General features: G+C 41.1%; 56 protein-coding genes (2 of these 56 running past the window's edge). 11 read left to right on the forward strand and 45 right to left on the reverse strand.

Annotated features, from left to right (window positions below; genetic code table 11):
- The 4 genes from purU to rbsK form a co-directional block, all read right to left on the reverse strand.
- A protein-coding gene (gene purU / locus CZ490_RS15975) for a formyltetrahydrofolate deformylase (protein WP_077619828.1) crosses the window boundary here: on the reverse strand, window positions 1-378 show its 5' end (the start). Its footprint begins 516 nt before the window's first position; 378 of the gene's 894 nt are visible here — the first part of the coding sequence; the start codon lies at window positions 376-378; its stop codon lies beyond the left edge, outside the window.
- Window positions 379-482: 104 nt separating this feature from the next.
- The gene (locus CZ490_RS15980) at window positions 483-1625 is read right to left on the reverse strand and encodes a M20 family metallopeptidase (RefSeq protein WP_077619829.1); all 1143 of its coding nucleotides are present in this window, start codon (window positions 1623-1625) and stop codon (window positions 483-485) included.
- A gap of 135 nt (window positions 1626-1760) precedes the next feature.
- Window positions 1761-2684 (reverse strand): nucleoside hydrolase, encoded by a 924-nt coding sequence (locus tag CZ490_RS15985; protein ID WP_077619830.1) that lies wholly within the window; start codon window positions 2682-2684, stop codon window positions 1761-1763.
- Window positions 2681-3616: a ribokinase gene (gene rbsK / locus CZ490_RS15990; RefSeq protein ID WP_077619831.1), complete on the reverse strand. Its 936-nt coding sequence runs from the start codon at window positions 3614-3616 to the stop codon at window positions 2681-2683. Before rbsK ends, CZ490_RS15985 begins: the two co-directional genes overlap by 4 nt.
- Before the next feature lie 124 nt (window positions 3617-3740).
- Here rbsK and CZ490_RS15995 point away from each other — a divergent pair, with 124 nt between their 5' ends.
- From CZ490_RS15995 to CZ490_RS16005, 3 genes are all read left to right on the forward strand, one after another.
- The gene (locus CZ490_RS15995) at window positions 3741-4562 is read left to right on the forward strand and encodes a purine-nucleoside phosphorylase (protein ID WP_077619832.1); all 822 of its coding nucleotides are present in this window, start codon (window positions 3741-3743) and stop codon (window positions 4560-4562) included.
- A gap of 199 nt (window positions 4563-4761) precedes the next feature.
- The gene (locus CZ490_RS16000; RefSeq protein ID WP_077619833.1) at window positions 4762-5694 is read left to right on the forward strand and encodes an LCP family glycopolymer transferase; all 933 of its coding nucleotides are present in this window, start codon (window positions 4762-4764) and stop codon (window positions 5692-5694) included.
- Between the two features lie 133 nt (window positions 5695-5827).
- The gene (locus CZ490_RS16005) at window positions 5828-6277 is read left to right on the forward strand and encodes a hypothetical protein (RefSeq protein WP_077619834.1); all 450 of its coding nucleotides are present in this window, start codon (window positions 5828-5830) and stop codon (window positions 6275-6277) included.
- A 29-nt stretch (window positions 6278-6306) separates the two neighbouring features.
- On the opposite strand, the gene CZ490_RS22395 is transcribed toward CZ490_RS16005, so the two are convergent.
- The 9 genes from CZ490_RS22395 to CZ490_RS16040 form a co-directional block, all read right to left on the reverse strand.
- Window positions 6307-6459 (reverse strand): hypothetical protein, encoded by a 153-nt coding sequence (locus CZ490_RS22395; RefSeq protein ID WP_159439974.1) that lies wholly within the window; start codon window positions 6457-6459, stop codon window positions 6307-6309.
- A gap of 98 nt (window positions 6460-6557) precedes the next feature.
- Complete coding sequence (locus tag CZ490_RS16010) at window positions 6558-8237, reverse strand: methyl-accepting chemotaxis protein (RefSeq protein WP_077619835.1); 1680 nt, start codon at window positions 8235-8237, stop codon at window positions 6558-6560.
- Between the two features lie 415 nt (window positions 8238-8652).
- Window positions 8653-9624: a Gfo/Idh/MocA family protein gene (locus CZ490_RS16015; protein ID WP_077619836.1), complete on the reverse strand. Its 972-nt coding sequence runs from the start codon at window positions 9622-9624 to the stop codon at window positions 8653-8655.
- 89 nt (window positions 9625-9713) lie between these two features.
- Window positions 9714-9842: a YwzD family small protein gene (locus tag CZ490_RS22940; RefSeq protein WP_268762139.1), complete on the reverse strand. Its 129-nt coding sequence runs from the start codon at window positions 9840-9842 to the stop codon at window positions 9714-9716.
- Between the two features lie 132 nt (window positions 9843-9974).
- A complete protein-coding gene (locus CZ490_RS16020) occupies window positions 9975-10340 on the reverse strand; it encodes a hypothetical protein (RefSeq protein ID WP_077619837.1) in 366 nt (121 codons plus the stop codon).
- 148 nt (window positions 10341-10488) lie between these two features.
- Window positions 10489-11556, reverse strand: a complete 1068-nt coding sequence (locus tag CZ490_RS23155) for a YecA family protein (RefSeq protein WP_077619838.1) — start codon at window positions 11554-11556, stop codon at window positions 10489-10491.
- 382 nt (window positions 11557-11938) lie between these two features.
- Window positions 11939-16975 carry a LysM peptidoglycan-binding domain-containing protein gene (locus CZ490_RS16030; RefSeq protein ID WP_077619839.1) on the reverse strand — a complete coding sequence of 1679 codons (5037 nt, stop codon included), beginning with the start codon at window positions 16973-16975 and terminating at the stop codon, window positions 11939-11941.
- Window positions 16976-17340: 365 nt separating this feature from the next.
- Window positions 17341-17556: a DUF2922 domain-containing protein gene (locus CZ490_RS16035; RefSeq protein ID WP_077619840.1), complete on the reverse strand. Its 216-nt coding sequence runs from the start codon at window positions 17554-17556 to the stop codon at window positions 17341-17343.
- A gap of 39 nt (window positions 17557-17595) precedes the next feature.
- The gene (locus tag CZ490_RS16040) at window positions 17596-17823 is read right to left on the reverse strand and encodes a DUF1659 domain-containing protein (protein ID WP_077619841.1); all 228 of its coding nucleotides are present in this window, start codon (window positions 17821-17823) and stop codon (window positions 17596-17598) included.
- A 269-nt stretch (window positions 17824-18092) separates the two neighbouring features.
- Between CZ490_RS16040 and CZ490_RS16045 the strand changes: the two genes are divergently transcribed.
- Window positions 18093-20438, forward strand: a complete 2346-nt coding sequence (locus CZ490_RS16045; protein WP_159439975.1) for a putative bifunctional diguanylate cyclase/phosphodiesterase — start codon at window positions 18093-18095, stop codon at window positions 20436-20438.
- A 263-nt stretch (window positions 20439-20701) separates the two neighbouring features.
- Here CZ490_RS16045 and CZ490_RS16050 read toward each other — a convergent pair whose 3' ends face one another.
- A complete protein-coding gene (locus tag CZ490_RS16050) occupies window positions 20702-21238 on the reverse strand; it encodes a glycerol-3-phosphate responsive antiterminator (RefSeq protein ID WP_077619843.1) in 537 nt (178 codons plus the stop codon).
- A 456-nt stretch (window positions 21239-21694) separates the two neighbouring features.
- Between CZ490_RS16050 and CZ490_RS22400 the strand changes: the two genes are divergently transcribed.
- Both CZ490_RS22400 and CZ490_RS16055 read left to right on the forward strand, forming a co-directional pair.
- Window positions 21695-21835 (forward strand): hypothetical protein, encoded by a 141-nt coding sequence (locus tag CZ490_RS22400; RefSeq protein WP_159439976.1) that lies wholly within the window; start codon window positions 21695-21697, stop codon window positions 21833-21835.
- 169 nt (window positions 21836-22004) lie between these two features.
- Window positions 22005-22466, forward strand: a complete 462-nt coding sequence (locus CZ490_RS16055; RefSeq protein WP_077619844.1) for a hypothetical protein — start codon at window positions 22005-22007, stop codon at window positions 22464-22466.
- Between the two features lie 1103 nt (window positions 22467-23569).
- Here CZ490_RS16055 and CZ490_RS16060 read toward each other — a convergent pair.
- The 3 genes from CZ490_RS16060 to CZ490_RS22405 all read right to left on the reverse strand — a co-directional run bounded on the left by CZ490_RS16060 (window position 23570) and on the right by CZ490_RS22405 (window position 26526).
- A complete protein-coding gene (locus CZ490_RS16060) occupies window positions 23570-24202 on the reverse strand; it encodes a response regulator (protein WP_077619845.1) in 633 nt (210 codons plus the stop codon).
- Complete coding sequence (locus tag CZ490_RS16065; RefSeq protein WP_077619846.1) at window positions 24177-26033, reverse strand: GAF domain-containing sensor histidine kinase; 1857 nt, start codon at window positions 26031-26033, stop codon at window positions 24177-24179. Before CZ490_RS16065 ends, CZ490_RS16060 begins: the two co-directional genes overlap by 26 nt.
- A gap of 331 nt (window positions 26034-26364) precedes the next feature.
- Window positions 26365-26526 (reverse strand): YwzD family small protein, encoded by a 162-nt coding sequence (locus tag CZ490_RS22405; protein ID WP_159439977.1) that lies wholly within the window; start codon window positions 26524-26526, stop codon window positions 26365-26367.
- Window positions 26527-26823: 297 nt separating this feature from the next.
- On the opposite strand from CZ490_RS22405, the gene CZ490_RS16070 reads away from it, so the two are divergent.
- On the forward strand, window positions 26824-28422 hold the full coding sequence (locus CZ490_RS16070; protein ID WP_077619847.1) for an SWIM zinc finger family protein: 1599 nt from the start codon (window positions 26824-26826) through the stop codon (window positions 28420-28422).
- A gap of 12 nt (window positions 28423-28434) precedes the next feature.
- Window positions 28435-31188, forward strand: a complete 2754-nt coding sequence (locus CZ490_RS16075; RefSeq protein WP_077619848.1) for a DEAD/DEAH box helicase — start codon at window positions 28435-28437, stop codon at window positions 31186-31188.
- A gap of 446 nt (window positions 31189-31634) precedes the next feature.
- Here the strand turns inward: CZ490_RS16075 and CZ490_RS16080 are convergent, their stop codons facing one another.
- From CZ490_RS16080 to ssb, 8 genes are all read right to left on the reverse strand, one after another.
- Window positions 31635-32258, reverse strand: a complete 624-nt coding sequence (locus CZ490_RS16080) for a hypothetical protein (protein WP_077619849.1) — start codon at window positions 32256-32258, stop codon at window positions 31635-31637.
- Between the two features lie 102 nt (window positions 32259-32360).
- On the reverse strand, window positions 32361-32873 hold the full coding sequence (locus CZ490_RS16085) for an RNA polymerase sigma factor (RefSeq protein ID WP_159439978.1): 513 nt from the start codon (window positions 32871-32873) through the stop codon (window positions 32361-32363).
- A gap of 48 nt (window positions 32874-32921) precedes the next feature.
- Window positions 32922-34100, reverse strand: coding sequence for a hypothetical protein (locus CZ490_RS16090; protein ID WP_077619851.1), 1179 nt, complete (start codon window positions 34098-34100; stop codon window positions 32922-32924).
- Window positions 34101-34115: 15 nt separating this feature from the next.
- Window positions 34116-34946 (reverse strand): hypothetical protein, encoded by an 831-nt coding sequence (locus CZ490_RS16095; RefSeq protein WP_077619852.1) that lies wholly within the window; start codon window positions 34944-34946, stop codon window positions 34116-34118.
- The gene (locus tag CZ490_RS16100; RefSeq protein ID WP_077619853.1) at window positions 34943-35632 is read right to left on the reverse strand and encodes an ABC transporter ATP-binding protein; all 690 of its coding nucleotides are present in this window, start codon (window positions 35630-35632) and stop codon (window positions 34943-34945) included. Before CZ490_RS16100 ends, CZ490_RS16095 begins: the two co-directional genes overlap by 4 nt.
- Before the next feature lie 11 nt (window positions 35633-35643).
- Entirely contained in the window at window positions 35644-36009 is a 366-nt protein-coding gene (locus CZ490_RS16105; RefSeq protein ID WP_077619854.1) for a GntR family transcriptional regulator, read from the reverse strand.
- 545 nt (window positions 36010-36554) lie between these two features.
- Window positions 36555-36731, reverse strand: a complete 177-nt coding sequence (locus CZ490_RS22410; protein ID WP_159439979.1) for a hypothetical protein — start codon at window positions 36729-36731, stop codon at window positions 36555-36557.
- A 33-nt stretch (window positions 36732-36764) separates the two neighbouring features.
- Window positions 36765-37106, reverse strand: coding sequence for a single-stranded DNA-binding protein (gene ssb / locus CZ490_RS16110; protein ID WP_077619855.1), 342 nt, complete (start codon window positions 37104-37106; stop codon window positions 36765-36767).
- 296 nt (window positions 37107-37402) lie between these two features.
- Here ssb and CZ490_RS16115 point away from each other — a divergent pair, with 296 nt between their 5' ends.
- Window positions 37403-37840: a YwpF-like family protein gene (locus tag CZ490_RS16115; protein ID WP_077619856.1), complete on the forward strand. Its 438-nt coding sequence runs from the start codon at window positions 37403-37405 to the stop codon at window positions 37838-37840.
- 42 nt (window positions 37841-37882) lie between these two features.
- Here CZ490_RS16115 and CZ490_RS16120 read toward each other — a convergent pair whose 3' ends face one another.
- The 18 genes from CZ490_RS16120 to CZ490_RS16205 form a co-directional block, all read right to left on the reverse strand.
- Window positions 37883-38227 carry a hypothetical protein gene (locus CZ490_RS16120; RefSeq protein ID WP_077619857.1) on the reverse strand — a complete coding sequence of 115 codons (345 nt, stop codon included), beginning with the start codon at window positions 38225-38227 and terminating at the stop codon, window positions 37883-37885.
- A 151-nt stretch (window positions 38228-38378) separates the two neighbouring features.
- The gene (fabZ, locus tag CZ490_RS16125) at window positions 38379-38813 is read right to left on the reverse strand and encodes a 3-hydroxyacyl-ACP dehydratase FabZ (RefSeq protein WP_077619858.1); all 435 of its coding nucleotides are present in this window, start codon (window positions 38811-38813) and stop codon (window positions 38379-38381) included.
- A gap of 129 nt (window positions 38814-38942) precedes the next feature.
- Complete coding sequence (locus CZ490_RS16130; protein ID WP_077619859.1) at window positions 38943-39239, reverse strand: DNA-directed RNA polymerase subunit beta; 297 nt, start codon at window positions 39237-39239, stop codon at window positions 38943-38945.
- 104 nt (window positions 39240-39343) lie between these two features.
- Window positions 39344-40186: a flagellar hook-basal body protein gene (locus CZ490_RS16135; protein ID WP_077619860.1), complete on the reverse strand. Its 843-nt coding sequence runs from the start codon at window positions 40184-40186 to the stop codon at window positions 39344-39346.
- Between the two features lie 67 nt (window positions 40187-40253).
- Window positions 40254-41090 (reverse strand): flagellar hook-basal body protein, encoded by an 837-nt coding sequence (locus CZ490_RS16140; protein WP_077619861.1) that lies wholly within the window; start codon window positions 41088-41090, stop codon window positions 40254-40256.
- 153 nt (window positions 41091-41243) lie between these two features.
- A complete protein-coding gene (mreB, locus tag CZ490_RS16145; RefSeq protein WP_077619862.1) occupies window positions 41244-42245 on the reverse strand; it encodes a rod shape-determining protein in 1002 nt (333 codons plus the stop codon).
- 148 nt (window positions 42246-42393) lie between these two features.
- A complete protein-coding gene (gene spoIIID, locus CZ490_RS16150) occupies window positions 42394-42669 on the reverse strand; it encodes a sporulation transcriptional regulator SpoIIID (protein WP_077619863.1) in 276 nt (91 codons plus the stop codon).
- A gap of 291 nt (window positions 42670-42960) precedes the next feature.
- The gene (locus CZ490_RS16155; RefSeq protein ID WP_077619864.1) at window positions 42961-43617 is read right to left on the reverse strand and encodes a 3'-5' exonuclease; all 657 of its coding nucleotides are present in this window, start codon (window positions 43615-43617) and stop codon (window positions 42961-42963) included.
- Window positions 43618-43631: 14 nt separating this feature from the next.
- The gene (locus tag CZ490_RS16160) at window positions 43632-45512 is read right to left on the reverse strand and encodes a DUF294 nucleotidyltransferase-like domain-containing protein (protein WP_077619865.1); all 1881 of its coding nucleotides are present in this window, start codon (window positions 45510-45512) and stop codon (window positions 43632-43634) included.
- Window positions 45513-45705: 193 nt separating this feature from the next.
- Window positions 45706-47364: a sodium:solute symporter family protein gene (locus CZ490_RS16165; protein WP_077619866.1), complete on the reverse strand. Its 1659-nt coding sequence runs from the start codon at window positions 47362-47364 to the stop codon at window positions 45706-45708.
- Window positions 47365-47557: 193 nt separating this feature from the next.
- Window positions 47558-47860 carry a DUF4212 domain-containing protein gene (locus CZ490_RS16170; RefSeq protein ID WP_077619867.1) on the reverse strand — a complete coding sequence of 101 codons (303 nt, stop codon included), beginning with the start codon at window positions 47858-47860 and terminating at the stop codon, window positions 47558-47560.
- 102 nt (window positions 47861-47962) lie between these two features.
- On the reverse strand, window positions 47963-48142 hold the full coding sequence (locus CZ490_RS16175) for a hypothetical protein (RefSeq protein WP_077619868.1): 180 nt from the start codon (window positions 48140-48142) through the stop codon (window positions 47963-47965).
- Between the two features lie 276 nt (window positions 48143-48418).
- On the reverse strand, window positions 48419-48946 hold the full coding sequence (locus tag CZ490_RS16180; RefSeq protein ID WP_077619869.1) for a chromate transporter: 528 nt from the start codon (window positions 48944-48946) through the stop codon (window positions 48419-48421).
- Window positions 48943-49494 carry a chromate transporter gene (locus CZ490_RS16185; protein ID WP_077619870.1) on the reverse strand — a complete coding sequence of 184 codons (552 nt, stop codon included), beginning with the start codon at window positions 49492-49494 and terminating at the stop codon, window positions 48943-48945. The genes CZ490_RS16180 and CZ490_RS16185 overlap by 4 nt, the downstream gene beginning before the upstream one ends.
- 159 nt (window positions 49495-49653) lie before the next feature.
- A complete protein-coding gene (gene pcp / locus CZ490_RS16190; RefSeq protein ID WP_077619871.1) occupies window positions 49654-50259 on the reverse strand; it encodes a pyroglutamyl-peptidase I in 606 nt (201 codons plus the stop codon).
- Window positions 50260-50272: 13 nt separating this feature from the next.
- Complete coding sequence (locus CZ490_RS16195; protein WP_077619872.1) at window positions 50273-50803, reverse strand: chromate transporter; 531 nt, start codon at window positions 50801-50803, stop codon at window positions 50273-50275.
- Window positions 50800-51375 carry a chromate transporter gene (locus CZ490_RS16200; RefSeq protein WP_077619873.1) on the reverse strand — a complete coding sequence of 192 codons (576 nt, stop codon included), beginning with the start codon at window positions 51373-51375 and terminating at the stop codon, window positions 50800-50802. Before CZ490_RS16200 ends, CZ490_RS16195 begins: the two co-directional genes overlap by 4 nt.
- A gap of 24 nt (window positions 51376-51399) precedes the next feature.
- Window positions 51400-53010, reverse strand: a complete 1611-nt coding sequence (locus tag CZ490_RS16205; RefSeq protein ID WP_077619874.1) for a gamma-glutamyltransferase family protein — start codon at window positions 53008-53010, stop codon at window positions 51400-51402.
- 232 nt (window positions 53011-53242) lie between these two features.
- Here CZ490_RS16205 and CZ490_RS16210 point away from each other — a divergent pair, with 232 nt between their 5' ends.
- Both CZ490_RS16210 and CZ490_RS16215 read left to right on the forward strand, forming a co-directional pair.
- Complete coding sequence (locus tag CZ490_RS16210) at window positions 53243-53692, forward strand: Lrp/AsnC family transcriptional regulator (protein WP_077619875.1); 450 nt, start codon at window positions 53243-53245, stop codon at window positions 53690-53692.
- A gap of 118 nt (window positions 53693-53810) precedes the next feature.
- Window positions 53811-54176, forward strand: coding sequence for a cupredoxin domain-containing protein (locus CZ490_RS16215; RefSeq protein WP_077619876.1), 366 nt, complete (start codon window positions 53811-53813; stop codon window positions 54174-54176).
- Window positions 54177-54243: 67 nt separating this feature from the next.
- Here the strand turns inward: CZ490_RS16215 and CZ490_RS16220 are convergent, their stop codons facing one another.
- Entirely contained in the window at window positions 54244-56664 is a 2421-nt protein-coding gene (locus CZ490_RS16220; protein WP_077619877.1) for a S8 family peptidase, read from the reverse strand.
- 326 nt (window positions 56665-56990) lie between these two features.
- Window positions 56991-57671 carry the 3' portion of an ABC-2 transporter permease gene (locus tag CZ490_RS16225; RefSeq protein WP_077619878.1) on the reverse strand. 99 nt of this gene lie beyond the right edge of the window, so the window shows 681 of its 780 coding nt (coding positions 100-780); its start codon lies beyond the right edge, outside the window; it ends in the stop codon at window positions 56991-56993.

Here is a 57671-nt window from a genome sequence, read left to right on the forward strand (position 1 = left end):
GTCCCCGCTTTGCCATTCCCATAAAAGTTCATGTAAACAGTGAAGCTGCTTTGAAACAAAGATAGCCGTTCTCTTTACATTTTGAACGTTGATTAATTTCCATTCCATTGAAAATTTCTCAGCGATTTCAACAAATGCTGACTTCATTTCTGATTGTTTTTCAGTCAAGGATGGACAGTCAAATTCGATTCGTAGATAAAATGTTCCCTCTTCATGGTGTGTAGAATACTGACTTGATTCAATGATGTTTGCGTCAAACGAATATAAAAATTGGGAGATTGCCATTACGATTCCTGGCTTGTCCGGACAACTCACCAAAAGCCTTCCCCGATTCTCATTCTTACTCTGAAACTCTTCTCTATTAAAATACATGTTCATAACCTCACATTAATTTTGAGGACAATTATATCAGAAGTTTGAGCGTAGGGACAGGTTATTTGTTCCAGCATTTTCCCTTAGGACAAAAAACCTGTCCCTTACCCCTATGCAAGTTTTGCGATGAGTAAGGCAACAAGGGCGCTTCTGATTGGCATTTGTGAGATGAGGAGGTGTTCGTTTGATGCGTGGGCACCATCTCCTACTGGTCCTAAGCCGTCAAGAGTTGGAGCAAATTGTGAGGCGAAGCTGCCGTCACTGCCACCACCACTCGCTTGTTCTTCCAAGTCGAAGCCAAGGTGCTCTTTTGCGAGGGCTTTTGCTGTTTCAAACATTTCGCTAATCTCTGATGTTCTTTCCATAACCGGTCGATTGATGCCACCTGTTACCTCGATTGTAAGACCTTCTTTTGATGGCTTAAGACCTTGAATTAACGGGATAATCCGTTCAAATTCGGCGTTATTTTTTACCCGTAAATCTAGTTCAGCTTCTGCTTCTGCTGCGACGACGTTTGATGCACTTCCTCCATTTATGAGCCCAATATTTAAGGTTGTTCCTTTTTCAAAATCCGTTAAGCTGTGTAAATAAAGGATTTGGCGTGCTAATTCTTCGATTGCGCTGATTCCTTTTTCAGGCTCAATGCCTGAATGTGCCGCGCGACCACTCACCTTTATCGAGAACATGCCGACGCCTTTACGAGAGGTCTTGAGCTTTCCTTTTATCGAACTTGCCGCTGATTCTAATACGAGGACATACTTACTTTTTTTCGCTTCTGACTCAATTAATTCACGGGAAGATTCGCTTCCGATTTCTTCATCAGATGTCACCAACATGACAACCTTTGTTTTTAAAGGAATTTGAAGAGTTTTGAGAGCATGTTGCGCAAACAAGCCTTGTACAATTCCACCCTTCATATCGAAAGATCCTGGGCCGTATAACTTGTCACCGTCAATACGGAATGGGAGCTCTTCAAGCGTCCCCTTCGGCCAAACCGTGTCCATATGGGTTAAAATTAAAATCTGCTCTTCCCCTTCACCAAATTCACAACGAAGGTGATTACCGAATTGGTCATCCTTAAAAACCTCAATTGAACCACCCACATATTTCGTATATAACTCCTGCATGTGATTGCCTACCTGGTCCACTGCTACTTTATCATGAGACGGAGATTCAAGCTCGACTAGCCCCTTCAAAACCTCCACCATTTCCGATTCCTTCTCTTTTAAAAAATGTACAATTTGCTCTTCCATTATAAATCCACCTTTTTGTGGGAAAATTGCTTCGACCCACTATTTTTACATATGCGTCTTGTGTCCTGTCTTATTATTACAATATTACAACAAAAGAACCCATGCCACTAATTTATAGCATGGGTTGGAAATTTCCTATTGAGCGACTGGTACTCTTTTTAAAAAATGCTCGAGGAATCGTGGCGCGTTTACTTCTGTGCATACTTGGATTTTCGGCCCAGAGTTAGAGTCTCGAACAGGAACGGTTCTCCCGTCCTCCTCTCCCTCAGTTGCTACCTTGATTCCAACGTACTCCGTTTTTACAAGGCTTGAGTCCATTGCGACTCCCACCGCCAATGGATCATGGAGTCCGCATCCGCCAATTCCTGGGCTGAATGATTCGTAAAAGTCGTGGTAAAAACCGACCATATCTGCAAAAAACGTTCCTGTCTCGGAGCTTCGCCATGCTTCCACCTTATCCCTTGGTAGTAAGGTCTGCATGGTGACGTCCAGGCCGACCATGGTTAATGGAAGTCCCGATGAAAGTACGATTTCTGCTGCTTCAGGATCTGTATAGATATTTGCTTCGGCATATGGCGTCGTGTTGCCAGGTACAAATACCGCGCCGCCCATAATCACAACATCGCCAATAAGCCCCACAATCTCCGGTGCCTTTTGAATAGCAAGTGCTAGGTTCGTAAGTGGCCCGACTGCGATAATGGTGATCTCATGCGGTTGGTTTTTTACCTCTTCAATTATAAAATCAACCGCAGATTCAGGTTGTACCGATTCTGCTGGTTCAAAATTCAACACATTCCCTAAACCGTCTTCACCGTGGACATGCTTCGCAAAGCCTTCGCGTGTAGGGCGAGTTAGTGGTTTATCTGCACCGGCATACACCGGAATCTTTTTACTAAGCTTCTCTATAACCGCCAATGTATTTCGTGTTGCTTCATTCACATCCACATTTCCATAGCTCGTCGTTAACCCAATGATATCGAGCTCTGGCGAATTCACCGCATACGCTATGGCCATTGCATCATCTATTCCAGTATCGACATCAAAAACTACTTTTTTCATATTGTTCCTCCTTGCGAATTGTCCCCGTGTCCTAGTACATCCTCTAAAGTTGGCATTGAGCTTTGCGCACCTTTTTTTGTAACGGTGAGAGCACCGACCTTGTTTGCAAATTCCGTTGCTTCTCGCAGACTTTTTCCACTCACGATTGCAGTCGCAAGTGCACCGGCAAATGCGTCACCTGCTGCTGTGGTATCGACCGCCTTCACGTTATGTGGAGGTACTGAAAATGTTTCTGTTTTCTTCAATACAACGACACCCTTACTACCGAGTTTAGCAAAAACAGTGTCGGCTCCTTTTTCCAAAAGTCCTTTACTTGCTACCTTTGCAGATTCCGCGTCTACAATCTCGGCATCTGCGATAATCCCTAACTCGCTTTCATTTGGCACGAGATAGCTAACCTTTTTGTAGAGTTCATCTGGTAGCTTTTGTGCTGGTGCAGGGTCTAGCATGACGGGAACGTTGTATGTATGTGCGATATTTGCAACCTCGATGACCGTCTCTAGCGGAATCTCGAGCTGTAGCATCACTAGTTTCGCGTCACGAATGACCTGTTCATGTTTCCTTACATAGTCAGGCGTTACGTACTCGTTTGCTCCTGGTGATACAATAATTCTATTTTCACCTTCTGTGTTCACGCTAATCACCGCGACACCAGACGAAACACCATGAACTTTTTCAATATGTGAAGTATCCACAGTTACTTCTTCTAAACCTTTTAAAAGTTGCTCCCCAAACATATCGTTTCCTACAAGGCCGAGCATCGTAACTGACGCCCCAAGCTTTGCGGCCGCATACGCTTGGTTGCCGCCTTTCCCGCCATTACCGGTGAAGAAGCCTTGCCCCATTATGGTTTCTCCCCATTCCGGACGTTTTTTTACATTGACCACCATATCCACATTCAAACTTCCGACAACCACAATATCCCCACTCATCTACATCCCCCTCATTAGGACAAGGAATCCATGTCCGGCTATTGAAAAAACGCGATTATAATATACAATATTATAGACAAACTAACATACAGTATCAAAAATTGGTTATTGGAGGAATATACATATGCATAAAACTGCGGACATTATGGAAGCAAAGGATTACATATTAAGTAAGACGGATCAACGTCCAACAATCGGAATGATTCTTGGTTCAGGACTTGGTACGCTTGCAGAAGATATTGAAAATGCGGTTGTCATCCCATACAGCGAGATTCCACATTTTGCACGTTCAGAGGCAATTGGGCATGCGAACGAGCTTGTGATTGGGCAATTAAAAGGGAAAACAGTTGCAGCTATGAAAGGGCGCTTCCATTACTATGAAGGATTTACGCTCGATGAAGTGACGTTTCCTGTTCGTGTGATGAAGGCACTTGGAATCGAGAATCTACTCATCACAAATGCATGTGGCGCTGTAAATACAGATTTCAGCCCTGGGGACTTAATGTTAATTACAGACCACATTAATCTTGTTGCGACAAATCCATTGATCGGTATGAACAATCCTGAATTAGGAACTCGTTTCCCTGATATGTCGGAGGTTTATAACAAAGGACTCCGTGGAATTGCGGCTGAGGTAGGGAAAGAGAAAAACATCGAGCTACGTGAAGGTGTATATGCGTGGTGGAGTGGTCCAACTTATGAAACACCTGCAGAAATCCGCATGATTCGTACGCTTGGTGCCGATGCTGTTGGAATGTCGACTGTTCCAGAAGCAATCGTTGCAAACCATGGTGGCATGAAAGTACTTGGTATCTCATGTCTAACCAACATGGCAAGTGGGATCTTAGACCAACCATTAAGCCATGACGAAGTAATTGATGTTGCTGGACGAGTAAAAACAAAATTCATTGAATTGGTAACAGGAATTTTGGAAAAGGTAGAGTAAGGTTAGAGATGCCCACGTGATTACTTTTACGTGGGTTTTACCTTATCGATTTAGGACCCCCCTTTTTCGACAAACTTCATACTTTCCTCATCTTTTTTGACATTTGTCCTAATTCTTGTAACTTTTTCTCTTCCCAAACGTCTAATACTTGTGTACTATTTTTATCAGCTAGTAATCTATGAAAAAGGAGATGACCTACATGAGTCGAAGAGAGCGTCATTCAAAAAAGAAAACGAAACGAAAATGGCCCAAGGTTGTCGGAATCATTGCTCTTCTATTAGTGTTAGCAGTCGGTGGATATGCCGTTTATTTATATCAGTCAGTTGCGAGTACAGTTGGAAAGATGCACGAGGAAAGAGGTCCTTCTGAAAAACGTGATCAGCAAATTGATATTGGCAAAAAAGACCCGATTTCAATCTTGTTGATGGGTGTTGACGAAAGACCTGGCGACAAGGGTCGTACCGATACGTTGATTGTAGTATCTGTGAACCCTCGTACAAACTCAATGGAAATGCTAAGTATTCCACGTGATACGCGTGTGGAGCTTGTTGGTCGCGGTGTGCAGGATAAAATCAACCATGCGTACGCATTTGGTGGCGTGGATATGACCATTGATACAGTTGAGAACTTTCTTGATGTTCCAATTGATTACTATGTGAAGGTAAATATGGAAGGTCTTAAACAAATTGTTGACGCACTTGGTGGTGTTCAAGTGAACAATACGTTTGCATTCTCACATGATGGTGCATCATTTGCAGAGGGCCCACTAACTTTAAGTGGAGAACAGGCTCTTTCATATGCCCGCATGCGATATGATGATCCACGTGGTGACTTTGGAAGACAGGACCGTCAAAAGCAAGTTATTCAAGGCATTATCGATAAAGGTGCAAACTTATCGTCGATTACAAAAATTGATGATATTCTCGGAGCACTTGGTACGAACGTAACAACGAATGTGTCTTTTGACGAAATGAAAACTATCCAAGCAAACTACAAAGATGCTCGTCATAAAATCGAACAATACAGCATCAACGGTGTCGGCCAAACGCTGGACAGATGGTACTACATCGTTTCCGAAGAAGAACGCCAAGCCGTTTCAGCACGCTTAAAAAATCACTTAGAAATCCAATAAGGGGGGCACTGTTCCCTCATCCCAGAGCAACCGGTGAAATGCCGGTTGTTTTTTTATTTCTCCATAATAGTTTTCCTCCTTTTTCCACATACTAATCAGGGATTGGTATGGTTGTCCAAAGGAGGTTCTTCGATTGAAAATCAAATTTTTACTTTTTATAGCATTCTTATTTGTGTTCTGTTCGCCTTCTTCTGCTGCTGAAAAGTCACCGTTCTTTGGAGTCAGTGCAACGGTGGTACAAGTTGAAGATGGTACATTTGAGGTAACCACGAAAGGTGCCGAGGAGAACGAAGGTTTTGTGTTTTCTCCTGAAGGGGTTAAAGGTGGAGAAACGATCATATTTGAGGTCCAAGTGAAGGGTGAGGCTGCCGTCTACTTGCTCGTGGACGAGACGAATGCCCGTGGTACTTTTTTAGCAGAAACGGTGTCTCCTGTCATCGGCTTACATGAGCCATGGCGGACAATTCAGCTTGAGGTCGAGCTTCAAGAAACAACCTCGCAAATTGATGCGATGGTACTCACAAATAAACAAGAAAAAACCAAATTCATGTTCCGCAATGTGAAAATGAGTGTGAAAGAGTAAAAGGATGCCAGTGCTGGCATCCTTTTGTGCTACTCTACCTTTTTTGATAATTCATCTAGTTTCTTTTCAATCCTTTTGACACGTAATGAAAATCGTACCACGAAGATGAGTAACAGAGCAATTGAAATTGGAATTAAAAGAGCAAATAATTGAAAAAGAATGTCGCCGATATTTAGCTCCATAGGATTTCCTTCTCTCCTTTTTTTCCACAATATACTATCCAGTTCAAGTTCCGGTCAATCGTTTTTAGGGACAAGGGACCTGTCCCCATGTCCCACACCTATTTCAGTTTAAATTGCTGAATGAGTGTGTTCAGTTCGCCTGCGTTTTCTTCGAGTTGTTTTGCGCTTTTTGATACTTCTTCCATTGAGCTGCTTGATTGCTGGGCAGTTGCGGATACTTCTTCGACGCCTGCTGCGGATTCTTCTGATACGGCAGCAATTCCTTCAATTGATCCACTAATTTCTTGTGTATCATCAAGTACATCATAGAGAGAGCTTGACATGGCCTCGATTTGAGTACCTACTTGTTCGATTTTTTGCTTCAACTCATTAAACGTCTTTCCGGTTGTTTGGATTTGAGCGGTTCCTTCTTCAACTGATTGGTAGCCGTCATCCAAGGATTGTACGACCTGCTTTGATTCATTTTGTATATCTTTTACAATCTCTGTGATTTCAGCGACAGATTTGCCAACCTGTTCGGCAAGTTTACGAACCTCGTCTGCTACAACCGCAAAGCCTCTTCCGTGTTCTCCAGCGCGTGCAGCCTCGATTGCTGCATTTAACGCTAACAAATTCGTTTGTCCTGCGATTTCCTGTATCACACTAACAAGTTTCGTAATTTCATTTGTTTTATGATCCAATCCAACAACCATCGCGTGGGACTGTTTCATTTTTTCATTGATACTGTTCATTTGCTGAATCGATGTTTCCATATAGCCACTGCCATCATTCGTCATCGTGAGCATGCCTTGAGACTCTTCCTTGATTGAGTCACCTTTAACGGCAACCTGCATAATCTCCTGCGAGAATTTTGACATTTTTTCAATCAGTGTAGTTGCTGAAGTCGCTTGGTCCTCTGCACCGCGCGAGAGCTCTTCCATCGTGACCGCAATTTGCTGACTACCAGCCATGACCTCATCCGCATACTGGGTCAACTCTTCACTTTGACCTGTCACATTGTCCGAAACAACGGTCATTTGCTTGACCATTTCCCTGATATTTTCATTCATACCATTAACTGAATGTACAAGCTGACCAATTTCATCTTTTAACTTCGTTTTTATTGGTTCTGCCTCGAGTTCACCATTTGAGATGGCCTCCATGCGGCTTGCTACTTTTTTAATTGGTCTTGCAATTACCATCGATGTGTAAATCGCAATGATCGTTCCAAAAATGAACACAACCGCTGATATCACAAGTCCTACGATGTTCGCAGATTGCCCATAATCCACTACATTTTGACCAGTTGCCACGATATGTCTTTCGCGGTCATTTGACAGCTTTTCAACACGCTCCATCAAATCACGAGCTACAGGTTGGATTTTGGTTTGCAGATTTTCCTTCGCAAGTTCAGGATTGCCATTTTCATATTGGCCGAAAACATCAAACTTTAACATGTCACGCCATTCTTTTGTTTCACGTAAGAGACTATCAATCTCTTCAATCTTCATCGGACTTAATGTACGATCGATTAAATCGAACTCCACCGAATACATGTCATAATCATTTTTATAGGAGGTATCGCCGTAGAGCACATAGCCTCTCGCAAGCCCAATACTCTGTGCGATATTGTATTTTAAACTATCATATTCTAGTATGACAGTGAGTTCCTCCGTAACGACATCTTCTGTCTGCTGATTCATGTTGGATACAGCTAAAAAGTTATAGGTCGCTAGTGCTAGACAAAGGATAATAATGGTTGAAAAAATAGCAGCTAATCTCATTCGAATGCTTTTCATCGATGTACCTCTTTCTTGTTGGATAATAGAAAAATCGGCAAAAAATAAGACCAATTCTCGTAGAATGGCCAATTATCAGTAGCTAGACGTTAGAACTAAGAATTTTGCCGGTTCTTGTCATGTACGTTTCTCTATCTACCAGTATATAAGTTTTATCAGTCTCGAACAATATACGAATGCAGGAAACCTGTTACTTTTTCACTATTAAATCTAGTAATAATTTCATAAAATCATCCTTGCTTACAGGTAACACCTCAGGTAACTCCATACTCGTTTTCATCAAAATCTCCTCCGTCTTTATTTTTCTATTACTAGTAATCTAGTATTACCGGATTTTTAATAGATATACATGTTTGCTAGATTTGATTTAAGAAAAAAGAGGAAGAAAGCAAAAAACCAGCCCAAAGGCTGGCTATCAATTACGAACGGACACTAATGCCTGTTCAATGACTTTCATATTTTTCAGGGTTTCTTCGATACTATAGCTTGGTTGGTTCCCAGTAAGGACAGAGTCTGCAAAATGCTCGACCTGGAGCTTGTATTGGTCACCTTGAACAGCTTCCTCACGTTGTCCGTTTTTAGTGTTTATCACAAGCAGGCCATCTCCCTCGTGATTATCAGGACGGAAGGCATACTTAACTAAAATAGTTCCTGTTGTACCCACAACTTCATATGAATCCTTTTGTGACTGCTCGAAACTGCAGTCAAAGTTTGCGATGACGCCATTTCCAAACGTTAAAGTACCCGCTACCGTCGTATCGACATCATGTGTCGGATGAATATTTGCAGCTGCCTTCACCTCAACAGGTTCTTCTCCAGTAATCAGACGGCTTGCGTGAATGCAGTAGCAACCCACATCATAGAGGACACCGCCCCCAATATCCTTTTGCAATCTGATATTCCCAGACTCTAAGTCTAGTGAGAAGGAGAACGTCGAACGAATTAGCTTCACATCCCCAATTTCGCCTGCCGCGATGATCTCTTTCACACGGTTGTGCTGCGGATGGAATTGGTACATAAAGGCTTCCATGAAAATCACATTGTTTGCTTTAAAAGCTTCCGCCATTTCCTCCACGTCTTGCGTAGTAAGCGCAGCTGGCTTTTCACAAAGAACATGCTTGCCGTGCTTGGCAGCTTCAATTGCCCACTTTTTATGGAGCTGATTTGGAAGTGGGATGTAGACTGCATCAATTTCAGGGTCATTTAATAAATCTATGTACGAATCATAATGTTTTGGAATCTCAAGTTCAGCAGCAAAATCCTTGGCCTTTCCGCTTTCACTGGCAACAGCCACCACTTCCACATTTTCCGCACGCTTCATCGCCGGAATTAATGCATTTCTCGCAATTTTAGCAGTCGATAAAATACCAAAACGAACCTTTTTCATCTCAATTCCTCCCTAATTGTTTTAATTTTCAAGCAAAAAAAGTCAGAGTTCTCCCTCTGACTTCAGTTTACGGTATTGTATTCATGATGTTAAGCGGATTGACATTCTTTTAATCTACCAACAAGGTCCTTCATGACCTCTTCCGTTGTAATAGAAGTAGTTGCTTCTACTTTTTTCTGAATATCAATCATTATTTGTAAAAGTTGTTCAGAACTCATACTTTTTACCTACCAATCTTATTTTCCAATTAAAATCCATTTTACACTATTCAACATATTTTGCAAAGGAAAATTGTGACAGTTTAGTGACAAAAACCACCATTTTTGGTTATGGAAGCGAAATAACTTTCTTTATTCCTGTGGCGGTTGTATCCCCATGTATATCCCATTGGTAAAGCCCGCAAACTGTATATCACCATTTTTATGAACAAACGGAACGGCTACAATCTTAAAAATTTCTCCATTGGGTCCTGGCATGGTTACGACCATCACCTGATTAGCACCGGCAAAACTGTAGCCGACCTTGCCTAATTCTTCTTTCACTGCTTTAAACTCGGCTAGCTTCAATGTGTCTGCGACAGCCTTATTGCGTTCTGATCCCTGCAGATAGGTTACACCACATTCACAATCATCCCCATGTGCAAATGCAATGTTTCCAGGTAAGGTGAGCGCTACCAACACTAGCAAACTTCCTAAAAACAAGACGACTTTCTTCATTTCAAATCCTCCCTTTCGTAGCTTCATTTTTACAAATTACATAAATATCTGACAAATCCCTCTATTATTCGCGAAAATGAGCCGAATGTCCTATCCTGGTTTCTTTTTATCCAAAAAAAAACAACCCATTAAAATGGATTGTCTTTTGTTACTCTAAACCGGAGTCTTCAATGATTCCTTCGTATTTTGCAATATCTTCATGAAGGACTTTTTCGAGTTCTTTAAATTTCGTGGAGATGCTCCCCACGGATACATCAAATTCTTGAGCAAGCTCTTCCTGGGTTGAAATACCACCATACGGATATATTTTTTCTACCATATAAACTAAGGCTGCTTCATAGATCCCCGTTTTTATAATTCTTGGATTTTTGTGTTCGCAATAGGAATGCCACAGCGAAAGCCCAATCCCGACAATTTCCTCTTCGTAGCCGTACTCCTTCATCCGAATCTGGAACAACTCAGCTACTTCTAGTTGTTTCGGCGACTTCCAATCATAACTTTCAGCTGAAGCAGTTGGCTTTCCAAACATAAACACCATGAATACATCGATAAATTCACGTGACATAAAATCAACCGGATTTACCTCGTCACTATTATCAAAGAGTTCGAGAATCAGCTCCCGCATTTCGCCTGCAAACTCCGATGGCAACTCGAGAAATGTTGGGAAAAAGATGGAGTTCGCTCCTGCAGGTAACAACGTTCCGAACACAAAATAACCCGCATTCACATCTGTTTCCGTTTCGTAAATTCTCACCTGGTACTCTACCTCTGTAAAAATATCCCGAACTGTCATATACGTTCTGTGCTCATCCACTTCAGTCACCGTGTAGGCCGATGGTCGCGCCGTTTTCCATCTCTGGATTAGATCTCGAGTACGCGGACGACTGTATTTCGGTCCATATGCATCAACATACTCTTCTAGAATTGTTTTATTATCAACCGGAACTGAGCTAATTACCCAAACTCGCGAAAAGAATGAAAATAAATCATACACGTCATCTGGTAGTTCATCAAAGATATACGTATACTCTTCTAAGACATCATCAAAAAAATCATCATACATATGAAGCGCGTATTGAAATACATCATGCTGGACATCATTCAATTCGTTTTCGACCACTTGATCAATTGAAACCACCGCTGACCGTCCACAACATCTTTTATACTTCTTCCCGCTCCCGCATGTACAAAGGTCGTTCCGTCCAATAACCTTCATAACATTCACCCTTCTCTTTTAACTATGACACTATCATACCATATATTGTCTGAGCCGACCCCCGTCTCCTGTCGATATTGGAGTTGAATTTTGTGTTATATTTTTCCGGTTTTGTAAGGGGTTTTGTGGGAAGTTAGTCACTTTAAAGGGGTTGAGATTGAATGAGGGTTTATTTTCTAACTTAAGCGTTTGATAAATTGAAGGTTCACTGCGGTTTTAATTTGGATTTATGGCTAATAAATAAAAATTACGCCTGTTAAATGAAATTTACTGCCACTAAACGTAATTTACTGTCACTATCTCGAAAATACTGTCACTAGCAAAATTCACGCCGCCCACCCATCAAAGAACCCGAATGCACCAACTGCATTCGGGTCCTCATTTAGACTGGTATCCTTAGCGTTTGTCCGATACTTAGGATGTCGCTTTTCAGATTGTTCTCGGTTTTAATTGTTGTTACGGTGGTGTTATAGCGTTTCGCGATTCCGTATAGGGTCTCGCCGGATGATACGGTGTGAACGACAATGTTTGTCGGCACTTTTAACACCTGCCCGACGTAGATCATGTCCGATGTTAAGTTGTTGGCCGTTTTGATAGCGGTCACGGTCGTGCCATTTTTGACAGCGATCGCTGACAATGTATCGCCACCCACAACTGTATAATTGACCGTATACGCTGGAGCAACAGGCTGCGCCGGAGCAGTTACAGGTGGCGGCTCAGCAACTTCAATCGAACCACCTGTCGTTGGAATCCGCAATACTTGTCCCACAAACAGCGAATCCGTTGTCAGTCCATTTGCTGCCCTCAACTCATCAACCGTTGTTCCATTTCGGTTCGCAATTCCCCAAAGTGTATCACCAGATACAACTGTGTAGGTGCTAACACTCTGAACTGGCCCAGTATAAACAGGTGATACCACTGGTACGGTGTTTGGCAATGTGGTTGTGTAGCTGTTCCACACATTTTTATTCTCCTGGCCTAGGCTCCAGTTTCCAACACCACGGAGATTGTATTTACTCACCAATTCCAGCTTTGCCTGAATCGACTCTTCATTTTCAAACCAAATCGTGTACGTCCCCGGAGCTAATGCAGCACCATTTACAATCGTAACCGGATCTCCTTTTTTAATCGTTACGGTTGCCTTTGGCGTTTTGCTAACTTCATCAAACACGACCGTCCCATTATAGCGTTCGATCATTGTTTGGACTTGAGTATTCGAGATTCCAAATCCGCCCATGCTTTGGCCTTCAATCCAATAGCGGCCAAAATGCGCAATTCCAAGGACAATTTTATCTGGAGCAACATCTTGTGCCAGTGCGTACTGAACTGATTTTTCAACCCATGAATAGCTTGCGACCGAGCCTGGGTCTCCGCCTTGATAGCTCTCGTCATATGCCATAATCATGAGATAATCGGCGTATTTCGCAAGACTTGTGTAGTCATATGAGCCATGCCAGCCGGCCGTCCAACCATTCGGATTCGCCGCAACCGCTACCGACACTTCCTTATTAGGCGGAATTTTTTCACGCAGCAACCTCACAAATTCCGTATAGTTCTCACGGTCAACATCTGAGACATTTTCAATATCCACATTTACCCCATCCAAGTTATATCGTGCGATGGCATCGGCAATTTGCTGAGCCGCAAGCTCTTTGTTAGCAAGCATGGCACGGCCAACATCGCGGTTCCAGTGATTACTTAAAAACGGAACGACGCGAATTCCTTGCCTGTGCATCGTATCGATAAAGTTCTGGTCAACCTGGTAGGTGAGTTTCAGCGTGCCATCTGCATTTATGTCAAAATAACTTGGTGATACGATGTTTACGGCATGTCCTGTTGAATTTACCGTATTAACGAACTGCTTCGTGCTACCAAAGTACATATAACCAAGGTTAACAACCTCGCTTGCCGTTATTGGCAGGCGTAAGATTTGTCCCTGTGTTAGCACATCACTACGTAAATTATTCAGCGACATCAATGAATCGACTGTTGTGTTGTAGCGCTTTGCGACCGAATACAAGGTGTCACCCTGCGCAACTGTGTAGGCGCTAAACGAAACATTCGTCACATCGCTTTTATTTCCAGCCTCATCCGTTTGGGTAACAGTCGCTGATGCAACCCTTGAGGCATTATCGACATACACATCGACTGAATAAAAACCACTATTATCTGCTTTTGCAATTCGCGTTACGAGTACATTTCTAGTGGAATCAAAAAGCGAAACCTCAATTCTCGCATTTGCCTCAGCCTTACCGATAACCGTGTAAATGTACTGCAGGTTCTCATAACGGAAACCATTTTTCGTTGCGACCGCACTTTCAATCACTGTATCTTTTACAATTGTTGTTGCTTCAGCGATGCTTCTGTTTCCAAATCGATCGGTTTGACGCGCTTCAAAGGTTAGTGGCCCGTCCTTCAAGCCCGACAAATTAAGGTTTGCTCCAAAAGCACCGTTAACAACCTTGGTCGTTTCCCGCACTGTATTCGTGCCATCACTGATAACCATCTCAACCGTTGCGCCTTCTTCAACGCTCGAGCCCGTAATGGTAAAATTGGTCTGGTTCTCGTTGTTCACAAATGGAGGTTGATTTGTCACCACTCCTGCTGGTGCAGTTGTATCTTTTTCAAGCATAAATTCTTGGGATTCTCCGATGTTTCCAGCATTATCAGTGCCTGTAAACGCCGCTGTTAATTCACCATCTCTTAATGTACTTAAGTCGAATATCTCCTCAAATCGACCATCGTCACCTGTCTGAACGGTTTTGGAGATCACGTTGGCCCCGTCTGTAATCTCAATCACTATAGTAGCATGTGGCTCAACTGTCCCTCGAATTGGATACACCAACACATTATTCGAAAAAATCGGCAGTGGCGTTTCCATTCGGATCTCTGACGGGCCAACCGTATCTTTTAGTAACGTTTTCGTAACTGCTTCACTCACATTGCCGGCACGGTCAACCTGAGTCAATTCAAAGGACAACTCTCCATCTGAAAAGGAGGTAAGATTGACCGGCACTCGGTATTCACCGTTTGCATTTGTCGTAGTAGTGGTGGTCGTTTCCTGTCCATTCGGATTATAAATACGAATTTGGACCTCCGTGTTTGCCTCCGCTTTTCCAACTATCTCGTATTCTGCTTGATTTTGACTCGTAATAAATTCATCATTTGTAAAAATCGGTGCAATTGGTGCCTGCGTATCTTTTTCGACTGTACTATTGCTTACGTTACTTGTAATTCCTGATGGGCTCGTTTGGAATGCCGTTATGGTTAGACTTGTGTCGAGCATTGTGCTCACATCAACTACAACATGGTATTCACCGTTCTCATTCGTCGTCGTTGAGGTGATGATATCAGGATTTACTCCGTCAGATACAGTAATATCTACCGTTGTACCTGGCTGTGCCGATCCAAAAATAGGATAGCTCTCCGCATTGGTAGCATTGATAATCTCTGTATTGCTAATCACGGGAGGAGCAAGGGTTGTTTCCTTCATCAGCGTGGCCTGCTCGAGCTCACTGCGGTTTCCATGCTCGTCGATGGCACTTGCTGTGACAAAGATCTCCCCGTCGTTCAGATTACGTAGGTCAACATTTGCTGTGAACTCGCCATTTTCATTCGCAACCACATCGGCTGTTTGTTCGGGATTGACGCCATCTGAAAAAACTAGGTGTACAGTCGAACCAGAGTCCGCCATTCCTACCAGCGTGTAGTCGTTGGCATTAGCTGTCGTGATTCGTTGGTTGGTATTAAAAACTGGCTCAGCAACGAATGTATCCTTTGATACGGTTATAGTCTGTGGTTCGGAACGGTTTTCGGCTGCGTCCGTTGTGGTGGCGGTAATTGTGACGGCTCCGTCTCTTAAACCTGTTAAATTAAGAGCACTTTGGAAACTGCCATCTTCACCTGTTCGCACAGTCGCTTCCACCGCCGGATTAACACCATCTGTCGCCCGGACTGTAATTGTCGCATTCGGTTCAGCAATTCCTGCTATCGTATATTCAGCTACATTAGCTCCAGTAATCTCTAGTAACTCTTGAAAACGTGGTGCTTCAACTGTGGTGTCTTTTTTTACCGTTAGCTTGGTCGTGCCACTTTCGTTTCCAGATGAGTTTACGGCTTTTGTTGTAATCGCTATTGATCCATCACGCAAACCAGCGAGGTTCACAAATCCACTATACTCTCCGGCCTCATTCGCTAGCACCTCTGTCGTGATTGGTGCATTAACTCCATCCGAAAAAGATAGATGAACGCGTGAACCGGGATCTGCATTTCCTTTTATCGGGTAGGCTGTGGCAGATTGACGATTGATGATTTGTGTACTCACCACGGTCGGTTCTGTCGGTGGAGTTGTGATTACCGGAGATACCACATCGTCTTGCCCTGGAAGAGTCAATACCTGTCCAATTGTTAAATTTGTTGATGATAGATTATTGGCACTCCTTATGGAATCGACTGGTATCCCAAAACGTTGTGAAATACTATATAATGTATCGCCCGCTGCAACTGTATATGTTGTAGGTGCTTGATTTTCCTCTGGCGCCGGGCTTGGAGCGACTTCCGGTGTTGGAGGTGGAGTTGTAATCTCCGGTGTCGGCTCTGTTGGCGCAGCAACGTTTGTCCCCGGAACCTTCAACACTTGTCCAATGCTTAAGACATTTGTTGATAGATTATTTAGTAACCTTAAATTGTCAACTGTTGTCCCAAACTTTACAGAAATTCCATACAACGTATCGCCGGCAACAACCGTGTAAGTTGTGGTTTCTGGTGTTTCCTGTACGGGCGTTGGTGCGGGAGGTTTCACAGGCTCAACTACTGGTGTAGTGGTTGTATTTTCTACCTGGCTCCCTGTCTGGAGAGGTATCCTTAGTTTCTGCCCAATGCTTAGCATGTCTGTTTTTAATTGGTTTGTGGTACGAATTTGGTCGACCGTGACGTTATAGCGTCTTGCAATACTATAAAGCGTATCACCCGAACTTACGCTATATGTGTAAAATGGCAGTCTCAATTGTTGACCAACAAATAACATATTCGATGAGAGTCCATTCACATTTTTAATCGAGTCTACTGAAACATTGTATTTCTTTGCGATGGAGTACAGAGTATCGCCTGCTCTCACCGTATATATGTCATTGATCGTTTGCGTTTGTCCGCTGATGGCCTGTGCTCCTGCATTCGGAACAGTGGCTCCCAGATAAAAAGTCGTAATTAGCACTGAACCCGCTAATACTTTTGCCATTCTAACCGGTATATGTGGAAATCTTTCTTTCACAAGTTGGCGAATCTGTGTATTTAAGTTCTTATTTTCATGAGTAGCATTTTCGCCTAATTCCGAAGCAAATTCTGTCATATCGGACTCCACATAGACAACTAACGTGTAATCATCCTTATTTTTCACAAGCTTATAGCCTTGAATTTCCAATAAGAACACCTCCTCATTCGATCTTCTTGTCTTAGTTTCTCAACATCTTCCTTATTCATTCCTTATTTGGGTAATTCAACTAACACTCATAAAAAAACACCCAACTACTAAAAGTCAGGTGCTTCATTTTAAGATCTATGTTTATTTTTCATTAGTAGGATAGCCTTTATACATTGGGATAGGGTTTGCGCATTTTGACTTGTGTTATCCACGCGGTATACACCTTAATGCCGTTTATGAAGAGGAGTTGAAACTCATTTCTCAGCGGTTTTCCCTTTCATACCTCTTATGAAAGAGATATACGATGAAACCCACACGAAAATCCCCTTCATACCACTCATGAAGGGGATGTTGACTTATTCTACTTAAAGTTGCACTTCTTCAACATTACGTTCCACTACGCGTGCTCCTTTTATTGCTACAAGCGGTCCACCAACCGTTAAAAAGGCATTAGATGCAACGATTGTATCCATTGCAGCTGAAACTGCTCCTGTATCAACAGGTTCCTTTGGATTTTCAATTGAAACGGTTGTTGTTTTTCCATCCTCATTCGTAAATTGCATTTCGAGTGTCTTTGCCATTCGTTATTCCCCCTTTCTCCAATATATCTTTAAAAACGACTAGATTTCTTCTGATAACATAAAGCTGTCATTACGCTCGATGTTGTATAGCTGTAGGTCTTGAAGACCAACGATTGCAACAGCAACTGAATAAAGCTGATCAGCTGTTGCAGCAGGGTTAATATTGTTGTAGTTTTTGTTTTTGAAGATTTCTTTCCCCTTTTCATCAACACCGGCATCAAATACTAAACGTAACTGTGAACGTTGGATGTCTTGAATGGCTGCCATGTCCATCACCTCCTTTACACCTTTGTTATAGAGAGGTGAGAGGGAAAAAGGGGCATCCCTTTAAAAAAAGGCAAAAAAAATACCTCCACATGGGAGGTCCAAAAAATATATAACAAAGGGGGGGGAATACACTATACATGATGTCCTCATTTCTCCCAACTTATACATTCAAATGAAAAAATATCCACATCCTCAATAATTTCTTCAGATTGGCTCATACTATCCCTACATATGCATTTGTCTGAGGTGTACGTATGATTTCTCTTTTTATGTCAAATCACAATATAATCTACGCCCTTTTTTCAATACTCATTGCCCTTACTGCTAGTATTGTTTGCATTGATATTGTGTTGAATCTCATTCCTAAATTACCTAAACGAGCTGGTACACTTTGGACCATTATCGCCGCAGTTACCATTAGCCTTGGAATCAAAACTGCTTATATCATTGGATTCACTGGACTCTTAGATTCAGATTCCCTACCTTTTCATATTCATGGGCTTGTCGTCTCTTTTGTGATAATCCTTATCACGAGTTTTCTTGGATTAAACCTACTCTTAAATCGAAATATCTCGTATTTTGAATCAGGTATTTTCATTACTCTTGGGAGCTGTGCAACATACTTTATACTTATCATAACTAATAAAATGCTTACCCTATCTCTCAACAACCTCTGGGTTATACTTGGGGTACTGGCGTGTCTTATTTTTAATATAGTGGGTAGCTTCCTCGTAAAAAGGGAGCTGGAAATGAGGAGTTCATCGAAAAAGAGCTGGATTGGTGTGATGTTTGGACTTTCCATCATCAGCCTCCTACTTCTTTCATTAATCGGGTTATACCAAGTTTCCCCTCATGAAATTCACTTTCATAGAGGAACGAGGTTTGCCCCGTTTCTACTATTAAACGTATTTATGTTTATGTTAATTGCTTTTGTCGGTAATTGGTACCAGAAAAAGCTACAGGCAGAACAGAGCAAATTAAAAAATCAGGAACATTATTATCGCTCCCTATATGAGTTAAATCCAAATGCCATCATTATACTGGATGTAAATGGGATTATTATCAACTTGAATCAGTCTGTGGAAAGATTAGCGCTCATGAAAGAAGCTGACATTATTGGTACTCACTATAAAAACTTCGTACCTGATCATGCTCTCTCCTTTTTGAATCAGCAGCTTGAGCGAGCCTTTTTAGGGGAGGTTGTTGAGTTTGAAACTCAAATCTACAATTCTGCTGGTGAAGTAATTGACGTGGAGATACGAAATATTCCGATAGCGCTAGAAAACGGAATTCAGGGGATATACTGTGTCATTAAAGATGTCACAAATGAAAAAAGATATATGGAAAAGATCCAATTCATGGCCTACCATGCACCACTTACAAACTTACCAAACAAACGAAAACTCTATGATGATGTCATTGAAAATGTAAAGAAACAAATTCCTTTTAGCCTTGTCTATCTCGACTTGAATGAATTTAAGAAGACAAATGATCTGTACGGACATTTGGCAGGTGATGCTGTGCTCATAGAGGTAGCGAATCGACTTAAAGAAAGTGACAACGATGGAGTTGCTTATCATATTGGAGGCGATGAGTTCGCTGTTACACTTCCAGTGGTTACTCATGAACCAATATTAAAAATTGTCCAGAGAATTGCATATGAAGTTCGGCGACCAATCAACTATCATGAATTCACGCTGAAGGTTTATGCAAGCTTTGGAATTGCACGTTTTCCGTATGATACTAATAGTATCGAGGAGTTATTACAGAAGGCAGACCTTGCGATGTACGCTTCCAAGGAACAGGAAGGACTTGATTTTGTTTTTTATAACGAGACACTGTTAAAAAAGGTTGAGGAACGCTTCCAGCTTGAGCAGGACTTAAAGAAAGCCCTCGAAAATCAAGAGTTTGAAGTGTATTATCAGCCCCAAATTGAAATCAGTACTGGAAAATTACATGGTGCTGAGGCCCTGCTGCGCTGGAATCACCCTGAAAAAGGAATGATTAGCCCGGCCTTCTTTATCCAGACACTAGAGGAAACGGGTCTGATTGTCGATGTCAGTGAGTGGGTAATTGCTCAGGCTTTGGAATCGATATGTACGTGGGTGAGGGCCGGGTATGACTTTCAACATATCTCGGTGAATGTCTCTGCAAAACACCTTGAAAAGCAGAACTTGTACCATACCATTCGGGATGCGACCAACGGTGATGATACGTTGCTTAGTCGATTAGATATTGAAATAACTGAAAGTGCTTTACTCAATATAGAAAAGTCAATTGAAACCGTTCAACAATTGAAGAAGCTCGGTATTAATATCAGCCTTGATGATTTTGGGACAGGCTACAGCTCCCTAAGTGTTCTACACCAACTACCTATCGATTGTTTAAAAATAGATCGTTCATTTATTCTCAACCTTACTGAGGAATCGAAAGTGTTAATTCGATTGATCATTCAGATGTCTAATTACCTAAACGTTAAAGTTGTCGCCGAAGGCATTGAAACAAAGGAACAACTCGCCTTCCTGCAGGCTGAAGGTTGCGCCTACGGCCAGGGTTTCTACTTCAGCAAACCTATACCCAAAGCTGAATTCGAAGAAAAGTGGTTAAAGAAGTGAGGGATTCTGGTGCAGTTCTCCTGTTTCCCTCTCTCCTTTAAACGAAAAGCTGTGATAGAAGCTTCAACCAACCAAAAAATGCAATCCAAAGTGGTATGCTCAAGGTCGTCCCCCACACCATGCCAACCGCCAATTGATTCGTATTTTCTTCCATCACTCCGCCCCCTCTACTCATCTTGTCTTATCTATATTATAACGGAATAATGACAGCGTTTTCATAAAAAGTCATCAACAAATTCTGCTAAATTACTTCAAAAAGGGGCTTACATCCACAGTTCCCTTTTTGAAGTAGTAATTGCGCTTGCACCCGCATCAAGCGCACGTTGCACATCTTCCTTTGTACGAATCAGCCCACCTGCAAGTACCGGAATATTCATTCTCTCCTTCACCTCTTGAATCATCCAAGGCATCGCACCAGGCAGGACCTCAATATAGTCAGGCTTGTTTTTTTCAATTAACTTATAACTTTTTTCAAGTGCATGGGTATCAATCAAGAACATCCGCTGAATCGCACAAACTCCCTTTTGCTTTGCTTTTTGAATCACACTTGATTTTGTCGAAATTAATCCAAATGGCTGGAATTCCTGACAAATAAATTCCGTCGCATAGTCATCACTTTTGATTCCATGTACCATATCCACATGATAGATCATCTTTTTACCATGTTGCTTTGCTATCTTATTAATATTTTTCAATTGGGCAATATGAATTTCTGTAAATACACCAATCTCATATTTACTTTTTAAAAAATACTCAAATTCCTTTATCGTCGTTGATGCAGGTAGAATACTCTGGTCCAACGTCTCTCCCTCTTTCTCTCGTAACTATTATTACTAGTATACACCGATTTTTCACGACAACAAAAAAAGACCTGCTCAACTAGAGCAGGTAAAAGAGAAAAAAGTCTACAGGTAAATATATAGTCAAATGTAGAAAGATCATTCCCTACATTAACTAACAAATTCAATAAAATAACTAGTATTTTACTATAACTATATACTACCAATGTATTAGAAAAATGTATATTGGGAAAATCGATGTATTTTAATAGCGATATTTGGTGTTTTTTTGGGGTGACTTTCCTAAAAGTGTCCCTTTTTGATGTTTTTTGTCTAAAAATGCACAAAATATTTAAATTTCTTTCTACACCATTCTCCATTTTCCGCAACTTGGACATGCTATCATCATAGAAATAGATTCAAAAAATTCAAAATAAAAGAGATACCATGCTTGCGATTGGGGGAGGAGTGCTAAACGTGCCATATTATACATTTAAAGAAATCTGGACACCATTAAGTATCGTTGGAATTCGTTTTTATAAACGACTCCAAGATCGTATCTACTTTATGAAACTAGGAAAAGGGCCCCGCCGTCCGATCCTGACTCGATTTAATTAACTCAAGCGAGAGCCTATGCTCTGGCTTTTTTTGGTTGTGGATTTGGACGGGTTAGTGCTGGGTCACAGAGACAGGTCCCTCGTCACAGAGGATTCTTGTACTAGGACAACTCTTAGAGGGCATATCCATATTAGTAAACAAGCTAGCGTAAGGGGGCTTATGTTTACTTATGAGACGACGACGCGGAATACCGATTAAGCCGATAGTTGTATTAGCTGGTGCAATACTACTCTTTATTTTGATTCTCTCCTTGTTTCGCTCATCACCAGAGGACGAAGCGAGAGACCTAGTTGACTCTTTTTATAAATATGAACAAGATGCGGATTTCGGGAGTTCATGGGAATTATTCCACCCCCTGATGCAGGAGCGATTTGATAAAGCGGATTATATTCAGCAGCGCAATCATGTATTTGTTGGCCACTTCGGGACCGATACCTTCAAATACACCGTGGAAACTCCAGAAAAAATCAAATCGTGGCAAATGACCAAAAACACAGCAACACTTCACGACGTCTACAAAGTGCCGATCACCCAAACCTATAAAAGCACATACGGCACCTTCACCATCCACCAGGATGTCTTCGTGACCGAAGAAGATGGAGAACTAACTTTATTGTGGTCGTATCAATGAGGTGGTGGTACGGGATTGGGGTAGATTCTTGCTTGGGGCGGAAATGCTGTTTTTTTCTTTTCCCGGATATTGTGCATGGTTTGATGTTGGCTATCCGTATGGAATCATGCGCTTTTTTATTTGCGCATGGTTTCTTCACCGTTCCAACGAGGAAACGATGCGCATCTGTAAATACTTGTAATTATACTCCAATTCTAGTACTCTTTTTCCCACTTATTGGATTATGCGCATGTTTTTTCTCATTTTCAATCATGAAAGCATGCGCATTTCTATTTGCGCATGCTTTCTGCTTCATTCCAACGTGGAAATGATGCACATCTGTAAATAATTGTAATTAAACTCCAATTCTAGTACTCTTTTTCCCACTTATTGGATTATGCGCATGTTTTTTCTCATTTTCAATCATGAAAGCATGCGCATTTCTATTTGCGCATGCTTTCTGCTTCATTCCAACTAGGAACTGATGTGGAACTGTAAATACTTGTAATTAAACTCCAATTCTAGTACTCTTTTTCCCACTTATTGGATTATGCGCATGATTTTATCTCATCTTCAAACATGAAAGCATGCGGATTTCTATTTGCCCATGCTTTCTGCTTCATTCCAACGAGGAAATGATGCGCATCTGTAAATACTTGTAATTAAACTTCAATTCTAGTCCTCTTTTTTCCATTTATTGGATTAAGCACATGACTTTAACTCATCTTCAAACATAAAAGCATGCGCATTTCTATTTGCGCATGCTTTCTTCTTCCTCCCATCTAAAAAACGATGCGCATCTGTAAATACTTGTATTAAACTTCAATTCTAGTACTCTTTTTCCCACTTATTGGTTTTTGCGCATGATTTTATCTCACCTACAAGTATTAAAGCATGCGCATTTCTATTTGCGCATGCTTTCTGCTTCCTTCCGACGAGGAAACGATGCGAAACTGTAAATACTTGTAATTAAACTCCAATTCTAGTACTTTTTTCCCACTTATTGGGTTATGCGCATGGTTTTTTCTCACATATAAAGCAAGAAAGCATGCGCATTTCTTATTTGCGCATGCTTTTTTCTCTTTTTCACTTAGAAATAGGGCTCAAGTCGTGATAATCCTAACTCACATCGGTACGAGTTTGTTTTGAACAGCGTAGATGACGACTTGAGAGCGGCTTTTGACGTCGAACTTTTTAAAGATTTTACTAACATGAATCTTTACGGTTTTGTCGCTAATGAAGAGACGATCAGCGATTTCCTTGTTGCTTAGGCCCTCAACCAAACATTGCAGCACTTCCATTTCCCGCTCGGTTAGTGCGTTATCCCTTGGTTGCTCCTGTTGTTGGTGGAAATTGAGGAGCTTTTTTGTCATCGAAGGATGGATAACCGATTCACCACCGGCTACTGTACGAATCGCTTCCACGACCTGCTCGGACGGCGCGTCCTTTAACAAATATCCGTCGGCTCCTTCACGAATGGCTGCCATAAAATACTCGTCATGATTGTGCATCGTGAGCACAAGCACTTTAATCGACGGGTATTTTTTCTTTAGGATTCCAGTCACTTCGACCCCGTTTTTCTGAGGCATGTTGATGTCCATTAGAATTACATCTGGCTCACAAATTGGTACCTTCTTCAGGGCATCATCACCGGAAACAGCCTCTCCAACAACGCGAATATCATCTTCTAATTCTAATATATTTCTAAGTCCGTCACGTAACACAGCATGATCATCCACCAGCATAAGCTTGATCAACAGTACTACCTCCTTCAAGTCCCATTTTGGGAACAGTTAATGTAATATCAGTACCTTGGCCCTCTTTTGAGTCTATTTGGAGCGTTGCATTGATTTTTTCCGCTGCGTCATTCATATTTAATATGCCAAAATGAGGGTTATTTTGCGCCTTGACCATTGCCTGGAACAATGAAAAACCTACCCCATTGTCCTTTATTTTTAAAATAATATGCTCTTTCTGATAGCTTAACAGAACATCAATCTTTGTTGCCTTCGCATGCTTAACTGTGTTTTGCAGGCTTTCTTGAAAAATATCAAACAGTTCTTTTTCGACCATGGAGCTAAGTGGGACCTCTTGCCCTCTAATATCAAATGAAAACGAAATATCATACTCGCTTTTTATCATTTTAATTCGTTTACTAATCGCAGCAGACAATCCTACCCGTTCAGTTGGATATGGCCGCAACTCGTAGATTGACTCACGAACCTCGCGTAAACTGAGTCGTAATTTTTCCATACTTTCATGGATGAGTTTTCTCGTTTCCTCCCGGTTTCGATCGAACTTTCTCTCTGCCGTTTCAAGATTCATAACCGCTCCAGCAAGCGTTTGAGCAACACCATCATGAATCCCGCGGGCAATCCGGTTACGCTCCTCCAGGATAATTCGTTTTTCCTTCTCTTCTATTAAATATCTCGTCTTAACCGCGACTGCAAGCTGATTTGAAAGTGTAGCAATCGAGTGAATTTCGTCTTCCTCAAAGCTTCGCGAGCGACTTTTTGCCACAACGAGCATTCCAATCGTTTCATCCTCGACAACCATCGGAGAATACACAAAGGCCTTCATATCCTTTTTAAAAAACTCATCAATCGGACCGAGCTTTTTCACTCTGTCCTGATAGACAATCGGTTCCTTTTTACCATCAAAACGGGCCAACGCTTCTCCTGTTAGTTCTTCCTTTGGCGTCACTCTTCCATCATAATATAGAATTTTCCACACATCATTTTCTTTGACCCAAAGCATAATCGCTTGCACATCGACAATTTGGGTAAAGATGGTTTTAAACGTCTCAATCCAATCCGTTGAATGGATGTTCTTATTGACTACGGTTGTTATCGAAAACAGTGCATTTAATCGTTTCTTTTCATTTTCAAGTGTGGAGATAACCGAATACAACAGCGATACTGCCACTAATGGTGAGAAGAAGAAAAACATGGAGAACACGTCAACCGTTCTACCGTTTAGGTATACCATCATCACTCCGTATAGCAATGAAATCGCTGCACTACCCACTTCTGTGAACGTTTTTGTTTTAAACATGAAAAATGGATAAGGCTGTGGACGAATCAGCAATACAAAATCTACAATTAAATTATTCACTATAAAAAAGAATGCTAGAAAGAGTCCATATGTAAGAATTCCATTAAGTAACTCATTGTTCGTCGCGAGTACCTGGGTACCGTTCAAATAAGTTAAAATGAAATCTGCAGTAAATACGCTTATTGCCAACTGTGCAGGGTTAAACAGGATGATTCTCAGCGGTCGCTCGTGAAGAATGTTAATGACTAAGACGATAACCGCATAAATAATAATGGGATATGAAATCCCAAAAAGACCTTGCATGATAAAGATAAACGGAAACGTAATCGTCGTTGATCCTCTCATGAGCGGAATTGGAAAATACTCCGTTACCGCTAGAAAAGCTGTGAGTAAAAGGAGAATCGCGATTTCATCGGTTGGTTCAATCTGAAAAAAGGAATATCCCACTATCGTCCAACCGATTAAGGCTATTAAAATCATATAGAACTTTGCGTAATTCTCCCGCTTATGGGAGGATACCATTGGAAGCTTCACACCTCTACCCCTTATCATAACATTCAGTTAATTGTATTCCCTCACTACTATCATATATGTACACGAAAAAAATAACAAATCATACCATTGAAACCGAATTCACTTCTATCGTATAAAAACCCAGACTAGTCGAATGGCTTGAAAACCACTGACCAATACTGGGTAACCACAAACACCCTAAATGTTTGTGGGATTAATTATGTCAAAAAAGTACATCTTTTTCTATGACCCAAATTTATTATTTTTATACACCAAAAGTAGTATGCCTTGTCCACCCACATAAAAAAACTGCCTCCACACCGAAGACAGTTACTAACACTAGATCTCATTTTTAGGTTGTCCGAGACCCCTTAATATCATTGGCTAAATCTTTTATAAATTGTTTTGTATCAATTTCTGTACTTCTTTCGCCTTTCATGTATGCACGAATTAACGCTTTTCTTACACGATTCACATCGATTGAAATATCGTTATCTACGTGTTTATGTTCCAAGTGAGTTCACTCCTAGATGAAAAGTGTCCAGGGTCGAACATGACACGAGTCAAGGATGGAGAACCTCCGCTCGTTAATAGGTTCGAATGGGCCCTGGCACTTTGGGAGAAAATGGTCTTGGGGAGTTGGATGGAGAAACCAAATCCACCAAGGATTACTATACATGTACGCAAGAGGACTCTGTTTTGCGACTGTCTACCTTAAAAATTTCTACATGTGCTTAGAATCCCAATTAAAACCATATTGAGGTATAATAAAGAGATATGACAATTTTTTATATAGTAGGAGTGAGACCACTTGCTTCAAAATGAAATTCCTAGGGATGCGGTTATGCATTTTTCAAAAGAGCTTCGTGATATGTTTTCGTTTGACAATGAGGCTGACCGTACGTTAATTAACAAAGGACTCAATCTCTACCGTCAGGGTAGTGTTTATAATGTCAGGTACAGTGGACAGAAAGTCGAGGGGCGTGTGCAGGATGTCACCCCTGTTGATGTATCCCTTGACCTTAACCATCTTATCGTAAGCAGTTGCTCATGCCCAACTGGTTCCTTTTGTAGGCATCAGATGGCTCTGTTTTTTTATATGTATGCGAGTGTTGATCGGGTGGGGTCCCTCCTTCAGCAATGGAAAGAGGGCGATAAACCAAAGCCCTCGTTAGCATCGATTCCTGTTAAAAAAGGAAGCACCTTACAGCGTGTGGAAAACAAACAAAACTCGCTTGAATTCTGGATTACCTTTTTCGAGAAGGAATTTGAACGGTTCGAATCCAACCATCCAGAAAAATCGATTTACTTTTTCGCTACGATGTACCATTCGTTTTTTCAACTATTAAAAAGGAGTGCACCTTATTCGGAAGAGTACAAACGATTATTTCATATTCATGCAGCCCTATTTTGTATACGCAAAACGATTGATTTGCTTGAGCAAATGGAGGTGCGAAATTATCAGATAGACAGCTATATTAAGCCATATTTTCATAATTACACAGATACCGTGCTTGATGAATCGCTTGAGATGAAGAAGGTGTCTCTCCCTTTTTCAATCGACGGTATGCTTGAGGAAAGCATCGAGATTGTTAGAGAGACATTACTCCGTCAATCGGTATTTCAGTTTGAGCGATTGCAAATGTACCGTTTGCTTTGGGTGACCTTTTTTAATCGTAAAAAGTGGATTGAACTTGAAGAAAACGCCCTTGATTTAGAAAATCCGGTGCATGTAATTGCATATGCTCATTTACGCTTTTTACAGAATGATGATGAATCTGCTATTGCAATGATGAAGAAACTTGGTCGTGAATCGTCAGCCTACAGCTTTTGGTGGATTTCCTATTTGTCTGAGTCAAAAAAGTGGGACCGAGTTCGTCCCTGGATTAACCATGCGACCGAGGGTATCCGAGAATATATCTTTGCGATTCAAAGCTATGAAGGTCGCCGCCACATGACGAGATTGTATTTACAAAACATCTCGCCATATACAGAGGAGCATGATGAAACCGTATATTTCGAAGCATTGGAGCAGCTTCTTCCATATAGTTATGTTGAGTACACCGACTTTTTATTGGAAACGGAAGATTATCGAAAATGGGTCGAACTACAGATTTTTGCTGGCTATGATATCGATGAGATTGACCGCCATGTTTTAAAAGAGATTGAAAAGGTAGATCGTACTGTGTTACTCCCTCTCTATCATCAAGCTGTCGCCAAAGCGATTGAGGGAAAAAATCGACCGAGCTATAAAAAAGCCGTCAAATATTTACGCAAAATCCGAACGTATTACAAAAAAATGAAACAAGAAGACATCTGGGATGATTATATTACCAAGGTTGCTACTGTGAATAAGCGTTTACGCGCCTTCCAGCAGGAACTCACCCGGGCTTCCATGATTTCAGATTAAGGGGGTGAAAGAATGTTAACTGCAAACACGGTACTCATACATGCTGAATGGGTGGCGGAAAAAGGCTTTTATGTCTGGTGCACAACCGACGATGGATTCAAGCTTGATGCAAAGGTATGGAAACAAAATCTATTCGTCTGGCACGATGCTTCATTTTATGGGAGCTTTTTAGAGGAGACGACCTTTGAGGACAACAGCGCCGTTCTTCTTTCACCCTGGCAGGCGTTTACCTTTTTCGGTGAATCAGCTATAAATTCATTTGTAAAAGTACTCGAGAGTGAGAATGTTGAGCATTATCGAGAAATGTCTCAAGATCTATTGCCGCTTATTAGGGAAGGCGATTTTATGCCTGATTTTGACTATTGGCGTGATGTTGAACGGTTTGGCTGGAAGCCGATTGGTACCCAGCTTACTGGATTTGTAGCAGAGTGGTTTTCTGAAGCAGTGACTGACATGATTCAGTCTGATTCTACCCTTCGAGAGGCATGGGAAGAAATTGCCTCAACCTTTCCGCTTGTAAAAAGCACCACTGGCTCCGAGTTTGTTGTCGACGAAAACAACTGGCTTGAACGAATTGGCTGGAAAGAGGATCACACACCATTTGACGTGATGCTTCAGATTGAGGAACCCGAAATGGACAATGGCACATGGACACTACATACTGTGCTACGCAGCAAAGAAAAACCATATAAAATGCATACTGTTCTTCCGAAAAAATGGGCTCCTTTTGAGGAAAAAATTGCAAGCGACCAAGCGATGTGGTCGAAGCTTGTACCATGGCTTCAGAATGAGGATGGCATCGTTCATGAGCTAACCGAGCGCCAGGCCTGGGACTTTTTAACGGAAGCAAGTACAAAGCTAGTCGAGGCTGGAGTCGGCATTCTATTACCAGCGTGGTGGCAAGCGATAAAGGATGCTCAACTAGCGATTAAAGCAAAGGTGAAGCCAAAAACAGGTGGTGGCCGCCAATCCTTCGTTGGCTTACAATCCATCATCAATTTTGACTGGCGCTTTTCAACGAATGGCATTGAGCTATCTGAGGATGAATTCATGTCGCTTGTTAATGAGCAAAGACGTTTGGTGAATATCCGTGGGAAATGGATTAAGCTAGATCCTGCGTTTATCAAGCAGGTGCAATCCATTCTTGCACGAGCAAATAAAGAAGGGCTTCATGTCCGTGACGTGCTCGAGCAGGAGCTACTCTCCCTCTCAGAACAAGCAGAGCGTGAAGAACAAGAAGCAGAACGAGCATTTGCTGGTATCCAAATTGAACTGAATCGTCACTTGTCTCAAATGATTACGCAGCTTACGGATATTAAAGAGATTCCAACGGCAACGATTCCAGACACCTTCAAAGGCGAGCTTCGCCCTTATCAGCAGCAAGGTGTGGATTGGCTCTTATTTTTACGTCGTTTCGGTTTCGGAGCCTGTCTTGCCGATGATATGGGATTAGGAAAGACGATCCAAATGATTGCTTACTTTTTAGCTGTAAAAGAAAGTGGTGCAAAGCCGGCGCTCATCATCTGTCCAACGTCCGTGCTTGGTAACTGGCAAAAAGAGCTTGAAAAATTCGGACCCGATTTGCGCGTCCATCTTCATTACGGTTCGAACCGCTTGAAGGGCGAAGAGTTTGCCTCACAGGTAAACGAGGCTGATATCGTGTTGACCTCATACGGGTTGTCTCATTTAGATGAGGAGGAAATCTCGGCATACGATTGGGGAACGATTTGTCTGGATGAGGCACAAAATATTAAAAATGCGCAAACCAAGCAGTCGCGAGCGATTCGCAAGCTAAAAAGCGACCATAATATTGCCTTGACGGGTACGCCAATGGAAAACCGTTTGACTGAGCTTTGGTCCATTTTTGATTTTATTAATCGCGGCTATTTGGGCAGTCTTGGCGGGTTCCAAAAACGTTATGTTGCACCGATTGAAAAGGATCATGACGAGGAAACGATTGCTCAGTTGCAGCGCTTAATCAAGCCATTTTTACTGCGACGTACAAAAAATGATGAAGCCGTTGCATTGAATTTGCCGGACAAGCTTGAGCAAAAAGAATACTGCCCGCTAACAGTTGAGCAAGCATCGATTTACGAGCAGTTGGTGAAGGACACACTAGAACAGGTCGAACAACTTGCGGGCATGCAGCGTAAAGGCCTTATTTTAAAAATGCTTGGACAGCTGAAACAAGTATGTGACCACCCTGCTCTCTATTTGAAAGAGCCAAATCCGAAAAATGTGGATGACCGCTCTGCAAAAATGGAGAAGCTGCTTGAATTGGTGGATCATATTCGTGACCAAGGCGAGAGCTGTTTGATTTTCACACAATATATTCATATGGGTGAAATGATTCAAGATGTGCTGCAAAAACGGTTCAATGAATCGGTGCACTTCTTGAACGGAAGCCTGGCGAAGGCACAGCGCGACAAAATGATCGATGGCTTCCAAAACCGGGAGTTCAATATTTTGATTCTTTCATTGAAAGCTGGTGGAACGGGACTGAACTTAACTGAAGCCAATCACGTCATTCACTATGACCGATGGTGGAACCCGGCCGTTGAAAACCAAGCCACCGACCGCGCCTACCGAATTGGTCAAAAACGATTCGTGCACGTGCACAAGCTAATCGCAACCGGTACTCTCGAAGAAAAAATCGACGAAATGCTCGAGAAAAAGCAATCACTCAACGACGAAATCATCACCAGCGAAAACTGGATCACCGAACTCTCAACCGGTGAGCTGAAAGAACTATTGGGTGTGTTTTAAGGTCTTGGGACAGGGGGGACAGGTTCCTTGTCCCTGCAGCACTCGCGGGGGGTGTGGGTTGAGGTATGGGGATTAGGGTAAACGATATACAAGAGGCTTGTATCCTCTGGCCTACTATCCCGTTTACGCGCTAATCGGTATACGAGACGTAACATATTCCTAACTTGATATATCATTTAAGCCCTAATCACTATATTAGACGCTTAAATCTTATAGCTTGATAAACCAATATCCAAAGGAGCTGATTCTTTTGGCTGAGAAGACAACCAAACCAAAGAGAAAGACGAAGAAGTTTGTGCCAAGTGAAAAGCACAAGGACAAAACTGAACCTTGGCAAAGGTTTTACCATTTGGTAGAGGAAAAACTGAAGAAATAATCTACGGGTGGGGACGTTGGTCAACACCCTTATTTAATTAAAAAGAGGAGCACCTCAACTGAGATCATCCTCAACCCACCTTCAAATCAGACTCATACTGTTTATAAATAATATATCGCTGCAGTCCCCGTGAATTCTCGAACGCTTTTTGGATTTCGGTGACGTACTTGTCGTGGCTTCCTGCCTTTTTTGAGACTCCTGCTGCTAACGCATGCTTCATCCATTCGGTTTTTACCTGGTCAGCAAATTCAGAAGCCTGCTCCATTTTACCCTCTTCAATTGCAACAATTGCCTGGTAGTAGGCTTTGTATTGCTGTGGTTGAATATCTTCAATATCCGACTTCGCGCGGAGAATATCCTCCTCGTATAACGCAAGTAACGTCTTAAACATCGCCTGACGTGCTGGTTGCTTATATTTTCGAAGCAAAACCTCTGTCGCTTCCTTTACATCTTCATCAATCCGATTACCCATCCCATAATACAGCTTGAATAAAGGGTTCTTCCTTCTTTTTGCAAGATAAGTCTCTATCTTTCTTACATTCTTCTCCAAATAGATCGGATATACAAACAAATAGAGTGAAAAACTAAAAATAATAAATATACTGCTTACCACGCTGATAGGCTCGCTCACATCGAAGGCTGCCAAGACAATTCCCAATAGGAACGCAACGAGTAATAAAACTAACAATCTCATACTCTTTCTCCCCACTATTCTGATTGAATAATTGTACCTTATTCCTACAAAAAGTGGAAGAACCATACAAAAAAAGCCAATCACGTTTGATTGGCTCATAACCTACACTGGTAATCCACTTTTCTCATAGACTTGCTTCAACATCCGTTTTCCACGAAACAATTTGTTCTTCACAAATGAAATATCCTTACTCAATTGTTGGCATATTTCGTTATAGGTATAATCGTCAAAATAATAGAGAGATAATGTTTGTTTGTAATCCTTGGGTAATGAATTAATATGCTCGCGTAGCCTTTCGTTGTCAAACTTTTCAAGCACCTCATTTTCGACTACCTCATTGGTCGAGTATCGTAAATCCTCCATCTCATCGACTAATACGGTGGCTTTAACCACCTTACTGCGAAGGTAGTCGATACATTGATTCCTTGTGATTCGATAGAGCCAGGATTTCAATTTCGATTCTTCCCGAAATGAGTCAAACTTCAAAAAGATCTTCAAGTATACTTCTTGCATGATATCATCGACAACAACCCAATTCCGCACATATTGAAACGCTACATATCTTAACTCATTTCCGAAATTAGTAATAATCTCCTCAATTTCATGTTCCGCCATTTTTCTCACCCTATTGTGTGGGACGAGGGACCTGTCCCCGTGTCCCATCTATTGTTCTTTTATATTGTTAAAGTAGATTTTGTAGTCTTTTGTATCGTTGTTTTTTACAATTATTTTTCCTTCGTATAATGTTTCGCCTGAGTTTATGTCACCAATTGATAAGTGATGACCTTCTTTTGTTGCTTCAACGATATAGATTTTTTCGTTCAATATGTTGATAAAAGGTGCATTTTCGTCGCTCTCCATATTGACTATATCAATTGTCTGTTTCTCTTCCCATTGCCCCGTTTCAATTTCATATTGCATGAGTTTTATTCCATCTGGGGAATAATTCGGTACAATAAGTGTGGAATTTACAATCGATAATTTATCAAAATCCACAGTAAAATCTTCAGGTACTTCCAATTTTAAAAGTTTATTGTTCTGAATATCGTATATCATTCTATCTTTGGCAAGCTCTGTACCCATTCCGCTCTCATCATGTTCATAGGCTTCAGATAGAAAAACAAAATATTGTTCAGGCTCAGTAGAATAAAAGTCACTAAATACTCTAAATCCCGACCATCCATTCTTTACTTGCGGAGAAGAATAAACAACTTCCTCGTTTTCAATCTTCTTGTCCTTTAGATCTATTGTGTATACCAATAAATCCTCGCCACTATTAATTCCAGATCCCCGCGCGATTACCTTTAACTCATTATTCAAGATTTGAATATCATTAATATCAACCCAATGATATTTTTCTTTATTAGGTAAATCAAGTGTCATTGAAACGGATTCTTCCGATTTTTTATCTAAAATATCTATTTCAAAACTCGAATCAAAATTAGAAGAGTTTATACTGTTACCCTCAACATTGACGTAAATAACCATATTTTTATCTTCAAAGAAACTATTGGGATTTAAATGCTTCCCTCGCATAAAACCTTTGTATTCCTTAATTAATTGATCAATCGAGTCCCACGTGTGGACGCTAGTCAATTGTTCGAAAAGCGACCGATCCGTTAGATTAACAGTTCCCTCCTGAGAAACTCGTAAGTCTTGGTACATGTCATCAACCACATAGCTTACGTTCATTTCTAGATTATCAACTTCACCCTCATCACCACTTACCGTTTCAAATTCAATTTGGATATTTTGACTAGCTAAACTAGATTGTATATAAAACGTTCCAAGCACGATAACCGTGATGAAACTAAGCGTAAGGATTTTCCAATAACGTTTCACTCATGTAACCTCCTATCAGACCCTGATTTTCTTATTTAATAGATAGTTGCCGATCCAAATGGCACCAACCCATGTGAGTAATCCTGTTGCAATGACCATATAAAACAGTTCATTCTCATAAAAATAATTCCCTAATAAAAATTCATCAATAAGCAATGGTCCAATAGCAACTAAAAGGGACAGACCCACATAGAGAACGCCAAGGAAAATTCCTTTTATACGGTAGGATCTTTCAAATAATACAGCCGTAAACGCTACACAAACCGCTGCCATTCCGGTGCCATAGTAAAGGATAAAATCCACAAATGAATTTGGAAATAGTATTTCTAGATAATAGAGATTCGTAATTTCCTGCAATGTTAAAGTCTGAAGAAACTCCTCTGGTACCAACCACTGTAAAACCTTTTGTTCAACAGGAATTAATAATAATTGCAGTGCAAGTAAACCTAAAATGAACAGTAAAATCGTTGTCGCTTTCGCCAAGTATATATTTAATCTTGCAGTCGGCAACACGAGTAAGCGATAACTAAACGTATTCTTTCCAAACCAATCACGATACCAGATAAAGAACACATAAATCAGTAGTACAGCCCCGCAAAACATCATGGATCCGATAAACCAGCCTGTTGACGCAAAATGATAAAAGGACATCTTCCCATATTGGGAGATAAAATCACTCACTGTTAGTAAATCCTCATAAATCGCTTTATTCGCGCGACCTACATAGATTCGTGAATCAACAATAATGCCAACCACCTGTAAAAAGATTGTGATTCCAATTAAAACAAGATATAACTTAAAAAAACGGGTGAATTCAAAATTCACTAATTTTAAATATCGATTCATCCCCGATACACCTCTCTCATCACATCGATTACCGATTTCCCCTCAACTTCTCGTACTTCCTCGGTATCGAATTCTCGTAACACAACGCCATCATCTAGCAGGACAACTTTATCAATTAAATGTTCAATGTCATTAATCTCATGCGTCGTGATGATAACACCTCGGTCTTCAATTAAATGACTTGTAAATACTTCTGCTATCTGTTCACGACTAAAGATATCAATCCCTGAAAATGGCTCATCCATTAAGATATAGTCGACATCTAATGCCAGTCCTAGGATCAAGTTCACTTTTGCCGTATTTCCCTTTGATAGATCAGAAATCCGATCGGTTTCTTTTAATCTAAAAAACTCAAGTAGTTCATCGGCGCGTTTCTGATTCCAGCTGTCATAGAAATCAGCCATAAAAGTAAATGCCTCTTTTATTTTCATTTGCGGCAACATTGTAATCGTGTCAGGGATAAACGTGATTTTTTCATAGCTACCTTTATGAATCTTTTCACCGTTGATTAAAATCTCACCGCCATCAATAGGGGTTAATGCCATAATCGCCTTCATAACCGTTGTTTTTCCGACTCCATTTATGCCAATTAGACACGTAATCTTCCCTTTTTCAGCTGTAAAATTAATGCCCTTTAAGACCGTTTTTCTACCAAACTTCTTTGTTACGTCCTTTACTTCAATCACAAAGATCCCCCCTATTCCTTTTTGTACTCTTTTTCAACTAAATCCAATGCTTCTTCTAGTGGTACATTAATTGACTTCACTGAATGAATAAAGACACTAACAGCGTCCAAGATTAATTCCTCACGAACCGTTTTCAATACGAGTTCATCCTTTGTAATACGACTAGGTAAATTGCCTTCCGTAAAAATCAACCTCTGTTCCTCCATTTCTTTATACGCGCGCTGAGCCGTATTGGGATTTATCTTCAATCGATTTGCTAATTCTCTTCTTGACGGAATTTCCTGTCCTGGTTCAAAAATGCCTTTCGCTATTTGTTCCTTAAAATACTGAATGACTTGAACATAGACAGGATCCCGATTATTAAACTTTATATCCATAGACCCAACTCCTATAAATTCATCTACCCTGTATGAAGGGGTTAATACACGATGATTAAAAATAAGTTATTTCTTAAAGATTTGTTGCTTTTATAACTTGGGTGATTTTTCGCTCCTGGCACTCGCTTTCCGCGGGAGTCGCCACCTTCCGCTACAATCAACAAAGTTGCATGTTATTTAATCTTTTATAAAAAATAACAACTGTATTAAGCACACCATACAGCATTGTTAAAAATAATGTGGTGTATCAATCAGTTAATACACCGTTCTGTTTGTATTATATGGTTAATACACTTAGCGTGTCAACACCTTATCAAAACTTTTTATTTTATATTGACTATTTAGAACAAGTGTTCTATTATAAAGGTATGAAAAAGGCCAACCATGTTGTGACCATGATTGGCGAAACGTTGAGGATTCATTGAAGTATTCCATTATCTCTAGAGGAACTTTTTTTTCGAAAAGGCGTCTGAGGTTTCTTGGTGCGGGGTACGTGGAGAGTGGACTAGTAAGAGCTGGTTCAGATTCTAAATCTTTTTTTCATATCATGATCGCTTCCCTTCTAACATTCGATTAAGCTGTAGGAGGCGTTCATTATAGTGTTGATCAATTTGATCCATACGTTCGCCTATTTGACCTTGTAATGTTTCTAAATGGAGTGCAATTCCCATCGCAAGTTTGTTTAGCTTTTCATTAATAGCCTTGAATTCATCATTGTTCATACTCTTATCCTCCATTGGCTTATCACCAAGAACCTAGTTCTCAACTAGCTCTCTCGGTTTTCCACCAAGAAATTTCACGGAGTCTGCTAACACCTCAGTCACATATACTCTTTTTCCTTCGTTGTTCTGGTAATTTCTTGTTTGAATGCGCCCTGTCACACCAAGAATAGATCCCTTTTTACAATAGTTTGCTGTGTTTTCTGCTGTCTTTTGCCAAAGCGTGCAATTGACAAAGTCTGTTTCAATAGACCCGGCAGCACTTTTAAAATTTCGGCTTACCGCAAGTGTCACATGAGCTACCGCTTTACCTTCTTGGGTGTAACGCAAATCGGGATCCTTTGTTAGTCTTCCGACTAAAATTACTTGATTCATCATTATTTTTACCTCCTCAGTTAAATGTAACAAGGCCATCATACTTCACGATTCGACAACTGTAAAATCAAGGAAAATCCATTTTCATTGTGCTGTTTTCCATAAAAATTAAGTATCCATGTGTTGCTTTTCAGTTTTAAAATAAAAGTTTCAAACATCTCATTTTTATCTACAATTCTGCATTTTTTTCAGATAAGGAATCTGATTCATTTTCACAACTACTCCATATAATATATAGGATATATGCTATAATTTAACTATCTCTTGTAGTACGAATGGAATATAAGGAGGTCAGATGTTTGAAAACGTTTAAGCTGGTATCACTTGTGGTTCTTCACGATGATGAACAACCGGGTCGTGTTGAGGAAATTCCGTTAATGGATGGACTGATTATCAATAGGGAAGATGGGGAAAATCGTTGGATCGTAGAGGCTTTTATTGAAAAACCATATAAGGATATTTTTGAAAAAGCACATCAATCCAATGAGGAAATAAATCTCCAAGTCACCATTTCAAAGAAATCAAATGAGCCTGCCTCCTTATTGGGTACCGTTAAAATCATCAAAGAGATGGAGAATAGTGTAAGTGTCTTAATGGACGGAAAAATAGTGACAAACAGACTAAATATGGCCGAGGTTGTACTTACCGACCTTATTAAACAAGGCTTACAAGGTGACAACCTTCTTTCTGCCTTTAAAACGAGACTAGAAGACAAGAAAAAACCTATACAGAATTAAAAAAGGCAGGATTATCTCCCGCCTTTTTTAAATGGCTGAGGCTTACTGGCCTCCACCAGCACCGCCAGTGCCACCGTTATCTCCACCTGTGCCACCGCCAGGGTTTGTTTCGTCATCATTGTTGCCTAACTCGTCATTGTCGTCAGTGCCCATATCAAGGTCACCATCTTTATTGTCGTCTCCGATAATGTTTCCGTTACCGTCATCGCCTGGCACGACATCTTCTTCAGGAGTCACATCGTTATCCATGTTTTCGTTGAAATCCTCACCGGGAGTTTCTAATCCATCATCTTCTGGAGGAGGATCTTGGTCATCAGCATTACAGCCTGTTACTAAAAACACGGCAAGGAGTGCTCCCACTAGCTTTAAGAACCATTTTTTGTTCATTGCATATTCTCCTTTCTGCTTTCTTCTAAGTATTGTTTCGACCTACTCGGTCTTTGCTTAGCATTCCCCGAAGATTACAAATGTATCAAAAAAATTACAAATTAGAGAATAAAAAAACCAGATGGGTTTCTCCATCCGGTTTAGACTTTCGTTATTCCGTTTTTTCACCTAGTGCAAACATAATTTCCGTTTCACACACAAGTTCCCCGTCAACGGTTGCAGTTCCTTTTCCTTTTCCAATTGACCCTCGTAGGCGTGTGATTTCCACTTCCAGGCGAAGTTGGTCACCAGGGACGACTTGTTTTTTAAAGCGGCAGTTATCAATTCCAGCAAAGAAAGCAAGTCTACCCTTGTTCTCTTCCTTAGATAACATCGCAACGGCACCAACCTGAGCCAATGCTTCAACAATTAACACACCCGGCATTACTGGGTAGTCAGGGAAGTGTCCATTGAAGAACTCTTCATTTGCTGTCACATTTTTAATGCCAAGCGCGCGCTTGCCCTCTTCCATTTCTAAAATTCGATCAACCAATAAAAACGGATAACGATGCGGAATAATTTCCTTTATTTGATTAATATCGTACATCTTTTACAAATTCCTCCTCTATGTATAAGTGGAACAACTAATGCCTATTATAATACAAGTATTAGTGGAATTGTAAACATCGCCTTAATTCGCCCGTTTATATAAATAAAAAAAGAAGGCATTCGCCCTCTATTTTTCAGCATCTTTATTTACAATATCAATAATATGCTGCCATGTTTCTTTTTTCAAGGCATCGCCCGGCTCACCATCTCCAATGACTCCGTAACCTACAACCAAACCAATCAAAATACTGGCAGCAAAAAGAACAACGACGAGTAGAAGTCGTATCCAAATCGGAATTAAACGAATTCGAATTTTTCCTTCGCGTTTCTTTTTAGGTTCTTTTTCTGTATTCTTTTGTTCATCGCGCGATTTACGGAAGTCTTCACGCGATTTTACTTGTGTATTGTTAAGTTCACTAGTCACTGAGATTACTCCTTATCCTTTGGGGTGTACCGAAGTCTGCCTACTCTTTTATTTTATAGTATCCCGTAGGTTTGTCATTTTATCAATTGTTAACATGCACTTTTCTATCGTATCCCATTTACAAGACCCATCATTTGGTCTGAAATGGAGATTGATTTTGCGTTAAACTGGTATGACCTTTGGGTTAACATGAGGTCTGACATTTCGGTTGATAAGTCAACATTGGACTGTTCGAGCGCTCTTTGTTGAATACTTACCTGTTCGCGCAAGTCACCTTGAAGGGCAACAAACACATCCTCTTCAGCAATATTAAGTGCAGCTAAATCAGGCAAAGCAAATTGATTTTGGCCAACTGCCTGTAGAAGCTGTGGCTTATTAATCTGAACAACGGATAATGTAAACAGTTGAGGAGCACCAGCCTCAGGTACTACCGACAACTCTCCATTTGCTGAGATTTGTATCTCCTTAATATCATCAACGAACACGATGGGTTCTCCATCCTGATCTAAGACAGGATTTCCACCACTTGTCACAAGTGAGACTCGATTCGTTCCATCGTTAGTAGGTGATAAGTAGAGAGCACCATCCCTTGTAAAACGTGGAACCTGTACGCCATCCTCATCCACTAGCACTTGCAAAAATTGATTTTCCTTCGTAAAGGCAATATCAAGTTCACGGTCCGTTGTTTTGATCGCACCTTGAGTCATCATCATATTTGTAGATCCGAGCTTCGCACCAACTCCGACACGAATTCCATTTGGGGTTAGACGACCTTCTTCTTGCGCATTAACAGGTTGGTTATTAAATTGTTGGGATAATAGCTCACTAAAGTTGACCTGGCGTTTTTTGTAGCCGGTCGTATCTACATTCGCTAAATTATGCCCTATTGTATCAATCTGCTTTTGCAGCTGACTCATCGTATTTGTAGCTGTAATCATCGAACGCATCTATGTTCACCCCAACTTTTCTTTTTCAATGTCTAGCTCCAGGCGCCATCGGCACGAGTACCATTTCTTATAATCTTCCAATCTCGTTAACCGCTTTGTCCATACTCTTATCGTAGGCCTGAAGCACCTTTTGGTTAGCCTCGAATGCACGGTATGCTGTCATCATTTCTGTCATTGCTTGAGCAACATCAACATTAGAACCTTCGAGAAATCCTTGTTTTAATGTATAAGAAACCTCTGGATTTGCATCTGCATTTGGCAGTTGGGCACCATCGTTCGTGCGATATAAACCATTTCCTTCTTTGATTAGGTTCAATGGATTTTCTGAGAAGGCAATTCCTAGTCTTGTTTCAGCTTGACCACCGATAAGAACACTACCATCCGCATTCACTTCAAACTGATCTCCACCAACCAGAATTCGATTTCCAGCCTCATTGAGAACATGGAATCCTTCATTTGTTGTTAGGTAACCAGCTGGATCGACTGTGAAGTTTCCGTTTCGCGTGTATCGGATATCACCATTTGCATTTTGGACACTAAAAAATAAAGAACCCGGTCTGTTGGTTTCAGGATTGATCGGCAGATAGCCATCTACCAATGCTACATCTGTAGCAAGTCCAGTTTCGCGAATGTCTCCTTGCTTAAACAGCGGCGTCATTTCCTGCATGTATACACCTGTATTTAGACCACCTATGCCATTTGCAGTACGAAGAGTGCCTCCATTTTTAGCTGGACTCTTCTCACCTTCTAAACGCTGCATTAGCATTTCAGGAAAGGCACGTAAAGAACCTTGGTCCACTTTGTAGCCAGGTGTATTAGCATTTGCTATATTGTTGGTTAACATTTCTGTACGACGTTGCTGCGAGAGCATTCCAGCTGCTGCAGAATAAAATCCACGTAACATGAACTCACCTCATTTTTTCCGAATCCAAACATATCTACTTTTAATTATAGTAGGAATTACCCATTTCTTCATCTGTAAATTTTAGCCACATTCAAAAAAATTTGTGAAAGTGGGAAAGGACCTACCATTTTGGAGAGGTCCTCATTTGTATATTTAGACTAATTTCCTACGTGGAAGCTTGTCCAGATTTTCAAGCATAACGCCTGTTCCGATTGCTACGCACTCCATTGGGTTTTCAGCAATTAACACCGGTACGCGTAATTCTTCAGCTAATAGCTGATCGATTCCGTGTAGAAGTGCACCACCACCCGTTAATATGACCCCACGGTCAATGATATCCGCAGAAAGTTCAGGCGGAGTTCTTTCAAGTACACTTTTCGCAGCTTGTACAATTGCTGAAACCGGTTCGCGCAATGCTTTTTCAATTTCAGCAGATTTGATGGTAAGTGTACGTGGTAAGCCCGTAACCATATCACGACCACGAATATCGATTTCCTCATGACGCGAGTCTTGGAAAACAGTCGCCACTTGAATCTTAATGTTTTCAGCTGTTCTTTCACCAATTAAAAGCTTGTACTCTCGCTTAATGTAGCTTAGGATTTCGGCATCAAAAGTGTCTCCAGCCATTTTAATTGAAGAGGCGGTGACGATATCACCCATTGATAATACAGCTACATCTGTAGTACCACCGCCAATATCAACTACCATATTTCCGCTTGGTTGGAAAATGTCCATACCTGCTCCAATCGCAGCCACTTTAGGTTCTTCTTCAAGATAAATTTTCTTACCACCGCTTTTTTCAGCAGCTTCCTTGATTGCTTTCTGTTCAACAGATGTGATATTTGTTGGACAACAAATCAGGATTCTTGGCTTAGAAAGGAATCCTTTTACATTTAACTTATTGATAAAATGCTTAAGCATTGCCTCTGTAACATCAAAGTCTGCAATAACTCCGTCTTTTAACGGTCGAATCGCAACGATGTTTCCAGGTGTACGCCCTACCATGCGTCTGGCTTCTTCACCTACTGCTAAGACCTTGCCTGTGTTTTTATCTAACGCCACAACAGATGGCTCATTCAATACAATTCCTTTACCTTTTACGTGAATAAGTACGTTCGCAGTTCCTAGATCGATACCGATATCTCTAGCTAACATTTGAGTAACTTTCCTCCTTGCATTTTAGACACAAATGCACATATTTTCCTAATAATATATTGTATCACAAAATGACATTTAAAATAGTATTTTTGTAATTTTTTTGTAGGAAAATGTCGTTATTTATAGGAGGAAAGTCACATTCATGTTATTTCACTGGTTCTTCTTGTAATTCTTCTTCTTTTCGATACTTAAGTTTTGTAGCTTCTCCACCCCGTAAATGTCGAATTGATTTATGGTAATCAAGGATTTCTTTTACTTCATTTGCCAGTTCGGGATTGATTTCAGGTAGCCTTTCAGTTAAATCTTTATGGACAGTACTTTTGGAAACGCCAAATTCCTTCGCAATGACGCGAACTGTTTTTCTTGTCTCCACGATATACTTTCCAATCTTGATAGTTCGTTCTTTGATGTAATCGTGCACACTACTCGCCCTCCCTATGTGGATGTGAGAAGTGTGAAATGAGACGCGTTATTGCTTCAACGAAGAAGTAGTAATATTATTTGAACACTATTCGTCATATGAATTGCTGGAACTTCGAAGACGGTTATACGCCCCCTCACCTCAAACACTCTCTTTGTTAGGTTTGTAACCATTTTATTAGCTTGGTTGAGGGATTATGCTATAAATGTCAAGAGGGACAAGGCTTTTATCAAAATATTTTAAAAAATGGCTTGTTTTTCGTGCTTGGACAAGCAGAAAATCAGTTTTTCCTTAAAAAATTCGATTTTGATTCTCTGTGGCATGTAGGAGATCTCCCCATGTTCGTTTTCCACGGTTTAGGAATTGGTGGAGGAGCTCGACGAAAAGATGCGCGGTAGTTAGAGCATCTCCTGTCGCAGAATGCCGTTCGTATATCCGGGTTCCAAAGTTCATTGCGTACCTATGCAAATCTCTCATATCATATGACGGTGAAATACAGCCAATCAAATCCAATGTATCGATAGTTGGCATTCGCACCAAGCGATAATTACTACGTTTCAGTTCACTCTTTAATGTTATTAGATCAAAAGAGACATAATGCCCAACAAGGCAGTTGCTATTTTGACTTTTTATAAAATTGAAAAGTTCTGTGATTCCTTCAATTGATGGTGGTGCGTTTTCGACTTTTTCATCCGTAATTCCTGTCAATTCGATTATTTCCTGAGAAATTTGTCGGTTTGGGTTAACAAATGTATGAAATTGTTCCTTTTCGCAAACCTTTAAACCTTTTACTTGGACTGCTGCGATTTCAAGTAGACGATCTACAGTTTTCACTTGGAATCCAGTCGTTTCTGTATCAAAAACTGTAAATGTAACCTCCTCTATTGGCGTTGACAACGGAATTTCCTGATGGAGCTGTTGGAACAGTGTTTTTTTTCCAAAGAACACGAACTCTACTCCTTTCAAACTGCGAAATGCGCTTTTACTAGAGTTTGAATCTCTCTCAAAATTTTCACACTAAGAATGAGTTCTTCTTTTTCCTTTGTCGATAAGTGTGAAAAATGAAGGATAGAAGTCAACTCCTCCTTATTTTTATGCTGTCGCCATCTTTGCTTCACATAAACACGTATCACCTCTGAAGCAGCAGACTTTATATCTTTTCCGAAATTCGGATTGAAGGCATTTTTCTCTACTAATCTATCAATCCTTTCAAAAGGAGTTCCAGAGATGATTCCATATTCCAATGAAAGGATTTGTAGACAATGATGGTACGGAAATAGAATTTCCTTTTTTATATCTAGTTGCTTACGGTCTAATTTAAACAAGGCACGAATTGGATGGTCTAACGAAGGAATTGATTTTTCGATTTCATGCAAACGGTATAGAAGGATTTTTGTTTGCTCTACTTCTTCATTAAGCCTCTCTTCAAATGTAACGTTTAGCCTTTCATCTCCATATAAGAATCGGAAGGAAAAGAAATTCTGTGCTAGTAGCATATTTTGATTTGTTGCCTTTACACTCCATGTTCGAACCCGCCCCATCCATGTATCTAATGAGCCACGCCAGTCGGGATTACTCGCCATCATATCTCCTAAACAACGTGCAAATCCGGCCTCTTCTAATAAGTGAACGATTTCTTCTCCTAACTTTGAGAAATAATCATCTGCCTCAGAGGTACTAGCTTCATAGACCAGAAAATGATCTTGATCTGTTATTAGGAATTGCTCAGCACGCCCTGCGCTCCCCATTTGGTAAAAACAGAAAGCGCTAGGTGGCAGAAGATTATCCCGTTTTGAAATCTTCTCAATTGCCATATCAATACATCTTTTGACAAGTCTGTCATACAGTTTCGTCACACTTCCGAGTACTTTAAAAATCGGTACGTCATCCTGCAACAATGCATCTACTACTTCGTAAATGGCTGTTCTAATAGCCGGCAACGTAGAGAGAGTGGCACTTTCAATTGTTTTAATTGTTCGCATCATATTGTCCTTATTTTGGCGCAATACATCTGAAAGAGTGATAATCCCAACAACTTCGTCATTTTCAATGACTGGTAAATGCTTAACACCTTGTAAAATAAAGACTGAGAGTGCCTCATAACAATAGGCATATTTTGAAATCGTAACAGGGTTTACGGTCATTATCTCAGCGGCATGTAGGTTTCCACTTTTCTGTTCAGAGATGACTCTGGAAACAAAATCACGCTCTGTTATAATTCCGAGAAACTTCTTTTCTTCCAAAACGAGAACGGAACTTGTATTGTTCTCTGTCATCTTTTTTGCTGCGGTGCTGATCGAGTCATTATACTCAACTGAGACAAGCTTTTTTGACATGAGTTCTTGAACTCTTCGAATGAGAGCACCATTTTTGTTTCCTTTTCTGGAGATTGAAACCTGTTCTGCTATGGTACTATAGACTTCTCGTAACCGTATCGCGAGTTGAGTGAAGAGGTAGTGATGGAAGTTTGAATCATGAAGTCTCTCTTTAATCGCATGGTTTGGGATTATTAGACATTCTCCATCTTCTGTAGCAATTACACCAACCCGGTACTCAAAGTTCTGTTTTTGTTCTAAAAATAATTCTGCGATACTAGAAAGCCCGATTAACTCGCCTGGTTTTAAGATTTCAAGCACCTCTCGACTTTCAGCAGGACCAACAAATACTTCCGCAACGCCAGAAAGCAGCAGAAGTATCCCCTTCCGCTGCTCATTCGCCTGAAACAGTAAATCCGATTCAGTAAATGTTATTTCTTTACATAGGGATAGGAATTCCATACCTTCCTTCCTCGACAGCCCTTGAAAAAATGGATGTTCCTTCACCATTTCATATAGGCGCTCCATGTTTTCCCCTCCTAATCAAATACGCTTTGGCGTATTTGCGCCCGATTTTTTTCGAGCATGTCTCGAAAAATTTCCGCTGAAAAATCGTGGCATCCGCCTGGGGCTTTAACGATAAAGTGCAGAAGCCTTGCTTCTGTACTCTATTGTTAAACGGTCCTACAGGATATCCCCATAGAACCGTTAATCATTTATTTTATAACTCGTCTTTAATCCAAACTTCACCATCTTTATAAACCATTTGTTCTGGGTAGCGCATATCGACTACCTCATCCTGCTTGGCTTGAGATGGAGCCTCTGTCATAAGAGATACAATGATATTCCCTAAGAAACCTGCTGTTGCTCCAAAGATTCCTGCCCCAGTATCGATGATGCCAAGGATCGTGAAGCCACCGTATTTTGCCGCAAAGATGTACGTTAATACGACAACCAATCCTGTAATCATACCTGCGATCGCACCTTTTCCATTTGAACGCTTCCACCAAACACCGAGTACAAGTGCCGGGAAGAAAGTACTAGATGCAATTGCAAAGGCCCATGCCACAATCTGCGTGATTGCACCTGGAGGGTTTAATGCAACCAATCCTGCAATCAAAGTAGCAATGGCAATTGACCAACGTGCCACACTCAAGCGATTCTTTTCTGTCGCGTCAGGTTTTAACACGCGATAGTAAATATCGTGTGCAAATGAGGACGATAGTGAAATCATTAATCCACCTGCAGTCGATAACGCCGCTGCCATGGCTCCGGCCGCCATTAATCCGATAACAAATACCCCAAGATTCGCAATTTCAGGCGTTGCCATAACGACGATATCATTGGCAATCGTCATTTCCTGCCATTGTAAGATTCCGTCATTATTCGTATCCGCAAGTTTTAATAGACCTGTATCAATCCAGCTTTGCGTCCACGCAGGGAGCTCTGACATTTTTTGACCGGCTACTTGTGTCATTAGGATGAAACGTGAAAACGCGGCATATGCAGGTGCTGATAAATACAATAACCCGATGAATAATAGAGCCCAAGCACCTGACCAACGGGCTGCTTTCATCGTAGATACGGTATAGAAACGGACAATAACATGCGGTAATCCTGCTGTACCACACATTAACGTAAACATTAATGCAAGAAACTGCCAATCAGGACCCGATTCTTTCGGCGCAAAGTATTCAGTGAAGCCAAGTTGACGATCTAATTCTCCAATTTCCTCTACAATTTTACCGTAGGAAAGCCACGGTATTGGATTGCTTGTTAATTGTAAGGAAATAAAAATAACAGGGATTAAGTACGCAACGATTAACACGATGTATTGTGCAACCTGTGTCCACGTAATCCCCTTCATTCCACCCATCGCAGCGTAGAAAGCAATTAACACAACTCCAATCATCGTTCCGATTGCTGCATCAATTTCAAAAAGGCGTCCGATAACAACCCCGGAACCAGATAACTGACCGATGGAGTATGTAAAGGAAATGATGATTGTACAGATTGCCGCTACAATTCGAGCTGTGTGACTATCGAAACGATCCCCAATAAACTCAGGCACCGTATAACGACCGTATTTTCGAAGCTGCGGTGCGAGAAGGAAGGTTAATAATAAATAACCACCTGTCCATCCCATGATATAGGCAAGACCACCATATCCTAGTGCCATAACAGTTCCAGCCATTCCAATGAATGACGCCGCACTCATCCAGTCCGCCCCGATGGCCATTCCGTTATAAACCGGAGGTACTCCCCGTCCAGCTACATAAAAGTCTGACGTCGCACTTACTCGATTGAAAATCGCGATTCCAATATATAGAGCAAATGACGCTAAAATAATTATCAATGAGACCAGAAATTGTGTATCCAAATTTCCTCCCCCTTTAGGTTCAAGTGTAGGTACTACAATTCAGTAGGAAATCTTGCATTTTTTTAGGTTTTTTTAGGTTTTAGACATGTTGTGTGGGATGGTTATTACTATGTCTAGTCATTTACATCATCCAAGATGTAGGGGTTCATTTTGTTAGTAGGTTCTAAGATTCAAGAGTGTTTTGTAGGTAGGTTTAATGATCAAGTGCTTTTCCAGAGCTAATCTGTTCGTTTTTGCTTTCGTCAATGCCATACTTTTCGTCAATTTTGTCACTTAATTTAGCATTCACAAACAGGATAATAATGAACGTCGCAACAGCTCCCTGTGCCCCCATGAAATAATGGAACGGTAGCCCATTTACCGTAAAGGATGATAGCGGTTCAGCAAACATGACAACACCAAAGGAAACAAGAAATCCAATAATGAGATAGATAATGATATTTCGCGTTTTCTCACGAAAGTATCCATCGGCAATCTTCTTATCAACTTTTTTCAATACTAGCACCTCCATAGAAATAAAATCGAAATCCGTATTTTGGTTGCGCTCTTGTTGGTTTCTATCACCCCCTTTAAGCTTTTTTAGTAATCTCCTAGTCTTTTAGCCTAGGTTAAAAATGAACCGTACCGTCTCTCCAAGTGGCGCAGGGAAACGGATGATTTCAAAAACAAAATACGCAAAGATGGATGCAAACGGAAGAAGTAAAAAGAGAGGGCGCTTTCGCTTAAACGCCATAAATAGGCTAAACCCAACAACAAATAGCATCAAATATAAGATCATAAGTAAGCTCCACTCCTTGTTATGAAAGCGTTGTCAAGTATTGCGATAATCCAATGCTTATGGTTTGTTTTATTTTTATATACTATTTTGTAATATTATGAAAATTAGTACATTTTTATTATCAATTTTTTCTTAAAGCTCGTCAAGAAAAATTTTTGCCGAAATTTGGAAAAATAGTTCTATGGATGAGGGGTAGGTATGAGGGATTATGCTAAAAGTAGGGGGCATTTGCGCTGTAGGGGAAGTACTCTATTTTGCTTCTTCATTGGACAACCCCTACAACAACACGGCCCCATACAGAAGAGAACCCACAATCACATACGCGGGGTGGACTTTCCATTTTTCGAGTAGCAAAAAACTCACTACTACTAAAATGAGCGTATGTAACAAACCAGCGTCAACATACGATTCTTCAAAAAAGCGGTACGCCATCGCTCCTAGTAGGACGGCAATGGTCGGCCGAATGTAATTCGTCATCCGCTTCACTTTTGGGGAATGCTTAAATTTTTTCAATATACTAAGAAGACCAATCATTAAAATCAATGAGGGTGCAACCGTTGCGAAGACAGCGACCACCGCACCCAGTACTCCTGCTTGCTGATAGCCGATATAGCCAGCCATTTTGGTAGCGATTGGGCCCGGTAGCGCATTTCCAATTGCAATGACCTCACTAAATTCATGAACGGATAGCCAATGAAAACGATGGACCACTTCATTTTCCACAAGTGGTATGGAGGCAGGTCCTCCACCATATCCTAAAATACCTGGAATGAAAAAGGCAATAAAGAGCTGTACATAAATCATTCTTGTTTCGCCTCCTGTTTGTCCTTTTTTAATAGAGCAATTGCCAGTAAGACACCGACTACAATGCCAGGGTGCACACCGAACACGTCTAACGCCAGCACACTAATCACAACCAATAAAATAGCTTTGATCCACCCGAGGCCTTTTTTAGCATTCACCAAAAACTCCCATGTTAATTGAGCGAGCATCACCCCAACTACTGCGAGAACCGCTTTTGTCATGCCTTGCACCCAACTGAGGTCTTTAAATGAAGTTAACGAAGTGAGCAAAATAATCATTAAGATAATGGTAGGAATGGTGGTCGCCAACACAGCATTTATCATGCCGAGCCAACCTCCAACGCGGTAGCCAATATAGCCGGCCATTTTGGTCGCAATTGGCCCAGGCAATGTGTTTCCAAGTGCCAGAATGTCACCAAAATCATCATCTGTAAGCCATTTATAGCGGTCCACCGCTTCTTTGTGGACAAGTGGTATAGATGACGGACCACCGCCATAACCAAGTATGCCAACTTTAAAAAACGCATAAAAAATATATAGCTGCTTCATGTTTGAAGTTCCTTTCTGAAGCTTTTTTTCAATGCAAAAAAGGAAGCCCCATTCAGGCTTCCTCTTAGTGTTTTCAATTCTTTCACTTGTATTCAAAATGGCTATTGGACCAAAGTTAAGTTAATAGTTCTATTTCAATGTTAACAACAATAAATCTTTTTACTCACCGAGCTCCTCAATCATCGCACGAATCGCAGCCGTTAGATCGGCTAACGACCAACTTGGGATACCCGACTTTTGTAGCGCGAGCTCATGTGAGGCTGGAATATGTATAAATCCAGCTCGCATTGGAAGTTGCTCTTGCTCGATTTTATGAAGCACTGAATACATCACATTGTTACACAGGTAGGTACCCGCTGTGTTTGAAATAGCAGCTGGGTAGCCTTTTTCAATGGAGGCATTAACAAACTCCCGAATCGGCAATGTTGAAAAATAACCCGCTGGCCCGTTTTCATCAATTGGTGCATCTTGCAACCTCACACCGCTATTATCCGGCTCACCATCACGGCAGTTGATTGCGATTCGTTCCGGTGTAATTTTACTTCTTCCGGCTGCAAGTCCTAATGAAATCACTACATCAGGACTCACTTCATCCACATGCTTTAGGCATTGTGTAGCTGATTCTGCAAAATCAACCGGTAATACTCTCCCAACAACATCGAATCCAGCAATTATTTGTCCTTCCAGAGCTTTCACAATTTCCTCGGTTGGATTGATTGGATTATCTAAAAAAGGGACAAATCCCGTAAGTAGTAATTTTTTCATCATTTACATCTCCTTATGCGAGAAAAATAGCTCCATATCCTAGCGCGCCAATGATAACATAGGCTGGATGAACCTTCAGTTTTTCCAATAACACAAAGCTAACAACAATAATCAGGATTGTTTGGAGCCAACCTGCATCTACATAAGATGTTGTGAAAAAGCTAATTGTCATCGTTCCTAGTAAAACAGCTATCGCCGGACGAACATAGCTAGACATGCGTTTTACCTTTGGAGAATCCTTGTGTTTGTATAAAAAGCCTAATAATACCACCATTAAAATGAGTGATGGTGCTACAGTTGCAAAAATGCCAACAAGTGCACCTGGAACTCCCGCTACCTCGTACCCAATATAGCCCGCCATTTTGGTAGCAATTGGACCTGGAAGTGAATTACCAAGCGCTAGCACTTCACTAAATTCAGTAACAGATAACCAACCGTAACGTCCTACGACTTCATTTTCAACAAGTGGAATTGAAGCCGGGCCACCACCGTATCCGACAATACCTGGTATAAAAAAGGCTAAGAAAATTTGCAAATAAATCACATGCCAACACCCTTTTCTGTCTTATGCTGTACTTCTTTTGCTTTATCTTTTTTGACGAGTGCTGCAAGTAACAGAACTCCAATGATGATTCCTGGGTGGATGGAGACAAATTCAATCAATAAGAAACTCACCACAATGATTCCTACTGCGAAACCCCAGCCTAAGGAGTCCTTTGATTTTTTAAAGAAATCCCACGTTAACGTTGCTAGCATGACGCAAACAACCGGCACAACGGCCTTTGTCATCCCTTGCACCCATGGTTGGTCTTTGATCGATGATAAAAACGTTAACAAGATAATCATCATGATGATGGTAGGAACAATAGTTGCTAATACGGCATTGATCATACCTACCACACCTGCAACACGGTAGCCAATATAGCCGGCCATTTTTGTCGCAATTGGCCCTGGCAATGTGTTTCCGAGCGCAAGTACATCCGAAAACTCATCATCATTCATCCATTTGTACTTCTCAACTACCTCTTTATGAACGAGTGGAATGGAGGAAGGACCGCCCCCATACCCCAACAGCCCCACTCGCAAAAACGCTAAAAACAAATCACGCTGTTTCATATAATCCACTACTTTCTGTTTGAATTACCAAGATGCAATACTACCATCCGTTCGCGCCTCCGTGCCTCCGGAAAGTACGCCCGTCTTTGGATTTCTCCAAATAATTTGGCCGCGTCCAAAGCTACCACCATCAAGTGCCACTTGGATTTGGTGACCACGTCTTGCAAGTGCTTGGGCAACATGTGTTGGGAAAGTAGGCTCCACTAACACTTTCTTATCCTCAATCCACTGCCATCTTGGTGAATCAAGGGCTGCCTGCGGGTTCAGATGGAAGTCAATTGTGTTCATGATGACCTGTGCATGGCCTTGAGGCTGCATGTAGCCACCCATAACACCAAATGGACCTACTGCTTCGCCATCCTTTGTTAAGAATCCTGGGATAATTGTGTGGTATGTCTTTTTCCCTGGCTCTAACGCATTTTCATGAGTAGGATCTAATGAAAAATCATGACCACGGTTTTGGAGAGCGATCCCCGTACCTGGAATGACAATCCCAGAACCAAAGCCCATATAGTTACTTTGAATATACGAAATCATATTCCCTTCAGAGTCAGCTGCTGCTAGATATACAGTCCCACCACTTGGCGGTGTTCCCGGTTCAGGAGTAAGAGCCTCGTCTCCAATTAAACTTCTTCTCTCGGCAGCAAATTCTTCTGATAAAAGCTGTGCTGCAGTCACTGACATTTTTTCCGGGTCAGTTACATATTTCTTTCCGTCTGAGAATGCAAGTTTCATAGCTTCAATTTGCTTATGATAGGTATCGACTGATTCTTTTTCGTTTATCTCAAAGCCGTTCAGAATATTAAGTGCCATTAACGCAACAATCCCTTGCCCGTTCGGTGGAATCTCCCAAACGTCATAGCCACGGTAGTTCACCGAAATTGGCTGCACCCACTCCGGTTGATAATCTGCGAGGTCTTCTTTTGAAAGAAAGCCACCATGCTCTTTGAAGAAGGCGTCGATTTTATCAGCAAGATCGCCTTTATAAAAGCTTTCTGCATTGGTTTTAGCAATTGAACGTAGAGTACTCGCATGACCTTCAGATTTCCACACCTCGCCAATTTCCGGTGCGCGTCCTTCAGGTGCAAAAGTGTCAAACCAGTTCTTGTATTCAGGACTTTTAAAAATCTCTTGGTATCTTTTATAAGCACCCTTCCAATATTTTGAGAGAACTGGAGACAATGGGTAGCCTTCTTCAGCATATTTGATTGCTGGCTCTAATACTTCAGTCAAAGGCAGTTTGCCAAAACGACGCGAAAGCTCTGCCCATGCGGAAGGAACGCCTGGTACTGTAACAGGTAGCAAACCAAAGGTTGGCATTTCTTCATGTCCTTTTGATTTCACCGCATCAATTGAAATGCTCTTTGGCGCTGGTCCACTTGCGTTTAGACCATGTAGTTCACCCTTTACCCACACAAGTGCAAAGGCATCCCCGCCAATTCCGTTCGAAGTAGGCTCTACGACCGTTAGCGTTGCTGCTGTTGCAATTGCAGCGTCAATTGCATTTCCGCCTTTTTTCAAAATATCTAATCCTGCTTGTGCAGCTAATGGCTGAGACGTAGCAACCATCCCATTTTTCGCAAACGTCGCCATTCTCTGTGAAGCATACGGGTAATTCAAGTAATCCAAGTTCATGTTAAAAATCCCCCTTCTATGTATCCCCTTTTTGACAATTGTTAGTTATTTTTCCAAAATCAATTAACAAACGGAATTTTTTATTTATAATAATGATTATAGTTGAAATTAAAAGTATATTCTATATTTTTATGTGAAAAATTGGATTTACATTTCGTAAGCATGTCCACATCATGCCTAACCGATGGTAAAATAAAGATACTCAAGTAAACCGTTGAAAAGTGGTGTTCGAATGAAAATCGATGAGATTGATAAAAGAATCTTAGAATTGTTAACGATAAATGGGAGAATGTCCTACGTGGATATTGGAAAGGAACTTGGCCTTTCGAGGGTGTCGATTCGCGAGCGCGTTAATCAGCTGATTGAAAAAGGCGTGATTGAAAAATTTTCGGTTGTGATTAATTCTGAAAAGGTAGGTAAAGGGGTATCCGCCTTTTTCGAGGTCGACTGTGAACCAGCTTCTCTTGTAAAGGTGGCAGAAACACTTGCGAACAATCCAAGTGTTGCAAGCTGCTATCAGATGACAGGACCAAGCACCTTGCATATGCATGTCCTAGTTGAGGACTTCGTCAAACTTGAAAACTTTATTAATGAAGAGCTTTATAGTTTGGACGGGATCACAAGAGTGGAAAGTCATATCTTGTTGAGACGATTTAAGAGTCGGACGGGGCTTAAGTTATAGTCATTTCCTAAAGCTCATTTATCTCGTTGTAATTAAAGGGCTTCCTCATCCTTTCTTCATCTCTCTGATAATAATTGATGAATTAGAAAAAGATAGTGATAAGAAAGGAGGGATTTGAATGTCTGCGATTAAATGGATAACAGGTTGGATGGTTGTACTTACGTTGTTGGTTGGTGGTTCGATTGTTGCATTTGCTGAAACACAGCCTTTAGAGCCGATTCAAAAAATTGAGGTTCAAATGAACGATAATTCTTTTAACCCAAAATCGATTACGATTCCCCAAGGAAAGCCAATTGTATTGGTTTTGAAAAACAATGGCGTTAAGGAACACACCTTCACAGTAGAAAAGCTCGGAATCGACTATGAAGTCAAACCAAAACAAATCAAAATTGTGACTGTGGAACCAAAAACAAGCGGTACATATGAATTGATTTGTCGGTACCATGTCAAAGAAGGTATGGTAGGCGAGGTTATTGTAAAATAACAAGGCAGGATTGTAACAAAGGTAAAATGGTGTCGAGGCAAATGAGCCTGACACCATTTTTTTGATTTTAGTATCGGAAGTTTGTTCCGGCTAAGTCGGTTTGACCTTTGTATGTTGCGTACGCATAGACGTTGTAGTAGCTACCTTTTGGTAATTTAGAGCCATCTGATAACGTCCCATCCCAGTCAAAGTATTGATAGCCTGCTGGAACATCTTCATAGACTGCAATATCACCAAGGTATTTTACAGCCTGACCATCAGCATTAGATTGATACACAAAGAATTCAACATTTTCCGCTCCACCCGGGAAGAAGCCGCCAACCTGCGTTAAGTTACCATTTTCTAACGATACAAAGACTGCTTCAGCACGCGGGTAATCAGGTTCTTGGACAAATAGGATCGTTGGAACATCGAATGTTTCCTTCCCGTCACTAATCATGATTGTTCCTTCATAGTAGCCTGGTTCAAGCTTGCTAGCATCTACTTGAACGTTCAGGTTTACCTTTTGTGACTTACCAGGGTTTACTTTTAAATTGTTACTTGGCATTACTTTAATGCCTGCTGGATTGTCTTTGAATGAAACGTCAAAGCTATATGTTTTTCTTTCACTTGAAAGATTTTTCAGTGTAAAATGTTGCTTTTCTACTTGCTTTCCTTTTTCCTTAGCGAAGACGCCAAATGAGTGGCTACCAGGTGTAGCAAGTGTTTTTGTATTAATTGCGTCAAGTGGTCGGATACTACCAGCACCTTGGGTATTGTGTGGATATACATTTCCATCCGCATCCGTTAACTCTACCGCCGTATTCATTAATGCTGCTTTCACGTCTTCTACAGACCATTCAGGATGTGCTTGTAAAACTAGTGCAGCCGCACCCGCCACATGTGGTGATGCCATACTTGTACCTTGCTTCGCACCGTAACCACCTGGGATCGTACTTGTAATATTAACACCTGGTGCTGATACATCTGGCTTGATCATCCAAGTGCCTGTAACAGGTCCACGGGATGAGAAGTCAGCTACTAACTCTCCTACACCGTGCGAAAATTGGATATTGAAGCTTACTGTGTTATTGCCTTCTGCTAATTCAGATAGTAATTTCTGGCCATCTTCCTGGGAAACTTTAATGGTCGGAACTGCCATTCCAGGTACATCTGGTTGTTCACCAGCTGCGTTGTTATAGATAATTGCACCCACTGCACCTGCTGCTTTTGCTGCAGAGGCCTTATCCACGAATGGAATGCCAGCACCACGACTTATTAACGCGATTTTACCTTCTAAATCTTTACCAACAAAATCCGCTGGCGCACCAAACCCAACATGTACAAACTCAAATTCATTCCCATTCAGAGCAAGCAACTCCTCATCACTTGGGAATCCTTGTACTTTTGCAGATGGATAATCAATTCCTTCAGAAGTTGAAATCGACGCATTATATACATTGTATGGTAGCTGTGTTGCTCCTACAGAAATGGCATCACGAGATGTTCCTGGTGATCCAACTGTCCAATTAGCTGGACCTGCGTTTCCATTTGATGTAACAGCGACTACACCTTCAGCCATTGCCCAATCGAGCGCAATACTCGTTGCGTAGTCTGGGTCATTTAATGAGTTACCTAATGAAAGGTTCATGACGTCTGCCCCATCTTGAACAGCCTTCTCAATTCCAGCAATTACGTTTTCTGTTGTTCCACTTCCACCAGGGCCAAGAACACGATACGCTAAAAGGGTCGCTTCTGGCGCTACTCCTTTAATTCCGCCATTTGCCGCAACCGTACCCGCTACGTGAGTACCATGGTCTGTCTTAGCACCACGCGGGTCACCTGCTGGCGTTTCCTGTGGGTCTGCATCGTTATCTACGAAGTCATACCCTTTGTACTCACCAAATGCATGTGCTAAATCAGGGTGAGTATAATCTGTACCAGTATCGATTACTGCAACCGTCACTCCTTCACCTGTATAACCAGCCTCCCATGCTTCACCAGCGCCGATAAATGGAGCACTATCCGCCATTTGCGGGCTAAATACCTCTTCTGAAATAGCCTTACCAGTATCTCCTGTTACCGTATATTCCACATCAGGATAAACTGCTTTTACCCCAGGCACTGCTAACAATGCAGGGATTTCATTTGCTTTTAATTCGACTGAGAATCCAGAAAATACGTAGTCGTATTCTCGATTCACCTTACTAGACTTCGCTGCTTGTTTCACAGCATCTTTTACTTTTTTCCGTTCATTTGCTAGATTTGCTTTTGATTGTGACTTTCCAGAATGCTTTGCTTCTACGATTGAACTTTCCGTCATCTCCACAATCACTGTAGTAGATTTCGAGGATTTGAGATCGATGTTCCCATGCAATTCTGCTAATTGTTTAGGAGCAGAGGATTGTGAATCTTTTGATTGCGCGAATACCCCCATTCCGAATGAAGAAAATACCAATAAAAATGCTAATAAAAGTAGTATTGATTTAAGAGTTCTTTTTTTACCCATGACTAAGCTTCATCTCCTACTAAATAGATATTACCGGGTACGCCCATCCCCTTTGTACCATTTCCCTCCTATTTCTATTTTTTAAGGGCTTTCCCAATGCTAGTAAGATTCTATTTATTTTCTGTCGTATCCTTGAGTAAAACGTCTTATTGTTTTGACAACGGGGGCTGCTACGAAAAGACTATTTTTACTAGAATCCAGTCGAGGATTGTAAAATTTGCATATTAAATACAAAAAGGAGAGTAGTACCTTTAGTCCCTTGAGGTCAGACTTTTACCGTATAATAGAAAAACCAGAGCGGAAACACCCACTCTGGCACATTTTTGCTATGCTGCTCTTTCCTTTTTCGTAAAGAAGAAGATGGAACTAACTAGCAATACTACAATCAATAGAATTGTAATGGTAAAGGATAAAGCAAAATGCTTTCCAGGGCTTCCCGTTAGCAGGAGCTCACTTGCGTGGTTGGAAAGTCTTGCTGGACTCCATGTCATCCATTTTGACAATAGCGATGTGATCGCTGACAACCCGATTGCTACAAGTAATGACATAAACGCTACAAACATCGTACTTTTAAAAAGCGAACTTAGTAATAGGGTGACTGTCACAAGGAACAAAAGCCAGGTTCCATATACAAGTGAGCCTTTCAGTAATTCACCGAATTCAATGTCTCCAATTAAAATCCCCGTATAGTACCAAGACGCTACGATTCCTAGTAAAAATGAACCTAGTGTCATAATCGCGATACTTACCCATTTTGCTGTAATATAATTTGCGAATGAAACAGGTTTTACTAGAATGATGTCGGAAACACCACTGTTCTTTTCCGCTGCAACGATCCCCATGAATGCTAATACAAGTACGAGCACGCCGATTTGGCTGAACTGTCCTAGGGTTTGAACAATTACCTCTTGTGGTGATGGAATAGGTATTTCAAACACCGATCCCTCCGGTAATTCGCCTGCTGCTTTGATGATTTCTGGCAAATAGTACGAAGTTACCGGCTGCAT

The sequence above is a fragment of the Litchfieldia sinesaloumensis genome, from assembly GCF_900156865.1.
Classification (GTDB): Bacteria; Bacillota; Bacilli; order Bacillales; family Bacillaceae_L; genus Ferdinandcohnia; species Ferdinandcohnia sinesaloumensis.

Bases quoted from the DNA above. Each gene is read 5' to 3' on its own strand.
- CZ490_RS15980 (WP_077619829.1), bottom strand. From the start codon at position 1,625: ATGGAAGAGCAAATTGTACATTTTTTAAAAGAGAAGGAATCGGAAATG.
- CZ490_RS15985 (WP_077619830.1), bottom strand. From the start codon at position 2,684: ATGAAAAAAGTAGTTTTTGATGTCGATACTGGAATAGATGATGCAATG.
- rbsK (WP_077619831.1), bottom strand. From the start codon at position 3,616: ATGAGTGGGGATATTGTGGTTGTCGGAAGTTTGAATGTGGATATGGTG.
- CZ490_RS15995 (WP_077619832.1), top strand. From the start codon at position 3,741: ATGCATAAAACTGCGGACATTATGGAAGCAAAGGATTACATATTAAGT.
- CZ490_RS16000 (WP_077619833.1), top strand. From the start codon at position 4,762: ATGAGTCGAAGAGAGCGTCATTCAAAAAAGAAAACGAAACGAAAATGG.
- CZ490_RS22395 (WP_159439974.1), bottom strand. From the start codon at position 6,459: ATGGAGCTAAATATCGGCGACATTCTTTTTCAATTATTTGCTCTTTTA.
- CZ490_RS16010 (WP_077619835.1), bottom strand. From the start codon at position 8,237: ATGAAAAGCATTCGAATGAGATTAGCTGCTATTTTTTCAACCATTATT.
- CZ490_RS16015 (WP_077619836.1), bottom strand. From the start codon at position 9,624: ATGAAAAAGGTTCGTTTTGGTATTTTATCGACTGCTAAAATTGCGAGA.
- CZ490_RS22940 (WP_268762139.1), bottom strand. From the start codon at position 9,842: ATGAGTTCTGAACAACTTTTACAAATAATGATTGATATTCAGAAAAAA.
- CZ490_RS16020 (WP_077619837.1), bottom strand. From the start codon at position 10,340: ATGAAGAAAGTCGTCTTGTTTTTAGGAAGTTTGCTAGTGTTGGTAGCG.
- CZ490_RS23155 (WP_077619838.1), bottom strand. From the start codon at position 11,556: ATGAAGGTTATTGGACGGAACGACCTTTGTACATGCGGGAGCGGGAAG.
- CZ490_RS16035 (WP_077619840.1), bottom strand. From the start codon at position 17,556: ATGGCAAAGACACTCGAAATGCAATTTACGAATGAGGATGGAAAAACA.
- CZ490_RS16040 (WP_077619841.1), bottom strand. From the start codon at position 17,823: ATGGCAGCCATTCAAGACATCCAACGTTCACAGTTACGTTTAGTATTT.
- CZ490_RS16045 (WP_159439975.1), top strand. From the start codon at position 18,093: ATGTCAAATCACAATATAATCTACGCCCTTTTTTCAATACTCATTGCC.
- CZ490_RS16055 (WP_077619844.1), top strand. From the start codon at position 22,005: ATGAGACGACGACGCGGAATACCGATTAAGCCGATAGTTGTATTAGCT.
- CZ490_RS16075 (WP_077619848.1), top strand. From the start codon at position 28,435: ATGTTAACTGCAAACACGGTACTCATACATGCTGAATGGGTGGCGGAA.
- CZ490_RS16080 (WP_077619849.1), bottom strand. From the start codon at position 32,258: ATGAGATTGTTAGTTTTATTACTCGTTGCGTTCCTATTGGGAATTGTC.
- CZ490_RS16085 (WP_159439978.1), bottom strand. From the start codon at position 32,873: ATGGCGGAACATGAAATTGAGGAGATTATTACTAATTTCGGAAATGAG.
- CZ490_RS16095 (WP_077619852.1), bottom strand. From the start codon at position 34,946: ATGAATCGATATTTAAAATTAGTGAATTTTGAATTCACCCGTTTTTTT.
- CZ490_RS16105 (WP_077619854.1), bottom strand. From the start codon at position 36,009: ATGGATATAAAGTTTAATAATCGGGATCCTGTCTATGTTCAAGTCATT.
- CZ490_RS22410 (WP_159439979.1), bottom strand. From the start codon at position 36,731: ATGAACAATGATGAATTCAAGGCTATTAATGAAAAGCTAAACAAACTT.
- ssb (WP_077619855.1), bottom strand. From the start codon at position 37,106: ATGATGAATCAAGTAATTTTAGTCGGAAGACTAACAAAGGATCCCGAT.
- CZ490_RS16120 (WP_077619857.1), bottom strand. From the start codon at position 38,227: ATGAACAAAAAATGGTTCTTAAAGCTAGTGGGAGCACTCCTTGCCGTG.
- fabZ (WP_077619858.1), bottom strand. From the start codon at position 38,813: ATGTACGATATTAATCAAATAAAGGAAATTATTCCGCATCGTTATCCG.
- CZ490_RS16135 (WP_077619860.1), bottom strand. From the start codon at position 40,186: ATGCGTTCGATGATTACAGCTACAAATACGATGAGTCAGCTGCAAAAG.
- CZ490_RS16140 (WP_077619861.1), bottom strand. From the start codon at position 41,090: ATGTTACGTGGATTTTATTCTGCAGCAGCTGGAATGCTCTCGCAGCAA.
- mreB (WP_077619862.1), bottom strand. From the start codon at position 42,245: ATGTTAGCTAGAGATATCGGTATCGATCTAGGAACTGCGAACGTACTT.
- CZ490_RS16160 (WP_077619865.1), bottom strand. From the start codon at position 45,512: ATGGAGCGCCTATATGAAATGGTGAAGGAACATCCATTTTTTCAAGGG.
- CZ490_RS16175 (WP_077619868.1), bottom strand. From the start codon at position 48,142: ATGATCTTATATTTGATGCTATTTGTTGTTGGGTTTAGCCTATTTATG.
- CZ490_RS16180 (WP_077619869.1), bottom strand. From the start codon at position 48,946: ATGATTTATGTACAGCTCTTTATTGCCTTTTTCATTCCAGGTATTTTA.
- CZ490_RS16185 (WP_077619870.1), bottom strand. From the start codon at position 49,494: ATGAAGCAGCTATATATTTTTTATGCGTTTTTTAAAGTTGGCATACTT.
- pcp (WP_077619871.1), bottom strand. From the start codon at position 50,259: ATGAAAAAATTACTACTTACGGGATTTGTCCCTTTTTTAGATAATCCA.
- CZ490_RS16200 (WP_077619873.1), bottom strand. From the start codon at position 51,375: ATGAAACAGCGTGATTTGTTTTTAGCGTTTTTGCGAGTGGGGCTGTTG.
- CZ490_RS16205 (WP_077619874.1), bottom strand. From the start codon at position 53,010: ATGAACTTGGATTACTTGAATTACCCGTATGCTTCACAGAGAATGGCG.
- CZ490_RS16210 (WP_077619875.1), top strand. From the start codon at position 53,243: ATGAAAATCGATGAGATTGATAAAAGAATCTTAGAATTGTTAACGATA.
- CZ490_RS16215 (WP_077619876.1), top strand. From the start codon at position 53,811: ATGTCTGCGATTAAATGGATAACAGGTTGGATGGTTGTACTTACGTTG.
- CZ490_RS16220 (WP_077619877.1), bottom strand. From the start codon at position 56,664: ATGGGTAAAAAAAGAACTCTTAAATCAATACTACTTTTATTAGCATTT.